Origin of the sequence: Nonomuraea rhodomycinica, from assembly GCF_013363995.1 — a bacterium.
Classification (GTDB): domain Bacteria; phylum Actinomycetota; class Actinomycetes; order Streptosporangiales; family Streptosporangiaceae; genus Nonomuraea; species Nonomuraea rhodomycinica.
The window spans coordinates 283,519-339,724 of sequence record NZ_JABWGO010000011.1 but is presented as its reverse complement, the minus strand read 5'-3'; the positions used below and the strand labels follow the sequence as shown (position 1 = coordinate 339,724).

The 56,206-nt window shown below is 73.1% G+C and carries 55 protein-coding genes and 2 tRNA genes (2 of these 57 running past the window's edge); 18 read left to right on the top strand and 39 right to left on the bottom strand.

Annotation, left to right across the window (positions count from 1 at the left end):
- On the bottom strand, positions 1–58 hold the 5' portion of the coding sequence (locus HT134_RS35355) for a hypothetical protein (protein WP_175604816.1). The gene continues 689 nt to the left of window position 1, outside the view; only the first 58 of its 747 coding nucleotides appear in the window; the start codon lies at positions 56–58; its stop codon lies beyond the left edge, outside the window.
- A 231-nt stretch (positions 59–289) separates the two neighbouring features.
- Here HT134_RS35355 and typA point away from each other — a divergent pair, with 231 nt between their 5' ends.
- Together typA and HT134_RS35345 are read left to right on the top strand one after the other, a co-directional pair.
- Positions 290–2,140, top strand: a complete 1,851-nt coding sequence (gene typA / locus HT134_RS35350) for a translational GTPase TypA (protein WP_175604815.1) — start codon at positions 290–292, stop codon at positions 2,138–2,140.
- A gap of 159 nt (positions 2,141–2,299) precedes the next feature.
- Positions 2,300–4,837, top strand: coding sequence for a hypothetical protein (locus tag HT134_RS35345; RefSeq protein WP_175604814.1), 2,538 nt, complete (start codon positions 2,300–2,302; stop codon positions 4,835–4,837).
- Between the two features lie 83 nt (positions 4,838–4,920).
- Here HT134_RS35345 and HT134_RS35340 read toward each other — a convergent pair whose 3' ends face one another.
- From HT134_RS35340 to HT134_RS35320, 5 genes are all read right to left on the bottom strand, one after another.
- Positions 4,921–6,399, bottom strand: coding sequence for a DUF2079 domain-containing protein (locus HT134_RS35340; RefSeq protein WP_175604813.1), 1,479 nt, complete (start codon positions 6,397–6,399; stop codon positions 4,921–4,923).
- Positions 6,400–6,649: 250 nt separating this feature from the next.
- Complete coding sequence (locus HT134_RS35335; RefSeq protein ID WP_175604812.1) at positions 6,650–7,303, bottom strand: DUF2461 domain-containing protein; 654 nt, start codon at positions 7,301–7,303, stop codon at positions 6,650–6,652.
- A gap of 33 nt (positions 7,304–7,336) precedes the next feature.
- Positions 7,337–8,140: a polysaccharide deacetylase family protein gene (locus tag HT134_RS35330; RefSeq protein WP_175604811.1), complete on the bottom strand. Its 804-nt coding sequence runs from the start codon at positions 8,138–8,140 to the stop codon at positions 7,337–7,339.
- Between the two features lie 40 nt (positions 8,141–8,180).
- Positions 8,181–8,486 carry a hypothetical protein gene (locus tag HT134_RS35325; RefSeq protein ID WP_175604810.1) on the bottom strand — a complete coding sequence of 102 codons (306 nt, stop codon included), beginning with the start codon at positions 8,484–8,486 and terminating at the stop codon, positions 8,181–8,183.
- A gap of 143 nt (positions 8,487–8,629) precedes the next feature.
- Positions 8,630–9,205, bottom strand: coding sequence for a helix-turn-helix domain-containing protein (locus tag HT134_RS35320; protein WP_175604809.1), 576 nt, complete (start codon positions 9,203–9,205; stop codon positions 8,630–8,632).
- 90 nt (positions 9,206–9,295) lie between these two features.
- On the opposite strand from HT134_RS35320, the gene HT134_RS35315 reads away from it, so the two are divergent.
- The 3 genes from HT134_RS35315 (at position 9,296) to HT134_RS47885 (ending at position 11,173) form a co-directional block, all read left to right on the top strand.
- A complete protein-coding gene (locus HT134_RS35315; protein ID WP_175604808.1) occupies positions 9,296–10,144 on the top strand; it encodes an EamA family transporter in 849 nt (282 codons plus the stop codon).
- A gap of 64 nt (positions 10,145–10,208) precedes the next feature.
- The gene (locus HT134_RS35310; protein WP_175604807.1) at positions 10,209–10,568 is read left to right on the top strand and encodes an MEDS domain-containing protein; all 360 of its coding nucleotides are present in this window, start codon (positions 10,209–10,211) and stop codon (positions 10,566–10,568) included.
- Complete coding sequence (locus HT134_RS47885; protein ID WP_175604806.1) at positions 10,547–11,173, top strand: ATP-binding protein; 627 nt, start codon at positions 10,547–10,549, stop codon at positions 11,171–11,173. The genes HT134_RS35310 and HT134_RS47885 overlap by 22 nt, the downstream gene beginning before the upstream one ends.
- Positions 11,174–11,177: 4 nt before the next feature.
- Here the strand turns inward: HT134_RS47885 and HT134_RS35300 are convergent, their stop codons facing one another.
- Positions 11,178–11,765, bottom strand: a complete 588-nt coding sequence (locus HT134_RS35300; RefSeq protein WP_175592315.1) for a sigma-70 family RNA polymerase sigma factor — start codon at positions 11,763–11,765, stop codon at positions 11,178–11,180.
- Between the two features lie 241 nt (positions 11,766–12,006).
- Between HT134_RS35300 and cds1 the strand changes: the two genes are divergently transcribed.
- Positions 12,007–13,080 (top strand): L-cysteine desulfhydrase Cds1, encoded by a 1,074-nt coding sequence (cds1, locus tag HT134_RS35295; RefSeq protein WP_175604805.1) that lies wholly within the window; start codon positions 12,007–12,009, stop codon positions 13,078–13,080.
- An 18-nt stretch (positions 13,081–13,098) separates the two neighbouring features.
- Here the strand turns inward: cds1 and HT134_RS35290 are convergent, their stop codons facing one another.
- Positions 13,099–14,085 carry an ABC transporter substrate-binding protein gene (locus HT134_RS35290; RefSeq protein WP_175604804.1) on the bottom strand — a complete coding sequence of 329 codons (987 nt, stop codon included), beginning with the start codon at positions 14,083–14,085 and terminating at the stop codon, positions 13,099–13,101.
- A 103-nt stretch (positions 14,086–14,188) separates the two neighbouring features.
- Here HT134_RS35290 and HT134_RS35285 point away from each other — a divergent pair, with 103 nt between their 5' ends.
- Genes HT134_RS35285 through HT134_RS35275 form a run of 3 tightly spaced genes read left to right on the top strand, consistent with a single transcriptional unit; the run spans position 14,189 to position 17,078 of the window.
- On the top strand, positions 14,189–15,226 hold the full coding sequence (locus HT134_RS35285) for a FecCD family ABC transporter permease (RefSeq protein ID WP_175604803.1): 1,038 nt from the start codon (positions 14,189–14,191) through the stop codon (positions 15,224–15,226).
- Positions 15,223–16,293: a FecCD family ABC transporter permease gene (locus HT134_RS35280; protein ID WP_312888675.1), complete on the top strand. Its 1,071-nt coding sequence runs from the start codon at positions 15,223–15,225 to the stop codon at positions 16,291–16,293. The genes HT134_RS35285 and HT134_RS35280 overlap by 4 nt, the downstream gene beginning before the upstream one ends.
- Complete coding sequence (locus HT134_RS35275; RefSeq protein ID WP_175604802.1) at positions 16,290–17,078, top strand: ABC transporter ATP-binding protein; 789 nt, start codon at positions 16,290–16,292, stop codon at positions 17,076–17,078. Before HT134_RS35280 ends, HT134_RS35275 begins: the two co-directional genes overlap by 4 nt.
- On the opposite strand, the gene HT134_RS35270 is transcribed toward HT134_RS35275, so the two are convergent.
- From HT134_RS35270 to HT134_RS35240, 7 genes are all read right to left on the bottom strand, one after another.
- Positions 17,014–18,321 (bottom strand): MFS transporter, encoded by a 1,308-nt coding sequence (locus HT134_RS35270; RefSeq protein WP_175604801.1) that lies wholly within the window; start codon positions 18,319–18,321, stop codon positions 17,014–17,016. The genes HT134_RS35275 and HT134_RS35270 overlap by 65 nt on opposite strands.
- 3 nt (positions 18,322–18,324) lie before the next feature.
- Positions 18,325–19,995 carry a tetratricopeptide repeat protein gene (locus tag HT134_RS35265; RefSeq protein WP_175604800.1) on the bottom strand — a complete coding sequence of 557 codons (1,671 nt, stop codon included), beginning with the start codon at positions 19,993–19,995 and terminating at the stop codon, positions 18,325–18,327.
- A gap of 342 nt (positions 19,996–20,337) precedes the next feature.
- On the bottom strand, positions 20,338–21,519 hold the full coding sequence (gene ftsY / locus HT134_RS35260; protein ID WP_175604799.1) for a signal recognition particle-docking protein FtsY: 1,182 nt from the start codon (positions 21,517–21,519) through the stop codon (positions 20,338–20,340).
- Positions 21,520–21,624: 105 nt separating this feature from the next.
- Positions 21,625–25,335 carry a chromosome segregation protein SMC gene (gene smc, locus HT134_RS35255; protein WP_175604798.1) on the bottom strand — a complete coding sequence of 1,237 codons (3,711 nt, stop codon included), beginning with the start codon at positions 25,333–25,335 and terminating at the stop codon, positions 21,625–21,627.
- Between the two features lie 185 nt (positions 25,336–25,520).
- Entirely contained in the window at positions 25,521–25,715 is a 195-nt protein-coding gene (locus tag HT134_RS35250; RefSeq protein WP_055505123.1) for a hypothetical protein, read from the bottom strand.
- 191 nt (positions 25,716–25,906) lie between these two features.
- On the bottom strand, positions 25,907–26,185 hold the full coding sequence (locus tag HT134_RS35245) for an acylphosphatase (protein ID WP_175592323.1): 279 nt from the start codon (positions 26,183–26,185) through the stop codon (positions 25,907–25,909).
- 100 nt (positions 26,186–26,285) lie between these two features.
- Positions 26,286–27,191 carry a LysR family transcriptional regulator gene (locus HT134_RS35240; RefSeq protein ID WP_175604796.1) on the bottom strand — a complete coding sequence of 302 codons (906 nt, stop codon included), beginning with the start codon at positions 27,189–27,191 and terminating at the stop codon, positions 26,286–26,288.
- Positions 27,192–27,270: 79 nt separating this feature from the next.
- Here HT134_RS35240 and HT134_RS35235 point away from each other — a divergent pair, with 79 nt between their 5' ends.
- A complete protein-coding gene (locus HT134_RS35235; protein ID WP_217708729.1) occupies positions 27,271–28,452 on the top strand; it encodes an MFS transporter in 1,182 nt (393 codons plus the stop codon).
- Here the strand turns inward: HT134_RS35235 and mutM are convergent.
- From mutM to HT134_RS35195, 8 genes are all read right to left on the bottom strand, one after another.
- Positions 28,370–29,245, bottom strand: coding sequence for a bifunctional DNA-formamidopyrimidine glycosylase/DNA-(apurinic or apyrimidinic site) lyase (gene mutM, locus HT134_RS35230; RefSeq protein ID WP_175604795.1), 876 nt, complete (start codon positions 29,243–29,245; stop codon positions 28,370–28,372). The two genes, HT134_RS35235 and mutM, sit on opposite strands and share 83 nt — an antisense overlap.
- Before the next feature lies 1 nt (position 29,246).
- A complete protein-coding gene (rnc, locus tag HT134_RS35225; RefSeq protein ID WP_175592588.1) occupies positions 29,247–29,966 on the bottom strand; it encodes a ribonuclease III in 720 nt (239 codons plus the stop codon).
- Between the two features lie 211 nt (positions 29,967–30,177).
- Positions 30,178–30,357 (bottom strand): 50S ribosomal protein L32, encoded by a 180-nt coding sequence (rpmF, locus tag HT134_RS35220; protein WP_033409409.1) that lies wholly within the window; start codon positions 30,355–30,357, stop codon positions 30,178–30,180.
- Between the two features lies 1 nt (position 30,358).
- Positions 30,359–30,910 (bottom strand): YceD family protein, encoded by a 552-nt coding sequence (locus HT134_RS35215; protein WP_175604794.1) that lies wholly within the window; start codon positions 30,908–30,910, stop codon positions 30,359–30,361.
- Between the two features lie 71 nt (positions 30,911–30,981).
- Complete coding sequence (gene coaD, locus HT134_RS35210) at positions 30,982–31,458, bottom strand: pantetheine-phosphate adenylyltransferase (RefSeq protein WP_175604793.1); 477 nt, start codon at positions 31,456–31,458, stop codon at positions 30,982–30,984.
- 26 nt (positions 31,459–31,484) lie between these two features.
- Positions 31,485–32,093, bottom strand: a complete 609-nt coding sequence (gene rsmD / locus HT134_RS35205; protein WP_175604792.1) for a 16S rRNA (guanine(966)-N(2))-methyltransferase RsmD — start codon at positions 32,091–32,093, stop codon at positions 31,485–31,487.
- A gap of 400 nt (positions 32,094–32,493) precedes the next feature.
- Positions 32,494–34,692, bottom strand: a complete 2,199-nt coding sequence (gene recG, locus HT134_RS35200) for an ATP-dependent DNA helicase RecG (protein ID WP_175604791.1) — start codon at positions 34,690–34,692, stop codon at positions 32,494–32,496.
- Positions 34,693–34,757: 65 nt separating this feature from the next.
- Entirely contained in the window at positions 34,758–36,302 is a 1,545-nt protein-coding gene (locus tag HT134_RS35195; protein ID WP_175604790.1) for a fatty acid kinase ATP-binding subunit FakA, read from the bottom strand.
- A 200-nt stretch (positions 36,303–36,502) separates the two neighbouring features.
- Between HT134_RS35195 and rpmB the strand changes: the two genes are divergently transcribed.
- The gene (gene rpmB, locus HT134_RS35190) at positions 36,503–36,688 is read left to right on the top strand and encodes a 50S ribosomal protein L28 (protein WP_175604789.1); all 186 of its coding nucleotides are present in this window, start codon (positions 36,503–36,505) and stop codon (positions 36,686–36,688) included.
- 191 nt (positions 36,689–36,879) lie between these two features.
- On the opposite strand, the gene thiD is transcribed toward rpmB, so the two are convergent.
- The 3 genes from thiD to HT134_RS35175 form a co-directional block, all read right to left on the bottom strand.
- On the bottom strand, positions 36,880–37,674 hold the full coding sequence (gene thiD, locus HT134_RS35185) for a bifunctional hydroxymethylpyrimidine kinase/phosphomethylpyrimidine kinase (protein WP_175604788.1): 795 nt from the start codon (positions 37,672–37,674) through the stop codon (positions 36,880–36,882).
- 59 nt (positions 37,675–37,733) lie between these two features.
- Entirely contained in the window at positions 37,734–39,629 is a 1,896-nt protein-coding gene (locus HT134_RS35180; protein ID WP_175604787.1) for a hypothetical protein, read from the bottom strand.
- Between the two features lie 126 nt (positions 39,630–39,755).
- Positions 39,756–40,709, bottom strand: coding sequence for a thiamine-phosphate kinase (locus HT134_RS35175; RefSeq protein WP_312888676.1), 954 nt, complete (start codon positions 40,707–40,709; stop codon positions 39,756–39,758).
- A gap of 68 nt (positions 40,710–40,777) precedes the next feature.
- Between HT134_RS35175 and HT134_RS35170 the strand changes: the two genes are divergently transcribed.
- Complete coding sequence (locus HT134_RS35170) at positions 40,778–41,011, top strand: Lrp/AsnC family transcriptional regulator (RefSeq protein WP_175592335.1); 234 nt, start codon at positions 40,778–40,780, stop codon at positions 41,009–41,011.
- A 30-nt stretch (positions 41,012–41,041) separates the two neighbouring features.
- On the top strand, positions 41,042–41,467 hold the full coding sequence (locus tag HT134_RS35165; RefSeq protein ID WP_175604785.1) for a DUF3515 domain-containing protein: 426 nt from the start codon (positions 41,042–41,044) through the stop codon (positions 41,465–41,467).
- A 47-nt stretch (positions 41,468–41,514) separates the two neighbouring features.
- Here the strand turns inward: HT134_RS35165 and HT134_RS35160 are convergent, their stop codons facing one another.
- From HT134_RS35160 to HT134_RS35150, 3 genes are all read right to left on the bottom strand, one after another.
- Positions 41,515–42,612 carry a D-alanine--D-alanine ligase family protein gene (locus HT134_RS35160; RefSeq protein WP_175604784.1) on the bottom strand — a complete coding sequence of 366 codons (1,098 nt, stop codon included), beginning with the start codon at positions 42,610–42,612 and terminating at the stop codon, positions 41,515–41,517.
- Positions 42,613–42,678: 66 nt separating this feature from the next.
- A complete protein-coding gene (locus HT134_RS35155) occupies positions 42,679–43,689 on the bottom strand; it encodes an NAD(P)H-dependent glycerol-3-phosphate dehydrogenase (protein WP_217708727.1) in 1,011 nt (336 codons plus the stop codon).
- A gap of 5 nt (positions 43,690–43,694) precedes the next feature.
- On the bottom strand, positions 43,695–44,405 hold the full coding sequence (locus HT134_RS35150; protein WP_175604782.1) for a lysophospholipid acyltransferase family protein: 711 nt from the start codon (positions 44,403–44,405) through the stop codon (positions 43,695–43,697).
- An 82-nt stretch (positions 44,406–44,487) separates the two neighbouring features.
- Here HT134_RS35150 and cofC point away from each other — a divergent pair, with 82 nt between their 5' ends.
- Entirely contained in the window at positions 44,488–45,120 is a 633-nt protein-coding gene (cofC, locus tag HT134_RS35145) for a 2-phospho-L-lactate guanylyltransferase (RefSeq protein ID WP_175604781.1), read from the top strand.
- Here cofC and HT134_RS35140 read toward each other — a convergent pair.
- Positions 45,062–46,321, bottom strand: a complete 1,260-nt coding sequence (locus tag HT134_RS35140) for an MFS transporter (RefSeq protein WP_175604780.1) — start codon at positions 46,319–46,321, stop codon at positions 45,062–45,064. The genes cofC and HT134_RS35140 overlap by 59 nt on opposite strands.
- A 57-nt stretch (positions 46,322–46,378) precedes the next feature.
- Between HT134_RS35140 and HT134_RS35135 the strand changes: the two genes are divergently transcribed.
- On the top strand, positions 46,379–46,582 hold the full coding sequence (locus HT134_RS35135) for a hypothetical protein (RefSeq protein ID WP_175604779.1): 204 nt from the start codon (positions 46,379–46,381) through the stop codon (positions 46,580–46,582).
- A 105-nt stretch (positions 46,583–46,687) separates the two neighbouring features.
- Here HT134_RS35135 and HT134_RS35130 read toward each other — a convergent pair whose 3' ends face one another.
- From HT134_RS35130 to leuC, 4 genes are all read right to left on the bottom strand, one after another.
- Positions 46,688–46,987, bottom strand: a complete 300-nt coding sequence (locus tag HT134_RS35130) for an HU family DNA-binding protein (protein ID WP_175592343.1) — start codon at positions 46,985–46,987, stop codon at positions 46,688–46,690.
- Between the two features lie 100 nt (positions 46,988–47,087).
- Entirely contained in the window at positions 47,088–47,339 is a 252-nt protein-coding gene (locus HT134_RS35125; protein ID WP_175592344.1) for an SCO5555 family protein, read from the bottom strand.
- On the bottom strand, positions 47,318–47,905 hold the full coding sequence (gene leuD / locus HT134_RS35120) for a 3-isopropylmalate dehydratase small subunit (protein ID WP_175604778.1): 588 nt from the start codon (positions 47,903–47,905) through the stop codon (positions 47,318–47,320). Before leuD ends, HT134_RS35125 begins: the two co-directional genes overlap by 22 nt.
- A gap of 67 nt (positions 47,906–47,972) precedes the next feature.
- Positions 47,973–49,358, bottom strand: coding sequence for a 3-isopropylmalate dehydratase large subunit (gene leuC / locus HT134_RS35115; RefSeq protein ID WP_175604851.1), 1,386 nt, complete (start codon positions 49,356–49,358; stop codon positions 47,973–47,975).
- A gap of 113 nt (positions 49,359–49,471) precedes the next feature.
- Between leuC and HT134_RS35110 the strand changes: the two genes are divergently transcribed.
- On the top strand, positions 49,472–50,188 hold the full coding sequence (locus tag HT134_RS35110) for an IclR family transcriptional regulator (protein WP_175604777.1): 717 nt from the start codon (positions 49,472–49,474) through the stop codon (positions 50,186–50,188).
- Between the two features lie 116 nt (positions 50,189–50,304).
- Entirely contained in the window at positions 50,305–52,035 is a 1,731-nt protein-coding gene (locus HT134_RS35105; protein WP_175604776.1) for a hypothetical protein, read from the top strand.
- Between the two features lie 83 nt (positions 52,036–52,118).
- Here the strand turns inward: HT134_RS35105 and HT134_RS35100 are convergent, their stop codons facing one another.
- The 5 genes from HT134_RS35100 to HT134_RS35080 form a co-directional block, all read right to left on the bottom strand.
- Positions 52,119–52,979: a hypothetical protein gene (locus HT134_RS35100; RefSeq protein ID WP_175604775.1), complete on the bottom strand. Its 861-nt coding sequence runs from the start codon at positions 52,977–52,979 to the stop codon at positions 52,119–52,121.
- Positions 52,980–53,096: 117 nt separating this feature from the next.
- Positions 53,097–53,169: transfer RNA gene (locus HT134_RS35095), tRNA-Glu, on the bottom strand.
- Positions 53,170–53,191: 22 nt separating this feature from the next.
- Positions 53,192–53,267, bottom strand: a tRNA-Glu gene (locus tag HT134_RS35090).
- A gap of 149 nt (positions 53,268–53,416) precedes the next feature.
- The gene (locus HT134_RS35085; protein ID WP_175604774.1) at positions 53,417–54,034 is read right to left on the bottom strand and encodes a response regulator; all 618 of its coding nucleotides are present in this window, start codon (positions 54,032–54,034) and stop codon (positions 53,417–53,419) included.
- Positions 54,035–54,053: 19 nt separating this feature from the next.
- Positions 54,054–55,448: a sensor histidine kinase gene (locus tag HT134_RS35080; protein ID WP_175604773.1), complete on the bottom strand. Its 1,395-nt coding sequence runs from the start codon at positions 55,446–55,448 to the stop codon at positions 54,054–54,056.
- A gap of 149 nt (positions 55,449–55,597) precedes the next feature.
- Between HT134_RS35080 and HT134_RS35075 the strand changes: the two genes are divergently transcribed.
- A protein-coding gene (locus tag HT134_RS35075; protein ID WP_175604772.1) for an alpha/beta fold hydrolase crosses the window boundary here: on the top strand, positions 55,598–56,206 show its 5' portion. The gene runs 276 nt beyond the window's last position; 609 of the gene's 885 nt are visible here — the first part of the coding sequence; the start codon lies at positions 55,598–55,600; its stop codon lies beyond the right edge, outside the window.

The window sequence follows — 56,206 nt, the reverse complement described above, 5'->3', positions numbered from 1 at the left end:
TCGTCGGGTCGCCGTCGTGCTCGGCCGCGGCCCCCATAACCAGTTCCGTCCAGGTCATGGCGACAATGTAGGGACCCCAGACGGCTGAGGCATGCGCACAATTGTGCATCCCGCTATGTACCTCTGGCCGACGGCGCCCGTCGCGCGCCAGGCCTGCCCCGGTTGGTCCGGGATAGTGTCGTACGTCTCGGCAGAGCGGTCCGCACGTGCCATGACCAGGGATCAACTAGACTTGACTGAGCCGCGACATCGCGCGGCGGCCCCCACCGACACAGAGCGAGACGTCATCATGCCCTTGAACAGCCGCGACGACCTGCGGAACATCGCGATCATCGCGCACGTCGACCATGGCAAGACCACGCTGGTCGACGCCATGCTCTGGCAGTCCGGGGCCTTCCGCGCCAACCAGGACGTCGACGACCGCGTCATGGACTCCAACGACCTCGAGCGCGAGAAGGGCATCACCATTCTCGCGAAGAACACCGCGGTCCAGCACGGCGGCATGACCATCAACATCATCGACACCCCGGGCCACGCCGACTTCGGCGGCGAGGTCGAGCGCGGCCTGTCGATGGTCGACGGCGTCGTGCTGCTCGTGGACGCCTCGGAGGGCCCGCTGCCGCAGACGCGCTTCGTGCTGCGCAAGGCGCTGTCGGCCAAGATGCCGGTCATCCTGTGCATCAACAAGGTCGACCGGCCCGACGCGCGCATCAAGGAGGTCGTCGACGAGGTCTACGAGCTCTTCATGGACCTCGACGCGACCGAGGAGCAGATCGACTTCCCGATCGTCTACGCCTCCGCCAAGGCCGGCCGGGCCTCGCTCAACCGTCCCGAGGACGGCGGCATGCCCGACTCCGGCGACCTGGAGCCGCTGTTCGACATCATCAAGTCGACGATCCCGGCCCCGACCTACGACCCGAGCGCCCCGCTGCAGGCCCACGTCACCAACCTCGACGCCTCCTCCTACCTCGGCCGGATCGCGCTGTGCCGCATCCACCAGGGCGTCATGCGCAAGGGCCAGCAGGTGGCCTGGTGCCGCACCGACGGCTCCATCCAGCGCGTCAAGATCACTGAGCTGCTGATGACCGAGGCGCTGGAGCGCAAGCCGGCCGAGGAGGCCGGCCCCGGCGACATCATCGCCATCGCGGGCATCCCCGAGATCATGATCGGCGAGACGCTGGCCGACCCCGACGACCCGCGTCCGCTGCCGCTGATCACGGTCGACGAGCCGGCCATCTCGATGACCATCGGCACCAACACCTCGCCGCTGGTCGGCAAGGTCAAGGGCGCCAAGGTCACCGCGCGCATGGTCAAGGACCGCCTGGAGAAGGAGCTCGTCGGCAACGTGTCGCTGCGCGTGCTGCCGACCGACCGCCCCGACGCCTGGGAGGTGCAGGGCCGCGGCGAGCTGGCGCTGGCCATCCTGGTCGAGCAGATGCGCCGCGAGGGCTACGAGCTGACCGTGGGCAAGCCGCAGGTGGTCACCAAGGTCATCGACGGCAAGGTGCACGAGCCGGTCGAGCGGCTGACCGTCGACTGCCCCGAGGAGTACCTCGGCGCGGTCACCCAGCTCCTGGCCGTCCGCAAGGGCCGCATGGAGCACATGACCAACCACGGCACCGGCTGGATCCGCATGGAGTTCGTGGTCCCGGCGCGCGGCCTGATCGGCTTCCGCACCGAGTTCCTCACCGAGACGCGCGGCACCGGCCTGGTCCACCACGTGTTCGACTCCTACGAGCCGTGGTTCGGCGAGCTGCGCACCCGCAACAACGGCTCGCTGGTGGCCGACCGCTCCGGCCCGGTCACCGCGTTCGCCATGCTCAACCTCCAGGAGCGCGGCACGCTGTTCGTCTCGCCCACCACCGAGGTGTACGAGGGCATGATCGTCGGCGAGAACTCCCGCTCCGACGACATGGACGTCAACATCACCAAGGAGAAGAAGCTCACCAACATGCGCTCCTCCACCAGCGAGGAGACCGAGAAGGTGATCCCGCCGCGCGTGCTGTCGCTGGAGCAGGCCCTGGAGTTCATCCGCGAGGACGAGTGCGTGGAGATCACGCCCGACGCGGTGCGCATCCGCAAGGTCGTCCTCGACGCCGCCACCCGCGGCCGCGCCGCCGCCCGCGCCAAGCGCGCCTGACACCCCGCGTGACCTGGCCGGACGTGGACGCGTCCGGCCGGTCGGCGGGGCCCGTACCCGCGTCCTGACAGCCGGGTTCTCCCCCTGTTCGGACAGGTGTGACCACACCGTTACCCCAGTACGCAGAACATCCGGCCCTGCCCGTGGATCATCCAGACTGTGGGGAAGCTCCGGATCGTCGTCGCGTTCGGGCTGGCCATGGTCTCGCTGGCGGCGATCCTCTGGTGCGTCGCGGCGGCCCGGCCGGTCGTCGCGCCCGCGCGTCCGGCGGGCCCCGAGGTCCCCGACACGTGGGAGCTGACGGCCGGGCGCACCGCCGCCGAGTTCGCGACCCAACGTGAGGCCACCACCGAGGTCGTGCTGGGCCGGGCGAGCCGCGCCGACCTGACCGGCGTGCCCGCCGGGCGCATCGACGAGCGGCAGACCCAGGTCAAGGTGACGATCACGCACCGGCTGCGGATGCGCGCCGCCGACGAGCTGGTCGCGACGCTGCGGCAGGGCAGCGAGTTCCCCGGCGGCATTCAGCGCTTCACCGACGACGGGTTCGGCGCGATCAAGGTGCTCGGCGCCGTGCTCGCCCCGACGAAGCGGCTCGCGCCCGTCCTGACCACCTCCGCCGGGCACACCACGGTCGAGTTCCGGGTGACGATGCTGCGCCAGCTCCAGCCCGGCGAGCTGATGGAGCTGGGTTTCCGTACGCCCACCGGCCGGCCGCTGATCGTGCTGCGGCGCGCGGTCACGGTGTTCCCCGGCGAGTGGACGACGCTGCGCGTCCAGGGTGTGCGGCCGTCGCGGGAGGACCCGGAGCGGCTGGAGTTCGCCGTCGGGTACTACCCGGTGAGCGTGACGCTGGCCCAGGACTCCTACGGGTTCCCCGACCGCGAGGAGGAGGACGACTTCTCGTGGGCGACCGCGCTCGGCATCGGCACCGCGGTGGTGCTCGCCTGGTACGTCCTGCGGGCCATGGGCCTGGCCTGGTGGCGGCAGACGGCCAACCGCGAGTTCGCCATCGGCCTGGCGCTGGCCGCGCCGACCCTGCTGATCCCGCTCGTGGTCAAGGAGTTCACGCCGTTCGCGTACGTGATCCTGTTCGGCGCGGTGCCGGCGCTGGCCGTCTGGCACGCCGGGCGGGTGCTGCCGACGAGCCCGCCGTGGACGGTGCGCGAGGTGCTGGGCGTGACGGGCCTCGGCGTGCTGCTGAGCGTGGGCATGCTGTCCTGGTCGTGGCTGCACGAGCAGCTCCCCGGCCGCACGCTGCTGACGGGCGCCGCGATCGCGGCGCTGGCCGCCGCCGGCTCCGCCGTGGGCTTCAGCGCCGACCTGGGCATCCGCATGGTCGCGGTACGGCTGGCCGCGTTCGCCGCCGGGTCGGCGGTCGCGCTGCTGGCGCTCGCGCTGTGGGCCCGGGCGCTGGCCGACGGCGTCTACCCGCCCGACAGCGTGCGGCTCGTGCTGTCCCTGGGCTGGGCGCTCATCCCCATCGCCGCGGTCGCCGTGGCCACGCGGCAGTGGTCGAGACGGGCCGTCGTGGTGGCCGTGGTCGTGAGCTTCCTGGTGCAGGGCTGGCCGACCGAGTGGCTGGACGCCGGGTCGTGGAGCCTGCCCCTCGCCACGCCCGGGGTGGAGCCCAAGCTGGGTGACCTGCCGCTGAGCCCGCTGATGCGGGGCATACTGGGCCTGCTGCTGCTCGGGTTCGGGCTGCTGGTGCTGCGGCTGCGCCGCTTCGGCGGCTCGGTGCGCGCGATCAGCCTGCCGGCGGCCGAGGGCACGATGATCGCGGGGCTGATGGTGCTGTACCTGACGCCGCGCGGCAGCATCACGATCGCCGACAGCGACGTGCCGCTGCCGCTGCTGTCGATCACCTCGATCGTGGCCTGGCTCGCGGCGCGCTGGCTGCTCGTCACCCCGCACCCGTCGGTGGTCGAGCCCACCTCCCCCGACGAGCACCGCGAGCTGATCAGGGCCGCGCTGCACAAGCGGCTGCTGCTGATCTCCGAGCAGGAGCTGTACCGCATCGGCCGGGGCAAGATCGGCGCGGGCGAGATGACGATGGAGGACTTCGACGAGCGGCGGCACGCCCTGGAGGAGGCGCTGCGCCTGCACGGGCGCGACCCGGAGACCGCCTTCGCCACCGCCGCCGGCTGCCCGCCGTGGGTGAACGGCGTGTACGGCTTCGTGGTGAGCCTGCTGCTGAGCCTGCCGTTCGCGTTCCTGTACGGCCGGCCCAACGGGGTGGACCTGAGCAGCTTCGTGTTCGACATGCGCTACCTGCTGGCGCTGCCCGCCTTCGGGTTCCTGTTCGGGTACTTCTACCCCCGCATCCGCGGCACCCAGCCCATGACCAAGGCCCTCTACCTCATGGCCGCCGCCCTGGCCACCGAGCTGTCCGGCTACCTGTCGACGCTGGTCGAGCCGGACATCGGCGGCCTGGACAAGGTGCAGGTGGTGGCGATCGTGGGCGGGGAGGTGGCGCTGGTGTGCATCGGGCTCGGGCTGTACTGGGAGTGGCGGCTCATGCACCTGGCCGGGGAGCCGTGGGCGCGGGTGCGCAACATCCGCAGCGTCCGCAGCCTGGCCACGCCGCTGCTCGCGGTGCTCATCGCGGCGGTCACCACGGCCGCCACCTCGGCGGCCGGGCAGACGGTGGACCGCATCCTCAAGGGCGACGAGCAGGTCACCACCTCGACCTCCAGGTAGGGCTAAGCCGCCTCGACCTCCAGGCAGGGCTGACCCGCCTCGACCTGCAGGGAGGGCTGACCCGCCTCGACCTGCAGGCAGGGCTAGCCCGTCGCCGAGGACAGCACCACGTAGCCGGCCGCGGAGAACCGTACCCGGTAGCCCTGCTCGAGCAGCGTCCGCACGCGGGCCTGCTGCTCCTCCACGTCCGGGAACGGGAACGTGCGGCGGTCCACCACGGCCACCACCCACGGCGCCCGGCGCGGGGTGCGGTCCCACAGCAGCACGGTGGCGCGGCCGGACAGCGCGGGGGCGAGGTTGTTGGCGGCCTCGACCAGCGCGCCGTCCGGCACGGCGGCCACGGCCGCGGCGGCGGCGCTCTCCCGCGCGTCGCGCCGGTAGGAGGCGGGGTCGGCCAGGTCGGCCAGCGCGAAGAACGGCACGGTCGCGACCGCGAACGCCACCACGCCGACCGCCCACGCCCGCGCCAGCCGCGCGCCCCAGGGCGCCCGTCGCGCCTCCAGGCGGTCGCGCAGGCGGCGGATCGCGTCCACGCCCGCCGCGAGGACGACGACCACGACGAACGCGTTGTAGTGGTACTCCGGCACCCACCAGTTGGGGAAGGAGCTGGCCAGCATGCGCTCGGCCAGCAGGGGCGCCGCCACGAGCAGGATCGGCGACCCCGGCGCCGCCAGCAGCGTGACGCCGAGCAGCAGGACCAGCGTGAGCAGTTTCACGGGCGGGCTGCCGAGCTGCGCCACCACCGCCAGCGGGTCGGTCAGCGCGGTGCGGGCGGCGGCCCCGGCGTCCGCACCCAGCGCGCCGTACGCCCAGTAGTAGTCGGCCCGCCCGCCGAACAGCGGGATCAGCACCTGCGAGGCCAGCCACGTGGCCGCGAGCCCGCCGGCCGCCAGGGCCGCGCCCAGCGCCCGCCACCCGCGCCGGCCGAGCAGCACCACGCCGAACCCGGCGACGAGCAGCCCCATGTCCTCCTTGACGCACAGCAGCGCCAGGGCGGCGAGCACGACATGGGCGCGCCGCCCCGCCTGCCACCGTTCGAGCAGCAGGCCGGTGAGCAGGGGCGCGAACGCGGCCTCGTGGAAGTCGAACGCCGCCGTCTCCACGACCGGCCACGACAGCGCGTACGCGACGGCCACGAGGTGCGCGGCGCGCACGCCCAGGGCGCGCCGGGTGAACACCCACAGCGGCACGGCCGCCGCCGCCAGCAGCACGGCCTGCGCGAGGAGCAGCGTGGCGGGGCCGTCGTGGATCCAGTAGAGGGGCGCGAGCACGGCCAGGACGGGCGACCAGTGGTCGCCGAGCACGGTGAAGCCGGGCCCGAAGTCGTTGTGGACACCCTTGATCACGGCCACCGGCAGGCCGAGCCGCGAGTAGGACCGGACCGCCTGATCGAAGATCACCAGGTCGTACGCCCCGGCCCGGAAGCCCGCGAACCGCACGAACGAGACCGCGCCGTACAGCAGGGCCGCCACCACCGTGATCGCCGCCAGGACCCACCGATCCCGCCGCTCCGGCCGCTCCGGCCGCTCCGCCGCGCGGACGCCGTCATCGGTCGCCGTCACGCCGTCCCGCTCCCGCGTCCATGCCGCCGGACGCCGCCACTCGTCGCCGTCACGCCGTGCCGCCCGCGTCGCGGGACGTCGCCGTTCGTCGTCCTCACGCTGTCCCGCTTCTCCCTGCCGTCACCGCCCCGGCACGCCTCGGCGCGGCCCGTCGCGCGGGCACGGCGTGCTCCCCCGCCACCTCTCCGACAAGCCGTGACGGATCCTGACATCCCCCATCATCCCGCCCCAGCGGCGGTGGCGGGTCCGGTCAGCGGCGGCGGGGCAGCTCGCTCCCCCGTACGTGCGTGGCCAGCCAGTCGACCAGCGGCGCGTACGCCCGCCAGCTCTCGCGCACCCGCTCCACGACCTCCTTCGTGTGGATCCACGGCTCCGGCGGGAAGCGGCGGCCGGCGTGCAGCGAGCGATGGCGGAGCAGGTCGATGCGCGGATGGTCGGGCGGGTAGTCGCGGGGCCGGGTCTTCAGCCGGTCGCCGCCCTGCTCGTAACCGGCCGCCAGCAGCTCGGCGACCACGGCCTCCAGCGGCTCGCCCGACAGGTCCTCGGCGACGGCCGCGCGGTAGCGGGCGATCTGGTCGGGCGCCTGGGTGTAGCAGCCGCCCGCAGTGAAGAGCCCGTCGGCGCCGATCTGGACGTACAGCCCGATGCCCGGCATGCGGTCGACGAAGGCGCCCTGGTGGGTCTTGTACGGCGACTTGTCCTTGGCGAAGCGGACGTCGCGGTGCGGCCGGAACAGGTGGGCCTGCCCGAACTCGGCGGCCAGCTCCTCGGTCAGCGCGAGCATGGGCGCCCGCACCGCGTCCTCGTAGAGGTGGCGGTGCCGGGTGAAGTACGTCTTCGTGTTGTCCGCCTCAAGGCCCTCGTAGAAGACGAACGCCTCGTCGGGGAAGCCGGTGAAACCCATGGGGCCAGCCTGCCACGTCCCACCGACAACCCCTCACCGCTCCTTCGGGTTCTCCACGCCGGTGTACGTCCGGCCCGGCAGCGGCGCCCTGCCGTACAGCTCCGACACCGTGACGAAGCGGTAGCCCTTGCTCGCCAGCGTGTCCAGCACCCGGGGCACCGCCGCGACGCTGGTCGGGTGGATGTCGTGCATGAGCACGATGGAGCCGGGGGGCGCGGCGCCGGCGCGGCGGGCCACGATCCCGGGGTCGCGGTCGCGCCAGTCGAGGGTGTCGACGCTCCACAGGATCTGCGCCAGCCCCTCCAGGCGGGCCTGCTCGGCGACGCGGGCGTCCGTCGCCCCGTACGGCGGCCGCATGAGCCGCATGCGCACCCCGGTGGTCCGTTGCACGACGGCCTCGGTGTCGGCCAGCTCGCTCCTGAGCCGTTCGTCGGACATGGCGGTCAGCGGCGGGTGGCTCCAGGTGTGGTTGCCCAGCTCGTGCCCGTCCTCCACCATGCGGCGGAGGAACCCGGCGTGGTCGGCGGCCACCATCTCGCCGAGCACGAAGAACGTGGCCCGCACGTGCCGGTCGCGCAGCAGGTCGAGCAGCTTGCCGGTGTACGGGCCGGGCCCGTCGTCGAAGGTGAGCGCGACGCACTTGCGCCGCCGGCAGTCGACCACGCGGCGGGCGGGCCAGTCGGGCTGGACGGCGGCCAGGCGGCGGGCGAGCACACCGGGGTCGGCGACGACGGGCGGGCGCGGGGCGGCGACGGGGGGCGTGGACCTGGTGCCGCAGCCCGCCCCCAGCGTCAGCGCCGCCATGGTGAGCGCCGCCACCGCCGTCCGCGCCGCCATCGCTCTCAGCGTCGTGCACGGGGCCGCGGCGGCGCCCCGGTCACGGGTAGTCCTGCGCCAGGTTCCCACGCGACTCTTTGGCCAGGTCATCCCACCACAGTGGGACATCGGCCTGAAGTTCTGTGAAGCGACGCGCCACCCTTATGGCACATCCGACCGCATCCGTACCCAAATGCCGACGTTTGACCGGTCCTTCCTGCCATCGGTAAAACCCGTCCCGATAGCGGACGACCAGGCCGATCCAGACGGGCAGCGTGACGTCGTCGCCCATCTCGTACGCGGTCGTGACGCCGAGCACGCGCAGCTCGGCCCGGAGCCGCTCCGTCGCCGCGCGGGCCTCGGTCACGCGTCACCCCCTGCCGGCGATCGGACGCACACACAGGGATGTACCCACCCACGGCTCACAGCCGACAATGACATGTCGTCATCATGCAGCTCCGCAGGGTGACGGGGAGGCCGTTCGGCGTCATCGGGACGGCCGGGTGCCGATCAGTGGTCGGGAGCCTCCCGCGGCTCGGCCACCACCATGATCAGACGGAGCTCCTCGTGGCCCAGGTTGGCGTACCGGTGCGGGCGGTCCGCCGTGAACAGGACGGCCGCGCCGGCCCGGACGAGGTGGCTGCGGCCGTACACGGTGAGGGTCATCTCGCCCTCCAGCACGGTGACCATCTCGCGGGTGCCGGGCGGGTGGGCGTCGCCGTCGTGGTGGCGGCCGGGGGCCAGCCGCCAGTCCCACAGCTCCAGGATCATCGGCTCGTCCGCGCCGACGAGCAGCCGGGCCCGCACGTCGCCCTGGTCGAACGTCACCACGTCGGCCTCCTCGACGATGCGCACCGTCGGCACGTCGGAGACCTCGACGAGCCGCGCCACGGTGACGCCGAGGGCGGAGGCGATCCGGGTGAGCGTCGAGACGCTGGGGTTGGTCCGTCCCTGCTCGACCTGCACGAGCATGCCCCTGCTGACGCCGGAACGGGCGGCCAGCGCGTCGAGGGTCAGGCCGCGGTGCGAGCGCTGGGCGCGCACGTTGTTGGCGATGGCCTGCGTGATCGTCTCCGGGTCTTCCATGGGTGCAGTGTAGTGATATCGATTTGCAGTCTGGTGCACCTTATGTGTTGTACTAAGAGTGCACTCCAATGGACTGGACGGTGAGAGCACATGACTGCGGTGATCCTGGCGACCGCGTGCGCCGTGGTGTACGGCACGGCCGACTTCTTCGGCGGGCTGGCCACCCGGAGATCGCCGGTGCTGGCCGTCGTGGTGCTCTCGCAGCTCGCCGGCCTGGCGCTGATCGCCGGGCTGCTCCCGCTGCTGCCCGGCCTGGCGAGCGGCCCGGCGCTGCTGTGGGGCCTCGCGGCGGGGCTGGCGGGCGCGGGCGGGCTCGTGCTGTTCTACCGGGCGCTGGCCACGGGCGTGATGTCGGTGGTCGCGCCGGTGGCCGCGGTCACCTCGGCGGCGCTGCCGGTGCTGTGGGGGCTGGCCAAGGGCGAGCGTCCGCAGGCCGTGGCCATGGCCGGGGTCGTGCTGGCGCTCGGCTCGGTCCTGCTCGTCAGCCAGGACCGCTCGCCGGCGCGGCGGGGCGGCTCCCGCGGCTCGGTGCTGATGGCGCTGGCCGCCGGCACGGGGTTCGGCGGGTTCTTCGTGCTGCTCGACCTGGCGCCGGACGACTCCGGGCTGTGGCCGCTCGTGGGCGCCCGCCTGTCGTCGGTGACGGCCGTGGCGCTGGTCGCCCTGGCCACGCGGAGGGCGCTGCGGCCGGGAAGCGGCGCGTGGCGGGTGATCGCCGCCGCCGGCGTGCTCGACATGCTGGCCAACGTGCTCTACCTGCTCGCCCAGCGGCAGGGGCTGGTCAGCCTGGTGGCGGTGCTGGTCGCGCTCTACCCCGCCAGCACGCTGCTGCTGGCCCGGCAGGTGCTCGGCGAGCGGCTGCGCCCCCTCCAGGTGACCGGCGTGACCTGCGCGCTGGCGGCGGTCTCCCTCATCGCCTTCGCCTCGTCGGGGGCGTGACGCCCGCGGCCCCCATGCGGCCCGGGCCGTTGCATGGGAGACAAGCGCTTGCTACGTTTCGGCCGTGCGCCCTGACCGGGCACGACCCGACGGTGAGTCGCTCAGGCATGTCGCGGTGCCGTACGACTCGGACGAGGACTTCCTGCGGCTGCTCCTGCCGCGCGTGCGCGGCGCGCTGCGTGCGGGCAGGCGGGTGCTGGCGGTGGTCACCCCCGCCCGGCTGGAGCTGTTACGGGACGCGCTCGGCGCCGACGCGCCCCGCCTCGACAGCCGCGCCCGCGCCTCCTGGTACGCCCACCCGCACCGCGCGCTCGCGGCCCAGCACGAGTACACCCTGGGCCGGCGCACCCTGGTGATCGGCGAGCCGCCCTGGACCGGGCGCACCGACCGCGAGGTGCGCGAGTGGATCCGCTACGAGTCGTGATCAACGCGGCGCTCGGCGGCGCGGCGGCCGAGCTGCTCTGCCTGTACGGCGCGAACGGCGTGCCGGAGGAGGCCCGGGCGCACGTCCCGCTCACCCACCCGTACCTGCTCGGCCCGCACGGCGAGACGCCCAGCCCCGGCTTCGTCGAGCCGCACGAGCTGGTGCTGACCGGCGACGACCGGCCCCTGCCGGGGCCGAGCGGGCAGGTGGAGTCGGTGCGGTTCACCGCGCCGGAGCTGCGGCGGCTGCGGCACACGGTCGGCGACTACGCGCGGGCGGCCGGCATGGACCGCGACCGGGCCGCGTCACTGGTGCTGAGCGTGTCGGAGATCGCGGCCAACAGCGTCGAGCACGGCGCCGGGCACGGGACGATCACGATGTGGGTGAACGGGCGGGAGCTGATCTGCGAGCTCGCCGACCCGGGCGGGGCGCTGGAGGACCCGCTTCCGGGCTACATACCACCGGAGCCCGAATCCTCGCGAGGATACGGGCTCTGGATCAGCCGTCAGCTCTGCGACCTGGTGGAGCTGCGCACGGAGGACGGGACGCTGCGCGTGCGGCTCCACATGCGCCTGGGCGGGCGGCGGGGGACGGGGACGGTGTGAGAGGTCAGGCGGCCGTGCGCTGGGCCGGAGGACGGAAGGCGCCCTCTTCCACGGCGTACGGCTCCAGCATGGTCCGCAGCTGGCGGCGGCCCCGGTGGAGGCGGGACATCACGGTGCCGATGGGGGTGCCCATCCGCTCGGCGATCTCCTTGTACGCGAACCCCTCGACGTCGGCCAGGTACACGGCCACGCGGAAGTCCTCGGGCAGGGAGCGCAGCGCGTTCATCACCACGTTGTCGGGCAGCCGCTCCAGCGCCTCGGTCTCGGCCGACTTCAGCCCGGTCGAGGAGTGCGACTCGGCGGCGTGCAGCTGCCAGTCCTCGATCTCCTCGGCGGCCGACAGCTTGGGCGAGCGCTGCCGCTTGCGATAGTCGTTGATGAAGTTGTTGGTGAGGATGCGGTGCAGCCACGCCTTGAGGTTGGTGCCCTCGCGGAACTGGTGGTAGGACGTGTACGCCTTGGCCACCGTCTCCTGCACGAGGTCCTCGGCGTCGGCGGTGTTGCGGGTCAGGCGCATGGCGGAGGCGAACAGCTGCGACGTCACGGGCACGACATCGCGCTCGAACCAGTCCTGACGCTGCTCTTCGGTCATAGTGATCAAGTTTCCCCCTAGCGCTATCCCATCTCGGCACAGGTCGGCCCGCAGCAAATCCATGGTGTCAACACCCACGTAAGGGCCGCGTTAACGGTTACGCCTGGTCAGAGAGGTGAGAAGTCCATCTGCTCGCGGCGTGCGTTATCACGTCCACGGCTGGACTTGTCTCAGTACCATAACACTATCCACCCAATTCTGCGGAAAAAGTGGCCGGAGTCACATGAGATAGCGTATGCACATGGATTTTGTGGATCGTCACGACACGAGGACGCGCCACTGGGTGGCCGAGGCCATCCGCACAGTGGAAGCCGACGCCAACCGGAGTTGTGACACGCACCTTCATGTCTTTCCGCTGCCCCCGCAGTGGGGGGTAAACCTCTACTTGAAAGACGAGTCGGTGCACCCCACCGGTTCACTCAAGCACCGTCTGGCCCGCTCCCTCTTCCTCTACGGCCTGGCCAACGGCTGGATCGGCCCCGACACGACGATCGTCGAGGCGTCCAGCGGCTCGACGGCGGTGAGCGAGGCGTACTTCGCCCGGCTGCTCGGCCTGCCGTTCATCGCGGTGATGCCGGCCTCGACCTCGCCGGAGAAGTGCCACCTCATCGAGTTCCACGGCGGCAAGTGCCACCTCGTCGACGACCCCACCACGATCTACGACGAGTCGCGCCGCCTGGCCGCCGAGACCGGCGGCCACTTCATGGACCAGTTCACCTACGCCGAGCGGGCCACGGACTGGCGCGGCAACAACAACATCGCCGAGTCCATCTTCGCCCAGATGGCGATGGAGCCGCACCCGGTGCCCGCCTGGGTCGTCGTCGGCGCCGGCACCGGCGGCACGTCGTCCACGATCGGCCGCTACATCCGCTACCGGCGCCACTCCACCCGCCTGGCCGTGGCCGACCCCGAGGGGTCGGCCTTCTACCCGTCGTGGGTGTCGGGCGACGTCACGGTCACCGCGCGCGGCTCGCGGATCGAGGGCATCGGCCGGCCGCGGGTGGAGCCGTCGTTCCAGCCGTCGGTGATCGACCGCATGCTGGCCGTGCCGGACGCCCGGTCGATCGCGGCCATGCACTGGGTGCGCGAGGTGACCGGCCGCGACGTCGGCGGCTCGACCGGCACCAACGTGGCCGCCTGCGTCGAGCTGATCCGGGAGATGCGCGCCGCCGGCGAGCGGGGCAGCATCGTGACCCTCATCTGCGACGGCGGCGAGCGCTACCGGGGCACGTACTGCGAGCCGGCCTGGCTGGCCGCCCAGGGGCTGGACATCCACCCGCACCTGGACGACCTGCGCCGCTTCCTGGCGAGCTGAACCCGGGGGCCGCGGCCCTCAGGCGGCCCTGGCCGGGTCGACGGAGAAGAACCCGGCCAGGTCGTCCAGCATGGCGTGGGCGCCCTGGATGCCGACCGCGGTCATCCACGTCTGGTCGCTGACCTCGTGCTTCGTCCCCTTGAGCTTGCCCCACAGCGGGTTGGCGACGAACTTGTCCTTGTACTTGGCCGCCTCGGGGTCGCCGTAGGTGGCCACGAAGATGTGCTCGGCGTCGAGGTCGGTGATGCGCTCCTGGCTGACGTCGACCACGATCGAGTCGGTGGCCGTGGGCTGGCCCTGCGGGCGCGGGAAGCCGACGTCCTTCAGCACGATGCCGGAGTAGGACTTCTCGACGTAGAGCCGGGCCGTCGGCTCGCCGGCGAAGCGGACGATCGAGATGGTGGGCAGCTTCCCGCCCTCCTTGGCCTTGATCTCCTCGCCGATCTTCGCGGCGCGGGCCTCGTACTCCTTGATCCTGGTCTCGGCGAGCTGCTCCTTGCCGAGCGCCTGGCCCATGAGCCGGACGTTGTCCTTCCAGATGGCCCCGGTGCTCTCGCTGAAGACAGTGGGCGCGATCTTGGAGAGCTTGTCGTACAGGGCCTCGTGACGCACCTTGGCCGAGACGATCAGGTCGGGCTTGAGCGCCATGATCTTCTCCAGGCTGGGCTGCTCCAGCGTGCCGACCGCGACGGCCTCCTTGCCGTACTGGCCGGCGACCGTGCCGAGGTAGTCGGGCAGCTTGGCCTCGATGGAGCGGTAGGTGGTGTAGCCGACCACCGGGGTCTCCAGCGTCAGGACCGCGTCGACGAAGCTCTGGTCGAGGGCCACGACCCGCTTGGGCTGCGCCGGGATCGCCGTCTCGCCCATCGCGTGCTTGACGGTGCGGAACGGCTTGCCGGCCTGGCTCGTCGCCGAGGCGGTCGTGGACCCCGTGCCGCCCGAACCACAGGCGGCGGCGAGCCCCGCCACCAGCATCGCGGCCACCACAGCGCGCAACCGTCTCATCGAAACCCCTTCCCGGGCAAAAACTTAGGCAACCCTTATTTAGGTTAGCCCTGCCTAAGCTGGCATACTTCAGCGGGACGGGCAACTGCCGGAAGGGGACCACGTGAGCGCAACCGCCGTCGCGCCGCGCCTTCACGGCATCCGCCGGCGCCGCGGCCTCGTGCTCGCCGCCCTGCTCGCGGCCGTGTGCGTCGCGGTGGTGCTGAGCGTCACGATCGGCTCCAAGGCCGTGCCCCTCGCCGACGCGTGGCGGGCCCTCACCGAGCCGACCGGCACCGAGAACGACATCGTCATCCGCTCGCTGCGCGTGCCCAGGACCGCCCTCGGCGTGCTGGCCGGGCTCGCGCTCGGCGTGGCCGGGGCGCTCATGCAGGGCCACACCCGCAACCCGCTGGCCGACCCCGGCCTGCTCGGCGTCACCCAGGGCGCCGCGTTCGCGATGGTCGCCTCCATCATCCTGCTCGGCGCCCAGAGCCTGCTCGCCTACATCTGGTTCGGGCTGGCGGGCGCGCTGGTCGCCAGCGTGTGCGTGTTCGCGCTCGGCATGGTCGGCGGGCGAGGCGGCCCCACGCCGGTCACGCTCGCGCTGGCCGGCACCGCCGTCAGCGCCTTCCTGTACGCCCTGACCTCGGCGATCGTGCTGCTGGACGAGCAGGCCATGGACGTCTTCCGGTTCTGGCAGGCCGGCTCCGTCGCCGGCCGCGGCCCGGACGTGGTCTGGCAGGTGCTGCCGTTCATCCTGGTGGGGCTGGTGCTGGCGCTGGTCAACGCGCCCGGCCTGAACGCGCTGTCCCTCGGCGAGGACGTGGCCCGCAGCCTCGGCCAGAACATCGCCCTCACCCGGAGCGTCGGCGTCACCGCCGTCACGCTGCTCACGGGGGCGGCGGTGGCCTCCTGCGGGTCGCTCGCGTTCGTCGGGCTCGTGGTGCCGCACCTGGCCCGCCCGCTGTCCGGCACCGACCACCGCTGGCTGCTGCCGTACTCCGGACTGATCGGCGCGGCGCTGCTGCTGGTCTCCGACGTGATCGGCCGGGTCGTCGCCCCCTCCCCCGGCGAGCTGGAGGTCGGCGTGGTGCTGGCGCTGATCGGCGCCCCGTTCTTCGTGGCGCTCGTCCGCCGCCGGAAGCCGGTGCGGCTGTGACGACGACGACCCGGACGAGGGCCGGGGCCTCGCTCCCGCTGCGCGTGGCGGGCCTGTCCTGGCGGGTGCGCCCGCGCGGCGTCGCCGTCACCGTGGGCGGCCTGCTGGCGCTGGCCCTGCTCATGGCCCTGAACATGCGCCTCGGCGACCTGCCCCTCGGCCTGGGGGACGTCGTGCGCGCCACGTTCGACCCGTCCGTGCCCGAGCACTTCGTGGTGATGGAGCTGCGGCTGCCGCGCGCGCTGACCGGCGCGCTCGTCGGCGCCGCCCTCGCCCTGTCGGGCGCGATCATCCAGTCCATCGCCCGCAACCCGCTGGCCAGCCCCGAGATCCTCGGCGTCACCACCGGCGCCTCGGTGACCGTGGTGGCCGGCGTCGTCATGAGCGGCAGCGTGTACGGCGGGGTCAGCGGCCTGTTCTCCGCCCTCGGCATCCCGGCGCTCGCGCTGCTCGGCGGCCTGGCCGGGGCCGCGATCGTGTACGCGCTGGCCTGGCGGCGCGGCCTCGACGGCTACCGGCTGGTGCTCGTGGGCATCGGCGTGGCGGCCGTGTTCACCAACGTGAAGTTCTGGCTGCTGACCGTCGGCGACGTCAACGACACCGGCCGCGCCATGGTGTGGATCAGCGGCTCGCTCAACGGCCGCGGCTGGGAGCACGTCGTACCGGTCGGGCTGGCCCTGGCCGTGCTGGTCCCGCTGACCCTGCTCGGCACCCGCTCGCTCGACGCGCTGCGCTACGGCGACGACACCGTCACCGCGCTCGGCGTGCGGGTCAACCTGTCGCGCGCGCTCATGCTGCTGGCCGCCGTGCTGCTGGCGGCCGTGGCGACGGCCTCGGCCGGGCCGATCGCGTTCGTGGCCCTCGCCTCGCCGCAGATCGCGCTGCGCGTGGTGCGGTGCGCCCAGCCGCCGCTGCTGTCGTCGGCCGTCACCGGCGCCGTCCTCGCGACCGGGGCCGACCTGATCGCGCGCACCGCCTTCTCCCCGATCGAGCTGCCCGTGGGCGTCGTCACCGCGGTCCTCGGCGCGCCGTACCTGATCCACCTCATCTGGAGGGCACGCACATGAGGCTCCAGGCCGCCGGTGTCACGCTGGGCTACGGCGACCGGGTCGTGGTCGACGGGCTCGACCTCGGCATCGAGGCGGGCACGGTCACCACGATCATCGGGCCCAACGGCTGCGGCAAGTCCACGCTGCTGCGCGCCCTCGGCCGGCTGCTCAAGCCGCGCGGCGGCGAGGTGCTGCTCGACGGCAAGCGCATCGACGCCATGCCGACGCGGGAGGTGGCCAAGGTGCTCGGCGTGCTGCCGCAGGCGCCCACCGCGCCCGAAGGGCTGACCGTGGCCGACCTGGTCGCGCGGGGCAGGCACCCGCACCAGACGTGGTACCGGCAGTGGTCCTCCGACGACGAGGGCGCGGTGGCCCTCGCCCTGGAGCTGACGGGCCTGGCCGACCTGGCCGAGCGCCCCCTGGACGAGCTGTCCGGCGGCCAGCGGCAGCGGGCCTGGATCTCGATGGCGCTCGCCCAGGGCACCGACCTGCTGCTGCTCGACGAGCCCACCACGTTCCTCGACCTGGCCCACCAGGTGGAGGTGCTGGAGCTCGTACGGAACCTGCACCAGGAGGCGGGACGGACCATCGTCATGGTCCTGCACGACCTCAACCTCGCGGCCCGGTACGCCGACCGGCTGGTGGCCATGCGCGGCGGCCGGGTGGTGGCCGCGGGCGCCCCGCACGAGGTGCTGACCGAGGAGCTGATGCGCGAGGTGTTCGAGCTGGACGCCAAGGTCATCCCCGATCCGGTGGCGGGGACTCCGATGGTGGTGCCGATCCGGCCGCTGTCCCGGCCCTGACGTCCCCGACGGTCAGCCGCCGCAGGGGCGAGCGGGCCACCGCGAGGGCGATGGCCGCCCAGCTCAGGCCCGCGAACACCATGATCGCGTACGCGTCGCGCGCCGCCGCCTCGAACAGCCCCGCCGCCAGCGCCGCCAGCGGGATCGACGCGAAGGCGATCATCCGGGCCGTGCCCAGGACCCGTCCGAGCAGGTGGTCGGGGATGAGGCGCTGCCGTACGGTCGCGGTGGCCACGATCATCGCCCCCGCCGCCGAGAACTGCCCCGTCCACGCCAGCCCGATCGGGACCGGGCCCCGGGCGACGGTCATGAGCAGCATCGACGCTCCTCCGGCCAGCAGCGACCAGGTCATGATCCGTCCCGGCGGCCACACCCGGACCAGCCGGCCGCCCAGCAGCGCCCCCGCCACCGCGCCGGCCCCCTGGAAGGCGTAGACGACGCCGATCTCGCCCGGCGTGAACCCGTGGTAGGAGCTGAGGTAGTAGACGAGGTCCGCCAGCAGCAGCCACACGCCGAAGTTGCAGGCGGATGACATGATCGCGGTCGTGAGCACCGCCCGGTCGCCGCGCACGAGGAACCGCAGGCCCTCCCGCAGGTCGGCCCCCATCGACCAGCGCTTCCGCCCCTCCCCCGCGCCTCCCTCAGCCGCCCCGGGCCGCCCCCGCGCGCGTCCGGCCGTGGCGGTGAAGCGCCCGCCGATGAGCGCGATCAGCAGCGCCGACAGCAGGAACGACCCGGCGTCCACGTACACCGCGACCTGGTAGCCGAAGGCCACCACCAGCGCCCCGCCCGCCATCGGCCCCGCCATGCCCACCGCGTGCTCGCCGATGTGGACGCGCGCGTTGGCCTGCGGCAGCCGCTCCGCCGGCACCAGGGACGGCACCAGCGCCCGGAACGCCGGCTGGTAGAGCGGATCGACCGACGCCAGCAGCAGCGCCACCAGGTAGATCGGCCACAGCCGCCCCACGCCCAGGGCCACCATCGCGGCGAGCACCAGCGTGACGGCCGCGGAGGCCGTGTCGCCCAGCACCAGCAGCCGCCGCCGGTCGTAGCGGTCCGCGAGCACCCCGCCGACCATCCCCAGCAGCAGGTACGGCACGTACTCCATGACGTAGACCAGGCCGGTCCCGAGCGGCGACCCCGTGAGGTCGTAGACCAGGAGCGGCAGCGCCAGGCGGTAGATCCACGTGCCGAGCGACGAGGCCAGGAACCCGGTCAGCAGGAGCCAGTAGGACCGGCCCACGCTTCACGCCTCCGCGAGCGCCCGCCGGATGTCGGGGTCCCCCGGAGCCAGCCGCGCGGCCCGCAGGAGGTCCTGGCGCGCCTCGTCCGGCCGTCCCGCCGCGCTCAGCACCAGATGCCGGTTGAACAGCAGCTCGGCCGTCTCCTCCAGCTTCAGCGCCCGCGTGAGATCGGACAGGGCGGCGGCGTGGTCGCCCTCGTCGTAGGCGACGGCGGCCCGCCCCGCCCAGGCCGCCACCAGGTCCGGGTCGAGTTCCAGGGCGGCGCCGAACGCGGCCACGGCCTCCGCCCGCCGGCCCTCGGCCGCCTCGACCTGGCCGAGCACGCACCTGAGGTGCGGGCTGCGCGGGTCGAGGGCCAGCCCGCGCTCGGCGTCGCGCCGGGCCGCGGCGTGCTCGCCCGCCGCGGCCAGCAGCCCGGACCGGTTCACGTACGCCGGGGCGAAGCCCGGGTCGAGGTCGAGCGTGTGGTCGAGGTCGGCGAGCGCGCCGTCGAGGTCGCCGGTCGCGTACCGGACCTCCGCCCGGTTGTAGTACGCCTCGGGGAACGGGGGGCTGAGCCGGATCGCGGCCTCGAAGTCGGCCCGCGCGTCCTCGTGGCGGCCCAGCTTGTGCAGCAGGGCGCCGCGGTCGAGGTAGTAGTCGGGGTAGCCCGGGTCGGCTCCGATGGCGATCGCGTAGTCGGCCAGCGCCTCCTGGGTGCGGCCGGTGGCGCCCAGGAGCTGGGCGCGGTTGGCGTACAGCACGAGCCGGTGGATCGGGTGCGTGTCGGCCAGGTGCTCCTCGGCCAGGTCGATGGCCTCGCGCACGAGGTCGAGGGCGGTGTCCAGGTTGCCCCTGCGCACCTCGACCAGGGCCTTGCCGTTGAGGTCGAAGCCCAGGTGGAAGGCGCGCTCGCGGGCGTCGGGCAGCAGCGAGGTGATCGTGACGGCCTCGTTGGCCCAGGACAGGGCCTCCTCCGGGTCGCGCCGGGCGAGGTCGTGGTGGCGCACCAGCAGCATGGCCGTGGCGTACGCGATCGTGGCGCGGTGCTTGGGGTCGACGGTCAGGCGGCGGGCCCGGTCGTACAGGGCACGGGCCTCATCCTCGCGCTCGACGGCCTCCAGCGAGCCGCCCACGCGCTGCACCAGGGTCCGCCAGCGGTCGGGGTCGTCCTCGTACGTCATGCCGCGCAGCGCCTCCAGGCCGGCCTCGGCCATGGCGTGATGGAAGCCCTCGTCGCGGAAGCGGTCGAAGTCGGCGTTGACCGGGCCGCCCGACGGCGCGGACCGGCCGGGGACGATCCGCAGCAGGCCGGGGTCCACCCGCCTGCGCAGCACCTCGATCAGCTCGGCGTCGGTGGGATCGGCCTCGCCGAGGTTGTCCACGGTGACGGTCAGGGGCCGGGTGCGGGTGAGGTGGTCGCGGACGAACTCGGCCAGCCCGTTCGCGATCCGCAGGGTGCGGCGGGCGCCGGGGATGAGGATGCGCTGGGCCCTCGGCAGGGTCTCGGCCAGGGAGCGCCTGCGCCGGGGAACGGCCAGCAGCGGCGCCGCGACGCCGATCTCGATGTCGTACGCGGCGACGAGGTCGGGCCCGCGGCCCAGCGCCTCAGGGACGAGGCGGTCCAGCAGTGCCGCCGCGAACGTGTAGGGGCCGTGGAGCCTGCGGTCGGCGTCCAGGACGATGGATTCCACCCGAACCTTCTTCCGTGATCCGTCTCCGGTCGCGCCCCGGCCGGCGTCCCTTCACGGGGACGCCGGCCGGGCGGGAATCAGTGACCGTGCCGCGGAGCGGCCGCACCGGAGGGCTTCACGGTTCCGGGCTTGTGGACGACGACCTTCTTCATCGGGGTGCCTCTCGTGTTCCAGCATGACGAGACCGGCGCGAAGCGTCGCGGGGCGATCTCTCGGATGACCGGTTCATGTGAACACACGCCGCCGACGGCGATCAAGGCTTTTCCGGGTAAGTAAAATTTCCTGTCCAATTTTCGGAAATAGCCATAACAGCAATGGCCATATCCGAAAATAATGCGCCCGTTATTCGCCGATAATCGCGTCCACGAAGACCTCGGGGTCGAAGGGCGCCAGGTCGTCGGCCCCCTCGCCGAGACCGACCAGCTTGACCGGAACCCCCAGCTCCCGCTGGACCGAGATGACGATGCCGCCCTTAGCCGTGCCGTCGAGCTTGGTCAGCGCGATGCCGGTGATGTTGACCACCTCGCCGAACACCTGGGCCTGGCGCATGCCGTTCTGGCCCGTGGTCGCGTCGAGGACGAGCAGCACCTCGTCGACGGTGGCCTTCTTCTCGATGACCCGCTTGACCTTGCCCAGCTCGTCCATCAGGCCCGTCTTGGTGTGCAGCCGGCCCGCCGTGTCGACGATGACCACGTCGGCCTTCTCCTCGATGCCCTTGGCGACGGCGTCGAAGGCCACCGAGGCCGGGTCGCCGCCCTCCGGGCCGCGCACGGTGTCGGCGCCGACCCGCTCGCCCCAGGTCTGGAGCTGGTCGGCCGCCGCCGCGCGGAACGTGTCGGCCGCGCCGAGCACGACCTTCTTGCCGTCGCCCACGAGGACGCGGGCGAGCTTGCCGGTGGTGGTGGTCTTGCCGGTGCCGTTGACGCCGACGACCAGCACCACCGCGGCCCGCTCGCCGTGCGGCTTGACGTGCAGGGTGCGGTCGAGGTCGGGGTTGACCTGGATGAGGAGCTGCTCGCGCAGCAGCGCGCGCACCTCTTCGGGAGTGCGGCTGCCGAGCACCTTGACCTTGGTGCGCAGCTCCTCGACGATCGCCTGGGTGGGCGCCACGCCGACGTCGGCCTTGATCAGCAGCTCCTCGACCTCGTCCCACACGTCGTCGTCGAGGCGGTCGCGGGAGAGCAGGTCGAGCAGGCCGCGGCCGAGCGCGCTCTGCGAGCGGGCCAGCCGGGACCGCAGCCGCACCATCCGGCCCGCGGACGGCGGCGGGACCTCCACCTCGGGCGCGACGACCATCGGCTCGGCCGGCTTGACCGGCGGGGGGAGCGTGGTAGTCGCTCCTCCTTCACCCTCCTCGGTGCCCGTCTTCGGGCGCTCCTTCTCCTCCTCGGGGAGGGGCGCCGTCTCGGGCGGCGCGACCGGCGGCGCGGACTTGCCGCCCGGCCTGAAGAGCAGGAAGAGGCCGCCGGCCGCCAGCAGGGCGACGACGACCACGATGACTATGACGCCGAGGTAACCATCCACAAGATGTCAGTTTTCCAGATCGACTGTCATGCTCATGCCCAGGGCGGCGCCGCGGGCGCGTCAGGCGGGCTCATGCCCGGGCGGGCGGCGCGCCGGCCCCCCGTCTCAGGCGGGTTCGCGCTCGCGCAGGCGCTGGCTGACCACCTGGGTCACGCCGTCGCCGCGCATCGACACGCCGTACAGGGCGTCGGCGATCTCCATCGTGCGCTTGTTGTGGGTGATGACGATGAGCTGGGAGCTCTGCCGCAGCTCCTCGAACAGCGTGAGCAGCCGCTGCGTGTTGGTGTCGTCGAGCGCCGCCTCGACCTCGTCCATGACGTAGAACGGCGACGGCCGCGCCTTGAAGATCGACACCAGGAACGCCACCGCGGTCAGCGACCGCTCACCGCCCGACAGCAGCGACAGCCGCTTGACCTTCTTGCCCGGCGGCCTGGCCTCCACCTCGATGCCGGTGGTCAGCATGTCCTCGGGGTCGGTGAGCACCAGCCGGCCCTCACCGCCCGGGAAGACCCGGCCGAAGACCTGGTCGAACTCCCGCGCCACGTCCTCGTAGGCGGAGGCGAACATCTGCTGCACCCGGTCGTCGACCTCCTTGACGACGGTCAGCAGGTCGCGCCGCGTCTTCTTGAGGTCTTCGAGCTGGGAGTTGAGGAACGCGTGCCGCTCCTCCAGCGCCGCGAACTCCTCCAGCGCCAGCGGGTTGACCTTGCCGAGCTGCTGCATCTGCCGCTCGGCGACGCGGGCCCGCTTCTCCTGCTCCTCGCGCACGTACGGCACGGGCGGCTCGCCGGGCACCGGCGCCTCGGGCCCGTACTCGGCGATCAGCGCCTCGGTCTCGACGCCGAACTCGTCCATGGCCCGCTGCTCCATCTGCTCCAGGCGCAGCCGCTGCTCGGTGCGGGCCACCTCGCTGCCGTGGACGCGGTTGACCAGCTTGTCCAGCTCCTGCGTGAGCTCGCGCACCCTCAGACGCACCTGCTTGAGCTCGGCGTCGATGGCGACGCGAGCGAAGTCGGCGTCGTCGCGCTCGCGCGCGGCCAGCTCGACGGACGCGTTCAGGGCGGCCAGCACCTGCTTCGCGCCCCGGGTGACGGCCTCGGCCACGGCCGCCTGACGGCGCCGCCGGGCGCGCTGGGCGGCCGCCTGGGCGCGTTCCTGGCGCTCCCGCTGCGCGGCCCTCAGCAGGCCGTCGGCGCGGCCCTCGATGCCCTTGACGCGCTCCTCCGCGGTGCGGACCTGCAGGCCCGCCTCCATCTCCCGCTGGCGGGCCGCCTGGCAGGCCGCGGCCAGCTCGTCACGGGCGTCGGTGGTGGGCTCGGTCTCCAGCTCCTGGGCGTACTCGGCCTCGGCGAGCCGCATCTCCAGCTCGGCCAGCTCCTCCAGGCCCTCGGCGCGGGCCTCCTCGGCGGCCGTGACGCTGCGCGCCAGCCGCTCGGCCTCGTCGTGGGCGGCCTTGGCGGCGGCCTCGAGCTGCGCGAGGCGGCGGGCGGCGTCGGCGCTGCGCCGGTCGGCCTCCCGCTGGCGGGCCCTGACCTGGTCGAGCGTGCCCTGGGCGGCGCTCACGGCGGACTGGGCGGTGTCGGCGGCGCTCTGGGCCTCGGTGACGGCCGCCTGGGCCGCCTCCACGGCGGCCTGCGCCGCCTGCTCGGCGGCCAGTGCCTCGTCCAGGCCGACGGCCGTCAGCCCGGCGCGCGCCTCGGCCTCCTCCAGGTCGGCGCGGGCGTCGTCGAGCGCGGCCCGCACCTGCAGGACGGACGTGCCGCCCTCGGAGCCGCCGCTGGCCAGGTGCGCGGCGACCAGATCGCCTCCCCTGGTGACGGCGCGCAGGTCGGGGCGCGCCTCGGCGAGGCGGCGCGCGGCGGCCAGGTCACCGACGACGACGACGCCGTCGAGCACCCGCGCGACGGCCGCGCTCAGCGGCGCGGGCACGCCGACCAGGTCGGCCGCCCACTCGCCCCCCTCGGGCGCCGCCCCGCGCTCGGCACCGCCCGCCATGCCGTGGGGCGATCCCGGCGCGCCGTTCGCGGAGCCGGTCACGAGGAGGGTGGCCTGGCCGGCCTCCTTGAGGCGGAGCAGTTCGAGCGCCTCCACGGCCGTGCCCACGGACTCGACCGCGACGGCCTCGGCCACCGGTCCGAGCACGGCGGCGACGGCCGCCTCGGCGCCCGGCGCGACCTGGAGCGAGGCCGCCAGCGGCCCCAGCACCCCGGACAGGCCCGTCTCCATCAGCGCCGCGCCGCCGTCGGCGCCCCGGGACAGCCCCAGCTCCAGCGCCTCGGCCCGGGCGCGCAGCGCGGCCACGGCCCGCTGGGCCTCCTGGTCGGCGGCACGAGCCGTGCCGACCCGCGCCTTCGCGGCCTGGAGCGTCTCACGCGGAGCCCCGAGCGCGGCCCGCGCCTGCTCGACGCCCGCCCTGGCCTCCTCGGCCGCGGCCCGCGCCTCCTCGACCACCGCCTGCGCGGTGGCCAGCTCCTCGGCCAGCGCCGGGTCGGCGGCGGGCTCCTCGCCGCGCCGCTCCTCCAGGTCGTCGAGGGCCCGGCGCTCGCGCTCGGCCGCGTCGGCGACCGCCTTGGTCAGGCGGCCGATCTCGTCCTCGGCCGCGCGCGACCTGCTGCGTACGGAGTCGACCTGGCCGCGCAGCCGGGCCAGGCCCTCGCGGCGGTCGGCGGCGGCGCGGGCGGCCATCGCGAGCCGCCGCTCCTCCGCGGCCAGCTCGGACTCGGCCTCGGCGCGCCGCTCGGCGGCGCCGTCGAGGAGCTCCTGCGCGGCCTCCAGCTCGGCGCGCAGCACCAGCTCGCGCTCGCGTACCTCGCCGGCCTCGCGCTCGAGGTCCTCGGGGTCGCGGCCGCGGCGCTCGATGGAGGCGGCGTCGACGGCGTGCCGGTGACGCTCGGCGGCGAGCTGTTCCAGGCCGGTCAGGCGTTCGCGCAGCGACGACAGCCGGAACCAGGTCTGCTGCGCGGCGCTCAGCCGCGGCTGCGCCTCGGCCTCGGCGCTCTCCAGGGCCGCCTCGCGCTGCTGCCCCTCGGCCAGCTCGGCCTCGACCTGGGCGCGCCGGGCCAGGACGGCGGCCTCGTCGGCCGCCTCGCGCTCCAGCGTGGCGCGCAGGATGCACACGTCGTCGGCCAGCAGCCGCAGCCGCGCGTCGCGCAGGTCGGCCTGGATCACCGCGGCCTTGCGGGCGATCTCGGCCTGCCGACCCAGCGGCTTGAGCTGGCGGCGCAGCTCGGTGGCGAGGTCCTGGACGCGGGTCAGGTTGGCCTGCATCGCGTCGAGCTTGCGCAGCGCCTTCTCCTTGCGCTTGCGGTGCTTCAGGACGCCCGCGGCCTCCTCGATGAACGCCCTGCGGTCCTCGGGGCCCGCGTGCAGCACGGCGTCGAGCTGCCCCTGGCCGACGATGACGTGCATCTCGCGGCCGATGCCCGAGTCGGACAGCAGCTCCTGGATGTCGAGGAGCCGGCAGGTGTCGCCGTTGATGGCGTACTCGCTCTGCCCGGACCGGAACATCAGCCGGCTGATCGTCACCTCGGTGTAGTCGATGGGCAGCGCGCCGTCGGTGTTGTCGATGGTGAGCGTGACCTCGGCGCGGCCCAGCGGGGGCCGGGACGAGGTGCCGGCGAAGATGACGTCCTCCATCTTGCCGCCGCGCAGCGACTTGGCGCTGTGCTCGCCCATGACCCAGGCCAGGGCGTCGACGACGTTGGACTTGCCCGAGCCGTTGGGACCGACCACGCAGGTGATGCCTGGCTCGAAGCGCAGGACGGTGGCCGAGGCGAAGGACTTGAAGCCGCGCAGGGTGAGGGTCTTCAAGTGCAAGAGCCGGCCCCCCTTCTCCCTGAACGGACTTCGGGAAAGCCTACTGGTCCGCGCGCCTCGTCGCTGGCCACCACGGTGAGGTCGCGGCCCGGAGGCGGAAAGGGGGCGTCAAGACATTCCGAACGAGGGCAAATAACAAGGGACGCCTCTCCGAGACGTCCCTCAATCTTGCGTTCCGATCACTCTCAGGTGAGTGCCGGCTCGCGCTCCTGCATGCGGCTGAGCGCCTCGTCGCGGGTTTGCGCCGCAAGAGCGTCATTCTGGGCCTGAAGCCGGATGAGTTCTGCCTCCAGGTCACGGATCCGCTGCTGCAGACGCCGCATCTCCGAGACCATTCGAGGGTCAGGACCACCGACGTGGCCGAGTAGAGCCTTCGCCATGGTAAAGGGTCCTCCACGCTGAGTGACCAGACTGGTTCGCGCACTTCATATTCCGCGGGAGGGGTGCGCGTGGTACTTAACAAGAGTCGCACCGGCAGTGTGGGCGGTCAAGTCGATCGGACCGTCACGCCCCTCGCGGGGCACTCCCGTGCATATAACTATACCCCATTTGGGCGGTTTAGCGAAAGCGACTACCGCTCCCGGAAACCCCCCAAACCACCTCGGACTTCACTCCACCTCTCCACTACTCCATCGACTCTTCCCGGCGTGTCGCAACCCCTCAGCAACTCCAGCAGCTTGACGCACGCCTCGCGCGGCCCCTCGGCGACCACCTCGACGCGGCCGTCGTCGGTGTTGCGCGCCCAGCCCGCCAGGCCGAGCTCCAGCGCCCGCGCCCGGGTCCACCAGCGAAAGCCCACGCCCTGCACGCGTCCCCTGACCCAGGCGGTCAGCCGTACGCTCTCCTCCACGCTCCGCCCCTTCCCGCGCGCCTCGTTCGCTTCTCGCACGCCTCGTCCGCTTCCCGCGCAGCTCGTCCGCTTCCCGCGCATCTCGCCCGCGCGGCCCGCGTCACGCCACCCGGCGGCACGCCTCCGGGCCCGCCACGCCCGCGGCGGCCTCGGCGAAGGCGCGCACCGCGGCCGTCGCCCCGGCCCGCGGCCACGCCAGCCCGAGCACCGACGCCGGCAGGCCCGTCACCGGCACGAACACCACGTCTCGGCGCTCGTGGTAGGCCGCCGTCGGCGTGCAGAACAGCATGCCGCCGCGGCCGAGCGCGACCAGCGTGATGCCCTCCTGGCTGGTGGTGACCGTACCCCCTCGCGGGATGGGCCGACCGGCCGGGGTGCGCTCGGGCGCGACCAGCTCGCGCCACGCCCGCGGGGCCGGGCCGCCCGGCTCGATCAGCGGCAGGCCGGCCAGCTCCTCCGCGTCCACGGCGGGCCGCTCCGCGAGCGGGTGGCCGGCGGGCAGGCCCAGGCTGACCGGCACCCGGTTCAGGCCGGCCCCCGTCTCCAGGTCGGGCTCGTCCACCGGCAGCAGCGTGAACGCCACGTCCACCAGGCCCGCGCGCAGCCGCCCGAACGGGTCGGACAGCGGCACCTCCACCAGCGTCACCTCGCACGACGGGTACAGCGCCTCGAAGGCCCGCACGGACGCGGTGACGAGGTCGGTGGGCGTGCCGAGGAAGCCGACGCGCAGCGTCCCCGTCACCTCGCGGGCCGCCGCCCTGGCCCGGTCCACCGCGTCGCGCAGCCCCTCGTACGCCGGTCGCAAATCCGCCAGGAAACGCTCGCCGAGCGGCGTGAGCCGCACCCGCCTGCTCGTCCGGTCGAACAGCCGGGCGCCGATCCGCGTCTCCAGCGCCCGTACGAGCTGGCTGACCCGGCCCGGCGACAGGTACAGCCGGTCGGCGGCCCGCGCGAAGTGGAGCTCCTCGCTGAGCACCACGAAGCACTCCAGTTCCCTGAACTCCATCCTCACCCCTTAGTCCAGCTAAACCTTGCCTGAGCGTCCCGTCATTGTTCCCCCGGCGCCACAGCCGAAGGCTGGGGTCATGACCCCTACCGTCTCCGATGCCGCGCCCGTGACGACGGCGCGCCCCCTCGCCGTGGCCGCCGTCGCGGCGGGCACCTTCACCATTGTCACCAGCGAGATGCTGCCCGTCGGCCTGCTGACCCCGATCGGCGCCGACCTGGGCGTCTCCGACGGCACGGCCGGCCTGATGATGACCGCCCCCGGCCTCGTCGCCGCCGTCTCCGCGCCGCTGATCACGCTGGCCGCGCGGCGCCTGGACCGCCGGGTGGTGCTGTGCGGGCTGATGGCGCTGCTCGCCGTCGCCAACCTGCTGGCCGCCCTGGCGCCGGTCTACCCGGTGATGCTGGCGGCGCGGGTGCTGACGGGGGTCAGCATCGGCGGGTTCTGGGCGTTCGCGGTGGGCCTGGCGCCGCGGCTGGCGCCGGAGCCGCTGGTCGGCCGGGCCGCGGCGACGATCGCGTCGGGCATCGCGGTGGCGTCCGTGCTGGGCGTGCCGGCCGGGACGTTCGTCGCCTCGGTCGCGGGCTGGCGTGCTGCGTTCGCGGCCGTCGCGCTGCTCTCCGTCGCGCTGTGCGTCGCGCTGGCCCGGCTGCTGCCGGCTCTGCCCGCCGAGCGGGCCGCGCGCCTGTCGGACCTGTGGCGGGTGTGGCGCGCGGGCCCGCTCAGGGTGGTGCTCGTCGTGACCGCCCTCGTGGTGACCGGCCACTTCGCGGCCTACACCTACGTCCGGCCGTTCCTGGAGCAGGCGGCGGGCGCCGGCGCCGCGGCCGTGAGCGCCGTCCTGCTCGGGTACGGCGTGGCCGGTGTGGCGGGCAACTTCGCGGCCGGGGCGCGGGCGGCCCGGCGTCCCAGGGGCGTCCTCGTGACGCTGGCCCTGCTCATCGGGGTCGCGACCGCGCTCCTCGCCGCCACGCCGGGCTCGATCGGCCCGGCGACGGCTCTGCTGGTGCTCTGGGGCGTGGCCTACGGGGGCGTGTCGGTGACCCTGCAGATGTGGGTCGTCCGGGCCGGCGGCGGGGAGGCGGGCATGGCCATGCTGACCGCGGTGTTCAACGCGGCCATCTCGCTCGGCGCGTTCGCCGGCGGGCGGGTGGTGGACGGGGCGTCGGTCCCGGCCGTCATGTGGCTCGGCGCGGGGCTGTCGCTGGCCGCCGCGGCCGTCGCTGGCATCTCGGGCAGGAGAACGACGAACGGTTCATGAACGCGTCGCGGACGATGGCGCTGCCGCAGCGCGAGCAGGGCAGGTCGCGGCGGCCGTACGCCTCCAGGGAGCGCTCGAAGTAGCCGCTCTCGCCGTTGACGTTGACGTACAGGCTGTCGAACGACGTGCCCCCCTGGCGCAGGGCGGCCGCCATGACCTCGCGCACCCCGGCGAGCAGCTCGGCGATCTTCGGCCGGGTGAGCGACTGCGTGGGGTGCGCCCAGTGCAGCCGGGCCAGCCACAGCGCCTCGTCGGCGTAGATGTTGCCGACGCCGCTGATCAGGGTCTGGTCGAGCAGGGCCCGCTTGACCTCGGTGCGCCTGCGGCGCAGGGCGGCGGCGAACCGGTCGTCGTCGAACGCCTCCTCGAACGGGTCGGGGGCGATGTGCGAGATCGGCGCGGGCACGCCGCCCTCCATCGGCGTCAGCATGACGTGGCCGAAGGTGCGCTGGTCGACGAAGCGCAGCTCGGGACCGCCGTCGGCGAAGGCGAACCGTACTCGCAGGTGCTTCTCCAGCGGGGAGTCCGGATCCACGACGAGGAGCTGCCCGCTCATGCCCAGATGGGCCATGAGCGCCTCCTCGGCCCCCGACAGCGGCAGCCACAGGTACTTGCCGCGCCGCTCGGCGGACAGCAGCACGCGGCCCTTCAGCCGCCCGGCGAACTCCTCCGCGCCCGGCACGTGCCGGCGCACCGCTCGGGGGTGCAGCACCTCGACCGCGGCGATCTCCCGCCCGGCCACCCACTGCGCGAGGCCGCGCCGGACGACCTCGACCTCCGGCAGCTCAGGCACCCTAGCCCGCCGGCTGGCTCTCGCGCTGCTCGCGGCGGGCCCGGATGCGGGTCCAGGCCGCCTCGGCCGCCTGCTGCTCGGCCTCCTTCTTGCTGCGCCCGTTGCCCGAGCCGTAGGACTCGCCGCCCACGCGCACCTCGGCGGTGAACGACTTGGCGTGGTCGGGCCCGCTCTCCTCGACGTGGTACTCGGGCACGCCGAGCGCCTCGGAGGCGGTGAGCTCCTGCAGGGAGGTCTTCCAGTCCAGCCCGGCGCCGAGCGAGGCCGAGCGCACGATCAGCGGGTCGAAGAGCAGGTGGACCACGCGGAACGCCTCGTCCAGGCCCTTGTCGACGTAGACGGCGCCGATCAGCGCCTCCAGGGTGTCGGCCAGGATCGACGACTTGTCACGCCCGCCGGTGCCCTCCTCGCCCCTGCCGAGCCGCAGGAACCGGCCGAGGCCGAGCCCGCGCGCCACGTCGGCCAGGGCGCGCATGTTGACCACCGCGGCCCGCAGCTTGGCGAGCTGACCCTCGGGCAGGTCGGGGTGGTTGCGGTAGAGCGTGTCGGTGACCACCAGGCCCAGCACCGAGTCGCCGAGGAACTCCAGGCGCTCGTTGGTGGGCAGGCCGCCGTTCTCGTACGCGTAGGAGCGGTGCGTCAGCGCCCGCTCGAGAATGTCGGGATCGAGGCTGATCGACAGCACTCGCTCCAGCTCTGCTCTGGCGACCTCCACGGCCACCGGCTTGGGACCTGCGCCCACGGGTTTCCTCCTCGGACACCTTCACCTGGCGCGACGGCTGCGGAGGATGCCCGAAAACGTGGTGGGCGTCGGGGGGTACAGAGCCCCGGCGTCCACCACGACCGCGGGCGAGCCGCCGCCGCACGCGACTGAGACGTTCACGCCGACCGGGGCACAATGGCACCCGGTCGGCATCACGTCAACTGCGAGATCAGGCGGACGGCTCGATGACCTGACGACGGTTGTAGGTGCCGCAGGTGGGGCACGCGATGTGCGGCTGCTTGGGCGAACGGCACTGCGGGCAGCTCACCAGGGCGACAGCAGTCGTCTTCCACTGGGAGCGACGGGCGCGGGTGTTGCTCCGCGACATCTTTCGCTTCGGGACGGCCACGTCACTTCTCCTGATCGTTATCGTTCTCGGAAACCAGACCTTGCAACGACGCCCAGCGAGCGTCGATCTTCTCGTGCCGGTGATCGGCGCCGGCCTCGGCCAGCTTGATCCCGCACTCCGTGCAGAGCCCCGGGCAGTCGTCACGGCAGACCGGGCTCAACGGCAGTGCGAGCACCACCGCGTCGCGGAACGTCGGCTCGAGATCGAGCAGCTCCCCGTCGAGCAGCGAGTCGTCCTCGGAGGCGTCCTCGTCGGAGTAGAAGAACAGCTCCTGCAGATCGACCTCGATGTCCGAGGACAGCGGGTCGAGGCACCGCGCGCACTCCCCGGTCAGCGGGGCCTGCGCCGTGCCCGACACGAGCACGCCTTCCATCACTGCTTCGAGCCGGAGGTCCAGCTCGACCTCGGCGTCCTTGGGGACACCGATCATGTCGACGCCGAGATCCGCCGAAGCCGGGAGAGTGAGGCTCATCTGCCGCATCGTTCCCGGCCGCTTTCCCAGGTCGTGGGTCGAGATCACCCAAGGCGAGCGGGGGTCGAGGTGCTGAGTCATCCTGCTCTCGCTAGGCATGGCGGAACTGTCGCCGTCGTACAAGGCCGAAATGAAAGGATACCAGGTGGCGGTCAGCCCCTGAGCCGCTCGACGAGCAGCTTGTGGACCAGGTCGGGGACCAGCCCGGACACGTCCCCACCGTACCGCGCGATCTCCTTGACCCGGCTCGACGACAGGAACGAGTACTCGGGATTGGTCGGCATGAACAGCGTCTCGACGCCGGACAGCCGGTAGTTGAGCTGGGCCATCTGCAGCTCGTAGTCGAAGTCGCTGACCACGCGGATGCCCTTGACGATGGCGGGGATGTCGTTCTGCTTGCAGAAGTCGACGAGCAGGCCGTGGAACTTCCGCACCTTGACGTTCGGGAAGTCCTTGGTCACGGCCTGCAGGATCTCGATCCGCTCGTCGACCGTGAAGAGACTGCTCTTCTCCAGGTTGATGAGCACGGCCACGGTCACCTCGTCGTACAGCCGGGCGGACCGGGCGATGATGTCGAGGTGGCCGTTGGTGATGGGGTCGAAGGACCCCGGGCAGACAACGCGGCGCAAGACGCCTCCCTGGTCATGGGGCAGGTCTACGGATTACCGGCGGCGCGACCGTACCAAACGGACGCTTCGCCATAACGGCGAACCCTCTCCTCAACGTAACCATCCGGCCATACCACCGCTTTTCCCCGGGTCTCCCTCTCGAACGCCACCAGCGCGCCCTCGGCCAGCCATCCCTGATCGCGCAGCAGCTCCAGGACCCGCGCGACCTCCTCGTCGGGCACCGCGTACGGCGGGTCGGCGAACACGATGTCGTACGGCTCGGGCCCCCCGGTGTGAGGTTGGCCACCCTTGCCCCCGGTGTCCTCGGCCGGCCGGCTCAGGAACCGCTCGACCTTGTCCGCCACGACGTGCGCGCCGGCGAGGCCCAGCTCCCGCACGTTCGTCCTGATCACCCGGACGGCCTTGGGGTCGGACTCGACGAGCACCGCGCGCTCGGCTCCCCGCGACAGCGCCTCCAGCCCGACGGCCCCCGACCCGGCGTACAGGTCCAGCACCCGGGAGCCCCGCACGCCGTGCAGGGAGTCGAGCGTCAAGAGGATGCCTTCGCGAGCTCTGTCGCTGGTCGGTCTCGTGCCGCGCCCCGGCGGGACCGCCAGCCGTCGCCCGCCCGCGCTCCCCGCGATGATCCGAGTCATGTGAGCCATTCTCGCGCACGTCGGCGCAGGTCAAGAGTGGACAAGTGTCGGCCTCGAGAACGCAAGGGTGATTCACATGCCCCTACCGGCCACGCATGATGGGTGCTGCGGCCTTCGAGGTGACCCAGTAGAAGGCCGACCGGCGTGGTCGTGAGCCCTTCCGCACGCCGGTTCCCTCGGCACCTGACCCGAGGGGTGGGCCCAGCCGGGGACGGCATTCGGGGGGAGGCCGTCCCCGTAGCTGGGCCCAACACCTCTTCCCGGCCGCTCACGGCCACCGGCCGTCGGCGGCCCCCGGCCGTTCACGGCCCCGGCCGTTGGCGGCCTCACTCGCCTCCGCATCCGCGAGCCACGCGCCGCGCCGAGCGCGCAGGCGGCCGCCCCGGGGACGTCCGGTCGTCTACGTCTTCTCCAGGTACTCCGCGCGTTCGTCGGCCAGCAGCCGGTCGATCTCCGCGCGCAGGGCCTCGTGCCCGGCCAGCTCCGGGTCGTCGGCCAGCAGCCGCGCCGCCTCCTCGCGGGCGGCCTCGATCACGTCCTCGTCGCGCAGGAGCTGGAGCAGCTTGAGCGACGAGCGCCGCCCCGACTGCGCGGCGCCGAGCACGTCGCCCTCCCGCCGCTGCTCCAGGTCGACCCGCGACAGCTCGAACCCGTCGAGGGTGGCGGCCACCGCGTCGAGCCGCGCCCGCGCGGGCGTGCCCTCCGGGAACTCGGACACCAGCAGGCACAGCCCCGGCAGCCCGCCCCGGCCGACCCGGCCGCGGAGCTGGTGGAGCTGCGAGACCCCGAACCGGTCGGCGTCCATGATGATCATGACGGAGGAGTTGGGCACGTCGACGCCGACCTCGATCACCGTCGTCGCCACCAGCACGTCCAGCTCTCCCCGGCTGAACGCCCGCATGACCGCGTCCTTCTCCTCCGGCGGCAGCTTGCCGTGCAGGATCCCCAGCCGCAGGTCGTGGAACGGCCCCTCGGACAGGAGCTGCGCGACGTCGAGGACGGCCAGCGGCGGCCGCCGCTCCTCCCCCGACGCCCCCTCGCCGGGCCGGTCGGCCCCGGCCTCCAGGTCGCCCTCGTCGCCCTCCAGATCGCCGATGCGCGGGCACACGATGTACGCCTGCCGGCCCAGGGCGACCTCCTCGCGTACCCGCTCCCACGTGCGTTCCAGGTAGTGGGGCTTCTCGGCGGCGGGCACCACGTGGGTGGTGATGGGGGCGCGCCCGGACGGCAGCTGCGACAGCGTGGAGACCTCCAGGTCGCCGAAGACCGTCATGGCGACCGTGCGCGGGATCGGGGTGGCGGTCATGACCAGCACGTGCGGCCGCCCGCCGCCCGCCTTCTCGCGCAGCGCGTCGCGCTGCTCGACGCCGAAGCGGTGCTGCTCGTCGACCACCACCAGCCCGAGGTCGGCGAACTGGACGTGCTCCTGGAGCAGGGCGTGGGTGCCCACGACGACGCCGGCCGTGCCCGAGGCCGCGTCGAGCAGCGCCGCGCGGCGGGCGGCGGCCCCCATGGAGCCGGTGAGCAGCGTGACCGTCGTGCCGCCGAACATGCCGCCCTGAGCGAGGTCGCCCAGCATCGCGGTGATCGAGCGGTGGTGCTGCTGGGCGAGCACCTCGGTGGGCGCGAGCAGGACGGCCTGGCCGCCCGCGTCGACCACCTGGAGCATGGCGCGCAGGGCGACCACGGTCTTGCCCGCGCCGACCTCGCCCTGCAGCAGCCGGTGCATGGGGTGCTCGCGGGCCAGGTCGGCGGCGATCTCCTCGCCGACCGCGGCCTGCCCCTCGGTGAGCGCGAACGGCAGCCGCGCGTCGAAGTCGCGCAGGAGGCCGTCGTCGCGGCGCGGGCGCGCCTTGGCGGGCCAGGCGGTCGCCGCCTGCCTGCGCTGGAGCAGCACGGCCTGGAGCACGAACGCCTCGTCGAACTTGAGCCGGTCGCGGGCCCGCTGCACGTCGCCGAAGTCCTTCGGCCGGTGGATGGCCTCCAGCGCCTCGTCCAGGTCGCGCAGGCCGTGGCGGGCGCGCAGGCCGGCGGGCAGCGGGTCGGCCAGCGGCCCCAGCGTGTCGAGCACGACGCCGATCGCTCGCCTGATCACCCACGGGGTCAGGTCCTTGCCCGCGGGATAGATCGGCACCGGCGCGGCGGAGAACTCCTCGGCGCCGGCCTCGTTCTCCTCGAACAGCTCGAACTCGGGGTGCGTGAGCTGCCAGCGCGGATGCGTCCGCGAGCCGAACAGGCCGACCTTGCCGGCGAACATGCCCCGCCTGCCCGGCTTGAGCCGGGACTCGGCGACGTGGGAGCCCTTGCCGAAGAACGACAGGTAGATCTTGTTGCGGTCGGCGTCGACGACCTCGACCTCCAGCCAGGTGCCGCCGCGGTTGCGCATGGGCTTGCGCATGAGCCGGCTCACCTCGCCGACCACGGTGACGTGCTCGTCGACCTCCAGCGCGTCGAGCGCGGTCAGCTCGCCGCGCTCGGCGTAGCGGCGAGGGTAATGGCGCAGCAGGTCGCCGACCGTCTCCAGGCCGAGCACGGTGTGCAGCAGCTTGGCGGTCTTCGGGTCGAGCGCCTTGGTCAGGGGCTCGTCGAATCGGCTCACGGCACTATGTTCTACCGCCTGAGACCGACAGGAACGCACGCCACGGCCCTGGAGTCGCCGCCGGGTCACTCCACGCCGATGAGGAGCGGGTAGCCGCCCTGCTCCCCGGCGTACACGACCAGGTCCACGTCCGGCCGGGTGGCGCGCAGGTGCCCGCCCACCTCCTCCGCCAACCCTCCGGGCGCGTCCGCGCCCGTCACGAGCGTGACCATCTCGCCGCCGCCCGCCACCATCCGGTCCACGACCGCGACGGCCACCTCCCCCAGCTCGCGGCCGATCACCGCCACGTCGCCGTCGATCAGCCCCAGCACGTCGCCCGGCCGGCACACGCCCACGCTCGTGACGCCCTCCCTGCGGGCGACCACCAGGTGGCCGTGGCGGGTGTGCCCGGCCGCCCCGGTCATGGCCACGACGTCGTCGTCGAAGCGGCGCAGCGGGTCGTGGACGGCCAGCGCCGCCAGCCCCTGCACGGTCGCCCGGGTCGGCAGCACGCTGACCACGACGCCGTCCTCCCTGGCGATCTCCGCGGCGGCGGTGGCGACCGCCTCGGCGCCCTCGTCGTTCGGCAGCACGGCGACCTCGCCGCCCGCCTGCCTGATCGCGGCCAGCATGGCCGGCAGCGACGGGCGCGTGCCCGGCTCCCGCCGTACCACCACCGCGCCGCACTCCTCGAACAGCGCCGCGATGCCGTCGCCCGCGGCGACGGCCACCACGCCCCGGCCCGCGTCGCCGCGGTGGGTCCGCCCGGCGAGATAGGTGATCTTGATCCGGTACGGCCGCCCGACCCGCAGCGCCGCCTCCACCGCCGGGCCCGCCTCGTCCACGTGGACGTGGACGTTCCACAGGCCGTCGCCACCGACGACCACGAGCGAGTCGCCCATGGCGTCGAGCTCCTCGCGCAGCTTGGCCACGGCGGCGTCGTCGGCGTCCAGCAGGTACATCACCTCGTACCCCGCGCCCACCTCGGTCATCGGCGAGACGCGCGACGTCGGCGCGGGGACCTCGTAACGCTCGCCGGAGTCGCCGGTCACCGCGGTCGCCAGCGACTCCAGGATGATCACCAGTCCGGCGCCGCCCGCGTCCACGACGCCGCTGCGGGCCAGCACGTCGAGCTGCTCGGGGGTGCGGCGGAGCGCGGCGCGGGCCTCGCGGGCCGCCCGCCGCGCGATGTCGGCCAGGTCTCCGTCCGCCTCCCGCACGGCCCCCGCCGCGGCGGCGAGCACGCTCAGCACCGTGCCCTCCACGGGCCGCGCGACCGCGTCCCGGGCCAGCGAGGCGGCCCTGGCCAGGCCGGCGCGCAGGTCGGAGCCGTCCTTCAGCACCTCGGCCAGGCCGCGCAGGGCCTGGCTGACGATGACGCCGGAGTTGCCGCGCGCGCCGACGAGCGCCCCGTACGAGAGCGTCTGCCAGACGACCGCTCGGTCCACGTCGTCGGGGAGCGCCTCGACGGCCTCGGCGGCGGCCAGCATGGTGAGGTGGAGGTTCGTGCCGGTGTCGCCGTCGGCGACGGGGAAGACGTTGAGCGCGTCGATCTCCGCCCGCGACCTGCCCAGCGCGTCCGCGGCCAGACGGGCCCAGCGGCGTACTCGGGGCGGGTCGAGAACCTCCATACGCGACGCTCCGCCCTCTCGAGTGCGCTACGGTTAAAGAAGGAGGATATCGCCGCATCCGTCCTCGTCCAGTGGCGCGAGTTCGCACCTGGTGGTGCGGATCGGATATCCTCGTCTGGCTGGCCGGTTGTCCCGGCATGCCCTCCGCCCGACAAGCATCAGCGGACAGGGCTACATCGACTGTTTTAAGGAGCGATACCGTGGCTTCCGTCTGCGATGTCTGCCGCAAGGGCCCGATCTTCGGCAACAACGTGTCCCACTCGCACCGCCGCACCCGTCGTCGTTGGAACCCCAACATCCAGACGGTTCGCGCGGTCGTCGGCGGCACGCCGAAGAAGCTGAACGTGTGCACCTCGTGCATCAAGGCGGGCAAGGTCTCCCGCTAGCTTCGAGTCTCGCGACAAGCCCGCCGCTCCCGGCCGAGCGGCGGGCTTTCGTCATGCCCGGCCCCGCGCCCGGGCCTCGCGCGTCCTACCCCGCCTCCGCCCGGGCCTCGCGCGTCAATACCAGGCCCCGCCTCTCGCCCGGGCCTCGCGCGTCATGCCCGGGCAGGCGTCGTATCGCGTGCTGAGGCCGGTCAGCGCCACTGCCAGGCGTGGTCCACGGGGCCGATGCCCGCGCCCAGGGGGAAGCCGCGCCGGATCGCGCCCGTGACGTACTCCTTGGCCTTGCCCACCGCGCCCGGCACGTCCTCGCCCATCGCCAGGTGGGAGGCGATCGCCGAGGCGAGCGTGCAGCCGGTGCCGTGGGTGTGGCGGTTGTCGAGCCGCTCGGCGGTGAAGCGGTACTCACGCGTGCCGTCGGTCAGCAGGTCCACCGGCTCGCCCGGCAGGTGGCCGCCCTTGACCAGTACCCAGGCGGGCCCCAGCTCCAGGATCGCGTCGGCGGCCCGCCGCAGGTCGTCCTCGTCCTCGACCTTGACCGAGGTGAGCTGCTCGACCTCCCACAGGTTGGGGGTGACGACGGTGGCGACGGGCAGCAGCCGGGTGCGCATCGTGTCCACGGCCTCGGGCGCGAGCAGGGAATCGCCGTGCTTGGAGACGCCCACGGGATCGACCACGACCGGCGCCTCGTACGCGCCGAGCCTCGCGGCCACGGTCTCGACCAGCTCGGGCGAGGCGAGCATGCCCGTCTTGACCGCCTGCGCGCCGATGTCGCCGAGCACGGAGTCGAGCTGGGCGCGCACGGCCTCGGCGGGCAGCTCCCAGTAACCCTGGACGCCGAGGGAGTTCTGCGCCGTCACGGCGGCGATCACACTCATGCCGTGGACGCCCAGGGCCAGCATGGTCTTCAGGTCGGCCTGGATGCCCGCCCCGCCGCCGGAGTCGGATCCGGCGACGGTCAGCACGCGCGGAGGGGTCGTAGCGGTCATGCCCCCATCCAACCATCGCGCGCGGGCGGGCGCCGTGGCGGGCGCCCGCCCGGGAGGCGCTAGCTGACGGCGCAGTCGCCGCCCACGAGACCGCAGTTCTCCGGCTCGGCGGCGCGGCCGGTCGCGGTGAAGGTGATCGCGGTCGAGCCGCCCTCCGCCAGCGTGTCCGGCAGGTCGATGATCAGCAGATCGCCGTCCTGCGTGTACTCGGCGCCCGTCAGGTTCAGCACCCGGCCCTTCACCGGCACCGACACGGTGAGCGACTTGAGCGCCTGCGGCGAGGAGTTGACCACGTCCAGGTGGGCGGTGTAGCCGGTGAGCCGCTGGCGGACCACGTCGAAGCCGACGCTCACCGAGCCGCCGCTGGGCCCCGCCGTCTCGGTGGCGGTGGGGACGGGGTTGCCCGTCGCGTTGTCGGCGGGGTCGGTGACCGTGATCGTGCTGGGCTCCTCGGACGGGGTCTCCAGCGCGGTCTCCTCGGTGGGAGTCGGCAGCGGCTCCTGCGTGGGCTTGACCGCCTTCTTGGTCCTGGTCGGCTTCGCCTCGGGCGTGGCGGACCGGCGCGGCGTGCGGACGCTCGTCGTGGTCTGCGGGCCCGGCGTGCCGGCGGGCTGCGTCTTGTCGGCCGTGGGCTCGTCCGTCGGCGACGGCTCCTCGGTCTCGTCCTCCGCCGGCTCCTCGCTCTCCTCCTCGGCGGGCTGCGAGCCCTGCGGGCCCGGCTGGTTCGTCGCCTGTACGGCGGCGCAGCCGTCGGCGGGGCAGCCGGACGGCTGCGACGATCCGCTCATCAGCTTCACGCCCGCCACGGTGCCGCCGAGCACGACGGCGACGGCGGCCACCGAGAGCAGCGCGAGACGGCCCCGGTTCCTGGCCGGCGGTTCGGCGTACGGGTCGGCGTCGTCGGAGGAGGACTTGCGGCGCCCGCGGCGGCGCGGCTCCGGGTCGCCGTCACGCCCGCCGTCCCGGTCGCCGCCGGGCTCGTCGCCCGACCAGCCGGAGCCCAGGAAGCCGTTGTCGGCGCCCTCCGACCACGCCGGAGCCTGGGCGTCGACCATGGTCGGGCTGCCGAACACCTTGATGTCGCCCGGCTCGGGCGGCCCGGCCGGCGGGGACTGGGCGCGGGTCTGCTCGGAGAGCGGGTCCTGGCCGAACATCTGCGTGGCGTCGGCGCCGCGCCCCTGCGGCCCGTCGCCGAAGGCCTGGCTCTCAGCCGGTCCGGACGCCTGCGGCCGCTCGCCGAACACGTGGGTCTCGGCCGAGCCGAAGGCGTGGGGTCCCGAGGGCCCGTCGTCGCCGAAGCCCCGCGGGCCGGACGACCGGTCGCCGCCGAACGGGTCGTCGCCCACGAAGCCGGGGGTCGAGGAGGGCCTGCCGTCCTCGAACGCGCGTCGGATGGGCGCGCTCCTGCCGCTGAAGACGCGCGTGCCGGACGGCCCGTCGCCGCCCGACGTCCGCGGCCCCGAGGGACCGTCGCCGCCGAAGTCCCCCGGCATGCCGAAGGTCTGGGTGCTGTCGCCGACCTCGCCGCCCTGCCCGGGCTCGTCCCAGTGGGCGGGGCGCGCGAAGGCGCCGGTCGTCTCGAACGGCTGGTCGGCGGCCGGCCCGGAGCCGGCGCGGGACCGTGAGGGCGGCGGCTGGAAGGCGCCGGTGGTCTCGAACGGGTCCTTCTCCGGCGGACGGACGGCGGCGCCGGGGTCCCGCTGGGGCATCGGCGCCCACTGGCCCGTCACTCCGGCCTGGTCCGGCAGCTCCGGCCAGCCGGGCGGCTCGGCCCGCTCGGCCCGCTCGGCCGGCTCGTCATCGGTGTCCCAGAAGGAGCTCTTGGTGGTCGGATCCGGCGCGGCGGCCCACTGCGCGGCGCGGTCGGCGAGCCCGAAGTCCTCGTCGTGAGAGTCGTCGGACGTGCCGTTCCCCCGTTCGCTCGCGTCGTCGGCTCCACCTGTGTGGCGGCCCATGGCAGCCCTTTCTTGCCGGTTACGATGGCCGCCAATCTTCATAACACCTTCGCTACGACTTTGTCCCAGCATTCCCGTGAGTCACATCTCATAGTGGGAAATTTTCCTGCAAATCGGGACATCTCGTTACTGAAAGTGATCCCAGCCGCCGCGCCCCACGTCACGGCCCCGTACGGCGACGCCCTCACCCTCCACGACGGCCCCCACGACCTGCCACGCGTCCCCCAGCGCCACCCCGGCGGGGAACACGGCCGCGAGCGCGTGGTCCTCACCGCCCGTGAGCACCCAGTCGACGGGATCGGCCCCGAGCTCCTTGGCGGCGGCGGCCACCGGCTCCCCCACCGTGAAGGCGTCCGGGTCCAGCTCCACCCGCACCCCGCCGGCCCGCGCGAGATGCCCCAGGTCCTGCAGGAGCCCGTCGCTGACGTCGAGCATCGCGGTGGCGCCCAGCCGCGCCGCCTCCGGCCCGCACGCGTACGGCGGGCACGGCCGCCGGTGCGCCTCCACCGCCTCGAACAGCGCCCCCGCGTCACGCGGGACCTCCCGGCCGGCCTCCAGCAGGGCCAGGCCCGCCGCGGCGTGCCCCAGCCGCCCCGCCACGGCCACCACCTGGCCGGGACGCGCCCCCGACCGGGTCACGGGAGGCCGTCCGCCCAGGTCGCCCAGCGCCGTCACGCCGAGCACGACCAGGTCGCTGCGCGCGATGTCGCCCCCGACCACGCTCGCCCCCACGACCGCGCACTCGTCGCGGAACCCGTCGGTCAGCGCGTCGAGCCAGTCGACCGGCAGATCCGCCGGGATGCCCAGCCCGACCACCAGAGAGGTCGGAACGGCGCCCATGGCGGCGATGTCGGCGAGGTTCTGCGCCGCGGCCTTGCGGCCGACGTCGTAGCCGCTGGACCAATCGCGGCGAAAGTGCCTACCCTCAAGCAAGAGGTCCGTTGACACCACGACGCGCCCGTCCGGCGCACTCACCATGGCGGCATCGTCGCCCGGTCCGAGCAGAACACTGGCTCCTTGCGGCAGACGTCCGGAAATACGACTTACCGCTCCGAATTCGCCGAGATCTCCGACTCTGATGACACACCTCCTGACCCACACAGGGTACGGTGGCCCTTCGGCGTGATCCAATCGCCCGGGAGGACGTAATGGTGCAGGCCTACATCCTTATTCAGACCGAAGTCGGCAAGGCGGCGAGCGTGGCCGCGGAGATCTCCGGCATCCCCGGAGTCACGCAGGCCGAGGACGTGACGGGACCGTACGATGTGATCGTGCGGGCCGAGGCACGGAACGTCGACGAACTGGGCAAACTCGTCGTGGCCCAGATCCAGGGCGTCGAGGGGATCACTCGGACCCTGACATGCCCGATCGTGCACATCTGAGGTAGATCTTTCCGGGAGAACTCGCCGTCCATGCGTGCCGCCGCCCTCTCGATGCTGCTGTTGCTCGCGCTCGCCGCGTGCGGCGCCGTCCAGGTCGAGCCGCCCACCCCGCGGGGCGAGGCGGCCACGGCCTGTCAGCGGCTGTCCGGGCTGCTGCCCCGCACGCTGGACGGCGCCGGACGCGGCACGTCCGTGCCCGAGTCGCCCTACGTGGCCGTCTGGGGCGACGGGGAGATCGCGCTGCGGTGCGGCGTGCCGCGGCCGGCCCGGATGGCGCCGACCGACCAGCTCCAGGAGATCGACGGGGTCGGCTGGTTCGCCGACCCCGACAAGCCCACGCTCTACACCGCCGTCGCGGCCCCGCTGTACGTGGAGGCGACGATCGCCGGGACGCACGTGGCGCCCCAGGTGCTCGCCGACCTCTCGGGCCCGATCAGCCAGGTCACGCCCAAGTAGTACCGTGCGGGCCCGATCAGTCAGGTCGCGTCCGAGCAGTCCCCCGGTCAGCGCAGCCCGGCCGGCCGGTCCAGGGCGAGCTGCACCAGATGGTCCACCAGCTCCGGGTAGCTCATCCCCGACGCGGCCCACAGCTGCGGCGCCACCGACAGCGACGTGAACCCGGGCATCGTGTTGATCTCGTTGAAGACGATGCGCCCGTCGGGCGTGTAGAAGAAGTCGACCCGCGCGAGCCCTTCGCACTCCAGCGCCTCGAACGCCCGCACGGCCATCGCCCGCAGTTCCTCCGCCACCTCGCCCGGCAGGTCGGCGGGCACGGTCAGCGACATCTGGTCGGGGTAGTACTTGGCCTCGAAGTCGAAGAACTCCTGGCCGCCCTCGACCTTCACCTCGCCGGGCCGCGACGCCCGCGGCGGCTCGTCGCCGAGCGACTCGAGCACCGCGCACTCGACCTCGCGCCCGGTCACCGCCGCCTCGACCAGCACCTTGGGGTCGTGCCGCCGGGCCTCCTCGACCGCCTCGGCGAGCGTCGCCCGGTCGTGGGCCTTGGAGATGCCCTGGGAGGAGCCGGCCCGGGCCGGCTTGACGAACACGGGCCAGCCGAGCTGCTCCTCGGCCTCCTTCAGCACCCGCTCCCGGTCGAGCCGCCAGTCGCGGTCGCGCACCACCAGGTAACGCTCGATCGGCAGCCCGGCCGCCGCCATGACGGTCTTCATGTACGCCTTGTCCATGCCGACGGCGCTGGCCAGCACCCCGGAGCCGACGTAGCGCACGCCGGCCATCTCCAGCAGCCCCTGGATGGTGCCGTCCTCGGCGAACGGCCCGTGCATCACCGGGAACACCACGTCCACCGTGCCCAGCTCGACCGGGATGCTGCCCGGGTCGTAGGCGACGATCGAGCCCTGGCCGGGCGGCAGCGCCAGCGCGGCGCCGGAGGTGTCGACGCTGGGCAGCTCACCCTCCTCGATGGCGAACCGCTGGCCGGCCGCGGCGAGCACCCACCTGCCGTCCTGGGCGATCCCGATGGGGATCACCTCGTACTTGTCCTTGTCGATCGCCTCCAGCACGCTGCCCGCCCCCATCAGGGAGACGGCGTGCTCGGAATTGCGACCCCCGAAAACGACGGCGACGCGTGGCTTGCTCATGACGTCCGAATCTACCGGCGTGTCCCCACTACAGCGAGCCAAGCACGCCGGTGATGTCCGCAATGGTCAGACACCGTACCGCTCGGGCTTGGGTGAGCGGGACATCAGCAGCATGCCCGCCTCGCTGGGCGACATGCCGTCGTGGACGACGCCCACGACGACCTCGGTGATCGGCATCTCGACGTCGTGCTTCCTGGCCAGCTCCAGCACCGACTCGCACGACTTGACGCCCTCGGCGGTCTGCCGGGTGGCCGCGACGACCTCCTCCAGCGTCATGCCGCGGCCCAGGCGCTCGCCGAAGGTGCGGTTGCGCGACAGCGGCGAGGTGCAGGTCGCCACGAGGTCGCCCATGCCGGCCAGCCCGGCGAACGTGTGCGGGTCGGCCCCGAGCGCCGCCCCCAGGCGGGAGATCTCGGCCAGGCCCCTGGTCATGAGCATGGCGCCCACGTTGTCGCCCATGCCCATGCCCGCGGCGACGCCGACGGCCAGGGCGATGACGTTCTTGACCGCGCCGCCCAGCTCCACGCCCACCACGTCGTGGTTGGTGTACGGGCGGAACCACGGCGGCAGGTGGCAGGCCTTCTGCAGCCGCGCGGCCACGGCCTCGTCGGCGCAGGCCACGACGGTCGCCGCGGGCTGGCGCTGGGCGATCTCCTTGGCCAGGTTGGGGCCGGAGACGACCGCGACGCGGTCCTCGGCCGCGCCCGCGACCTCGCGGATGACCTCGCTCATCCGCTTGGTGGTGCCGAGCTCGATGCCCTTCATCAGGCTGACCAGGATCGCGTCCGGCGGGATGTGCTCGCGCCAGACCGCCAGGTTGGCCCGCAGCGACTGCGACGGCACGGCCAGCACCACGAAGTCGGCGCCGTCCAGCGCCTCGGCCGGGTCGGTCGTCGCCCGCAGCGAGGTGGGCAGCGCCACGCCGGGCAGGTAGTCGAGGTTGGTGTGGGTGCTGTCGATCGCCGCGACCAGCTCCGGCCGGCGCCCCCACAGCGTGGTCTCGTTGCCGGCCTCGGCCAGGATCATCGCGAACGTGGTGCCCCACGAACCGGTGCCGAACACCGCCGCCTTCGTCATCGTCGTCACCGCCCGGCCGGGTCGTAGGGAGTCTCGGGTGCCTTCTCGCCGCGCAGCTCGGCGAGCTGCGCGGTGATCGCCGCCATGATGTCGGCCGTCGCCTGGCGCAGCACCTGCCCCTGCGGCGGCTGACCGGCGTACCTGGACAGGTCCACCGGCGGCCCCACCGACACCCGGAAGGTCTTGCGCGGGAAGAGCCTGGGCTTCTTCTCCCCGTACGGCAGCAGCTCATGCGCGCCCCAGTGGGCGACCGGGATCACGGGGGCGCCGCTCTCCAGGGCCAGCCGGGCGGCGCCGGTCTTGCCGACCATCGGCCACAGGTCGGGGTCACGCGTGCAGGTGCCCTCGGGGTAGAACAGGATCGCCCCGCCGTCGCGCAGCCGCTGCGCCGACACGCTCAGCGAACGGGCGGCCTCGCTGCTGGCCCGCTCGACGGGGATCGCGCACAGCGAGCGCACGGCGTGGCCGAGCAGCGGCACCCGGAACAGGGCCGCCTTGGCCAGGATGACCGGCCAGCGCCCCTGGTCGTACAGGAAGTGCGACAGCAGCACGGGGTCGGTCCACGACAGGTGGTTGGCGGCGATGATCACCCCGCCCTCGCGGGGGATCCGCTCCCCGTGGCGCCAGTCACGGCTGACCAGGAGCCGCGACAGTGGCTTCACGATCACCACGGCCAGGGACTCCCAGAAACGCGATGGCCGCGTGAGGCGCCTCATGCTCTCCTCCAACCCGAACGTGGTGTGCGCCCCAAGTCTCCCGGTTGGCCGCGCGGGATGTCGAGGCGCGATGCTTAACCCTATGAGCAACCGCTGGTCACTGGTCATCCCGGTGAAGACACTGGTCGCCGCGAAGACCCGGATGGCCGCCGCGGCCGGCCCGCACCGCACGCGGCTGGCCGTCGCCGTGGCCTGCGACACGGTGTCGGCGGCGCTGGAGTGCCCGGCCGTGGCGCGGGTGGTCGTCGTGACCGCCGACCCCTGCGCCGCCGTGCCGCTCGCCGCGCTGGGAGCGGACGTGGTGCACGACCCCGACCGCGGGCTCAACACCGCGCTGCGCACGGGCGCGGCCCACGCCGTACGGCTGGCTCCCGGCGACCCCGTGGGGGCCCTGCAGGCCGACCTGCCCGCGCTGCGGCCCGCCGAGCTGGCCGTGGCGCTGGCCGCGGCGGCGGAGTTCGACCAGGCGTTCGTGCCCGACGCGCTCGACGTGGGCACCACGTTCTACGGGGTACGGCCGGGGATGCCGTTCACCCCCCGCTTCGGCGGAGAGTCGCGCGCCAAGCACCTGGCGGTCGGGGCCAAGGAGCTGTGCCTGGACGGCATCGACTCGGTCCGTCGCGACGTCGACACCCCCGACGACCTGCGCGCCGCCGTCAGGCTGGGTCTCGGTCGGCATACCGCTGCGGTGGTGGCGGAGCTGTGGCCGTCCTGATGCGGGGCGCGGTGACGACCGCCAGGTGGGCGAGCCCGAGCGCGGCGACGCCCACGGCGAAGACCGCGTAGCCGCCCGTCCGCTCCCCGAGCGCGCCGCCGAGCAACCCGCCCAGGGGGAAGGCGCCCCACATGAGGAAGCGCATGGCGGCGTTGACGCGGCCCAGGAGGTGCGCGGGGGTGACGCGCTGGCGGTGGCTGAGCTGGGCGACGCCGAACACCGAGCTGGCCGCGCCGAACAGCGCCCCGGCCGCGGGCAGGAACGCCAGGCGCCAGCCGGGGCCGGTGGCCAGCGCGGGCAGGTAGAGCACCGAGGCCAGCGCCGCCGAACCGTACAGGGTGGCGCCCGTGCCGAAGCGGGCGGTCAGCCGGGGCACGAGCGTCGCGCCGGCCAGCGCGCCGCAGGCGGCGCCCGACAGCAGCAGGCCGTACGCGCCGGGGCCGACGCCCAGCTCCTTGACCAGGTAGAGCGGGAAGCCGACCGCGCAGACGCTGTTGGCCGCCATGGCCAGCGCCCCGACGACGGCGACGCGGCGCAGCACCGGCTCCCTGACGACGAAGGCCAGGCCCTCGGCCATCTCCCGCCGCAGCCGCCGCTCGCGCCGTGACGGCCGCTGCACGGCCTCCGTGGGGCGTTCCTCGGCCCGTACGCGGGACAGCAGCAGCGCGGAGGCGAGGTAGCTGACGGAGTCGGCGAGCAGGGCGACGGGCGCGGTGAGCAGGTTGACCAGCCAGCCGCCCAGGCCGGGCCCGGCGAGCAGGGAGACGTTGCGGGTGACCTCCAGGGCGCTGTTGCCGCGTTCGAGCCGGTCCGCGGGCACGACGGCGGGCAGCACGCTCATGTGGGCCACGTCGAAGAACACGGTGCCGAACCCCAGGATCAGCGCCACGGCGTAGAGGTGCGGCACGGTCAGCACGCCCGCCCACGCCGCGAGCGGCACCGTGACGAGCGCCAGCCCTCGTACCAGGTCGGACCAGACGAGGACGGGCAGCCGGCGGACCCGGTCCACCCAGACGCCCGCGGGGAGCCCCACGAGCAGGAAGGCGAGCATCTGGGCGGCGGAGAGCAGGCCGAGCTGCAGCGCTCCCGCGTCCAGCGCGAGGACGGCGGCCAGGGGCAGCGCGACGGTGGTGACCTGCGTGCCCATCTGGGTCACGCCGTTCGCCCAGACGAAACGCCAGAAGTCGGGGTTCGAGCGCATAAGTAGCGATACTCGGGTGTTCCGCTCCCCGATGGCAAACGGATTAGGCTGGTGCGCGTGCAGGCCACGGTGCGCACCTTCGACGAGGTCACCCGCTCCGGCACGGTCTTCCTCGACGACGGGACCGTGCTGCCCTTCGGCGCCCACGCCTTCGACGCGGGCCCGCTGCTGCTGCTGCGCTCGGGGCAGCGGGTGCGGCTGGTGATGACGGACGGGGAGATCAGCTACGTGACGCTGTCCACGTTCCCCGTGCCGGAGTGATCCGCCGCCGAGCCCCCGGGAAGCGGCGACATCCCCCGGACGCGGGGTCCCCGGAAACGCGAAGCGCCCGGCCCCCAGGACGGGGACCGGGCGGGTGCGACGTCGTTACTTCTTCTTCGCGGCCTTCTTGCCGCCGGCGTTCACCAGCTCCTTGAAGTCCGACCCTGGCCGGAACTTCGGCCCCCAGCTCTCCGCGACCTTGATCTCCGCGCCGGTCGACGGGTTCCTGGCCGAGCGGGCCGGCTTGTGGACCATCTCGAACGCACCGAAACCGGTGATCGAGACCTTGTCGCCACCGGCCACGGCCTTCTGGACGACATCGATGATCGCGTTGACCGCTTCGGTCGCCGTCTTCCGGTCGCCGACGCGCTCTACGATGGCGTCGACGAGCTCTCGCTTGTTCATGTAAGTTGTGCTCCCCCCGTTACGGCTCGGGGTTCCAGCTAACGAAGTTCGACGTAGAAACCCCTTACTCTCCCGAAACTAGGCCGGATTGCGGGCGAACTCAATCACCCGGCGTGCTTTCGGGTGCGCGTGGCGTGTCGAGATCGCCGTCCAGAGAGGCCAGGAGAAGATCCAGACGGGCCGCAGCCCGTGCCGGATCGCGCTTGGCGAGGTCGCAGATCGTCAGATATCGCCGAGCCAGCCGCTCTTTCTCGTCGGCGGGAAGCCCGGTGAGCACGGCGCTGACGCGGCGGTGCGCCTCGCGCAGCCGCCGCGCCAGCTCGTCGTCGTCTAGACGGTCGTCGGCAGCCATGGCTGCCGCTCATTCTCGTACGCCGCGACGTCGTCGGCGTGCCGCAAAGTCAGGCCGATGTCGTCGAGGCCCTCCATGAGCCGCCAGCGGGTGTAGTCGTCGATCTCGAAGCCGACGGCCTCGTCCGCCCACCGGACCTCGCGGCCCTCCAGGTCGACCGTCACCGGCAGCGACGGGTCGGCCTCGACGGCGGCCTGCAGCGCCTCGACCTTCTCGCCCGGCAGGACGACCGGCAGCAGGCCCATCTTGGTGGAGTTGTTGCGGAAGATGTCGCCGAACCGGGCGGCGATCACCACGCGGAAGCCGTACTGCTGCAGCGCCCAGACGGCGTGCTCGCGCGAGGAGCCGGTGCCGAAGTCGGGTCCGGAGACGAGGATCGAGGCGCCCTGGTAGGCCGGGTCGTTGAGGACGAAGCCGGGGTCCTCGCGCCAGGCGGAGAACAGGCCTTTCTCGAAGCCGGTGCGGCTGACCTGCTTGAGCCAGACGGCCGGGATGATCTGGTCGGTGTCGACGTTGCTGCGGCGCAGCGGCACCGCCGTACCGGTGTGGGTGATGAAGGCATCCATGTCGGGATCTCCTAGAAGTCGGGAAGCACGTCGGGTGGGGCGGCCCGGCCGCCTCACCGGGAGCGCGCTAGAGGTCGGCGGGGGCCGTGAGGCGGCCGGTGACGGCGGTCGCGGCGGCGACCTGCGGCGAGACCAGGTGGGTGCGGCCACCCTTGCCCTGGCGGCCCTCGAAGTTGCGGTTGGAGGTGGAGGCGCTGCGCTCGCCCGGCTGGAGCGTGTCGGGGTTCATGCCGAGGCACATGGAGCAGCCGGCCTCGCGCCACTCGGCGCCGGCGGCCTTGAACACCTCGTGCAGCCCCTCCTGCTCGGCCTGCAGCTTGACCAGCATCGAGCCGGGCACGATGAGCGTGCGGGTCTTCACCTGCCGGCCGCGCAGGATCTCGGCGGCCGAGCGGAGGTCCTCGATGCGGCCGTTGGTGCAGGAGCCGACGAAGACGGTGTCGACCTCGACGTCGCGCAGCGGGGTGCCGGCGCTCAGGCCCATGTACTCCAGGGCGCGCTCGGCGGCGGAGCGCTCGATCGGGTCGGCGAAGCTCGCCGGGTCGGGCACCGACGCGCCCAGCGGCAGGCCCTGGCCAGGGTTGGTGCCCCAGGTGACGTACGGGGTGAGCGTGGAGGCGTCGATCTCGACGACCTTGTCGAAGACGGCGTCGTCGTCGGTGCGCAGCGACTTCCAGTACTCGACCGCCTGGTCCCACAGCTCGCCCGACGGCGCGTGCGGGCGGCCCTTGAGGTAGGCGAACGTGGTCTCGTCCGGGGCGATCAGGCCGGCCCGGGCGCCGGCCTCGATCGACATGTTGCACACCGTCATCCGGCCCTCCATGGAGAGCTTGCGGACGGCCTCGCCGCGGTACTCGACGATGTAGCCCTGGCCGCCGCCGGTGCCGATCTTGGCGATGATGGCCAGGATCAGGTCCTTGGCGGTGACGCCCACGGGCAGCTCGCCCGAGACCTCGATGGCCATGGTCTTCGGCCGGTAGGCGGGCAGGGTCTGCGTGGCCAGCACGTGCTCGACCTCGGAGGTGCCGATGCCGAAGGCGATGCCGCCGAACGCGCCGTGCGTGGAGGTGTGGGAGTCGCCGCAGACGATGGTCATGCCCGGCTGGGTCAGGCCGAACTGCGGGCCGATGATGTGCACCACGCCCTGGCCGGCGTCGCCCATCGGGTGCAGCCGGATGCCGAACTCCGCGGCGTTCTTGCGCAGCGTCTCGACCTGGGTCTTGGAGACCGGGTCGGCGATGGGGCCGAGCACGGTCGGGACGTTGTGGTCCTCGGTCGCGATGGTGAGGTCGGGCCTGCGCACCTTGCGGCCGGCGAGCCGGAGCCCGTCGAACGCCTGCGGACTGGTCACCTCGTGGATGAGGTGCAGGTCGATGTAGAGCAGGTCGGGCTCACCGTCGACGCGGCGCACGACGTGCTGCTCCCAGACCTTCTCCGCCAGTGTGCGGCCCATGATCTCCTCCTGCTCGTTCCGCGACTGCTCCATCGCAGTGGTCCGGCCGGACCTTCGCGTGTGGCTTTGCCTCCGACTTGCTTTCTCATATGTCGAGACGGCAGTATCGGCCTATGGACAACTCTAGCGGAGTCGGAGTACTCGACAAGGCCGTTCTGGTGCTCAACGCCCTCGAAGCCGGCCCGGCCTCGCTGGCCCAGCTCGTTCAGGCCACCGGATTGGCCCGCCCCACCGCGCATCGGCTCGCGGTCGCCCTCGAACACCACCGCATTGTGAGCCGTGACACACAAGGCAGGTTCGTCCTGGGTCCGCGGCTCTCGGAGTTGTCCACGGCCGCCGGCGAGGACCGGCTGCTCGCGGTGGCCGCGCCGGTGCTGATGCAGTTGCGCGACCTGACGGGCGAGAGCGCGCAGCTCTACCGCCGCCAGGGTGACGAGCGCGTGTGCGTGGCCGCGGCCGAACGCGCCAGCGGCCTGCGCGACACCGTACCGGTGGGATCGGCGCTGCCCATGACGGCGGGCTCGGCGGCGCAGATCCTGCTGGCCTGGGAGGAGCCCGACCGGCTGCACCGCGGGTTGCGCGGCGCCAAGTTCACCGCCGCGACCCTCGCGTCGGTGCGCCGCCGCGGCTGGGCCCACAGCGTGGGCGAGCGGGAGCAGGGCGTGGCGAGCGTGTCGGCGCCCATCCGGGGCAGCGGCGGCAAGGTCATCGCCGCGGTGTCGGTGTCGGGCCCCATCGAGCGGCTCACGCGGGCGCCCGGACGCCTGCACGCCGTACCGGTGATGGCCGCCGCCGAGCGGATCACCGAATCGATGCGCCGCACGTCATGATCGGGATGCGCGCCACGGCCCGGCCGATGTCATGATCATGAGGGACCGCACGTCATGATCGGCAAAAGCGCGGATTTGGGGGGCCGAGTGCACCGTCGGCGCACTAGCCTGAGTGGGTGACAGATCGCATCGAGGTAGCCGCCACTGAGCTGCGACCCCTGCTCGAAGAGTTCATCATGTGGGCGCGGGTCAACGCGCCCGACAGCGACCCCGAGCTCGTCGGGCCCGCCGCCCTGTGGCACCGTCTCGCCTTCTCCAGCGACCTCGGCACGTGGAAGCGCGCCGACCTGCGCAACCTGCTCCTGGACCGCATGCCGAAGGTCGTGGAGGACCCCGACTCCGCCGCCGACGGCATGCTGCCGGCCGTGGACGCGTACCTCACGTTCCTCTCCCAGACCGGGAGGCTGACCGAGGACTCCGACTCCCTGGAGGGCCTGCGGGAGGAGCTCGACGACGTCGAGGACGAGTTCGTCGAGCTGATGGAGGAGCTCCTCGAGGACGCCGAGGGTGAGGACGAGGACGAGGAGGAGACCGGCGATCTGGGCGACTTCGAGCCGTTCGCGGACGAGCTCGCCGACCTGCCCACGATCCGGCTGCGGCCGGACGCCGAGCTGGCCGCCGCCGCCCGCGAGGTGCCGCTGATCGCCAAGGCCCGCGACCTGGCCGTGTGGGTCGGCTCCGGCCGCCGCGTCGGCGAGGACACCCTGCTGTCCGACGCCGAGGTCGAGGAGGCGCTGGCCGCCGTCGGCCTGCCGAGGCCGGAGACCGAGGGCTCCCTCGCCGAGGCCGTGCCCCAGCTCTGGAACGTCTGGAACCTCGCCGTCGACCTGGAGTTCCTGGAGCCGGGCGAGGGCAACACGGTGGCCGTGCAGGACGACACATCCGAGTGGCCGTTCGACGACGACGAGGACGTGCTCGACGCCTGGATGCTCGGCCTCCACTCGATCGACTACGGCGACCCCGAGCTGCCCGACGACGATCTGACCATGGCGCTCGCGGGGCTCACCCGTGGCGTGCTGGTGCGGCTGCTGCTGGCCGGCGGCTCGCGTGAGCTCGACGGCCTGCGCCAGGAGCTGGCCGAGGCCGCCGCCGAGCTCGACGAGCTCGGCTCCGACGCGTGGGAGGCCGCCGGCGACCCGCTGGCCCCGGCCGTCGAGTGGCTCACCGGCTACGGCATGGTCGCCCTGGACGAGTCGCGGGGGGCCGGCGGGACGCTCAGCCTGACGGCGCTCGGCACCGAGGGCGTCATCCACCTCGTGGACGACGCCGACATCGAGATCGACGCGCGGCCCGCCATCGAGTCGATGAGCGCCCACGAACTGCTCGCGCTCAGCGCCGAGCTGCCCGAGGAGGAGGCCGACGCCGAGTTCGCCGCCTGGATGCGGCTGCGCGAGCCGGGCCGGGCGGCCGAGGAACTGCTGGAGGCGGCGGCCGAGGACGAGAGCGACGCGCTCATCCGCGTCCAGGCCGCCAGCGTGGTGGGCACGCTCGGCGAGGATGCCGTACCGGCCTGGCAGGCGGCGCTGAAGCAGCCGTCGCTGCGCCCGTACGCGGCCACGCACCTGAGCCAGCTCGGGGTCGAGGGGGCGCCCGAGCCGACCCAGGACGACACCCACTGGCTGATCCTGGACATGTGGACGATCTCCGCCGGGCTGGGCCGCTCGGAGTTCGTCAGCAGCCTGCGTGACATCGGCCCGGACCTGCTCAACAACCTCCTGGAGGTGATCTGGAAGATCCCGCACGCTCACGTGGAGGAGCTGCTGGACCTGATCTCCCAGGTGCACCCGGACAAGCAGGTCGCCAAGGCGGCCCGCCGGGCGCTGTTCAAGGCCCGCTCGCACCAGTAGCCGCCGGCTGGAGCCGTCGTGCCCCGGGACCGCCTTCCGCGGCCTGGGGCACAGTGGTTTCGTCTGTCAGGTGAGGACGCCGGTCAGGCGAGGACGTCGTCGAGGGAGTCGGCGGTGACGGCCCGGCGGATCCACTCCTGGACCTGCGTCGGGTCGGTGCAGGCGTCGATGCGCACTCTGGCCTGGTCGGTCACGGTGAGACCGCGCGCCTCCAGAACGGTGATCAGTGCCTCGATCTCCCCTTCGACCTTGCCTTCGGCCTTGCCCCTGCCGAAGTGCTCGCGGGCGAACGGGCTGTAGACCGGCCACGCCGTTGACGACATGATCTCCTCCAGGTTCTGCTTCACGCCCTCTGAGCCGAGGTCATAAGCGTATTCATAGTACTGCGGAGCGTGTTGGCTGCCGAGCTTTGCCAACGCGGCGACGAACGCCTCCACGACGGGACGGCTCTGGCCGTGGATCATCACGGAGACCGTGGCCAGTTCCATGCATGCCACGGCTTCGACGGGGTCGGTGATGGCCGGCACCTGGTCCGGCCCCATGACGAGGGGCGTCAACGAGTATTCAGGGAGGTCGGTGACGATCGGCGCGGCAGCCCAGGCCGCAACCTTGTCCGTCGCGCACACGACGAGCACGACGACCGGACAGTCGAGCCGCAGCCACAGGGCGGCCGCGTACCGGGCCCAGGCGAGACGTTTCTCCTCGGTGACGTTGAGCTGGACCTCGACGACGATCCCCAGCTCCGGACTCTTCGGCGGCCCCAAGGTGATCACCGTGTCGGCGTAGAAGTCACGTGAGTGTCGGTCGTTGAACTCTCCGGAGGTGACCTCGACGTAGGTGTCCGTCGAGAGATCGGGGTCGTAGATCCGCTGGAGGATCTCCACAGCGAACGCCGGACGGCTCCTGAAGAGCGCGTTCAGCGTGTCATGGATGATGGATGACACATCGCGGTACGTTATCAGTCGAGTACTGACTGTGACGGGAATTCGTAAAGCCGTTTCGAACGGGAACGCGAAAAACGCCCCGGCGCGGAGGCGCGCGGGGCGTCATGAGAGAGAACGTAGTCCCGACCGGATTCGAACCGGCGCTACCGCCTTGAGAGGGCGGCGTCCTGGGCCACTAGACGACGGGACCTTCATGTGTACTTGTGTGACTGTGGTAGTCCCGACCGGATTCGAACCGGCGCTACCGCCTTGAGAGGGCGGCGTCCTGGGCCACTAGACGACGGGACCGCGTCCCACAAGCAATCCGCCGGGCTTCCCCGGCGACGGACGTAACTCTACCGCACCTCGGAGACCACAACCAAACCGCGATCAGGCGCGTGGAGCGACGGGGTAGATCGCGGCGCGGCCCCTGACGCCGGTCGAGGAGGCCGGCGGGGCTAGTCGGTCAGCAGGCCGCGGCGGTAGGCCTCCGCCACGGCGGCCGCGCGGTCGTGGACGTCCAGCTTGGCGTAGACGTGCACGAGGTGAGTCTTGACGCTGGCCTGGCTGATGAACAGCCGCGCGGCGGCCTGCTGGTTGGTCGCCCCGCCCGCCACCAGCCGCAGCACCTCCAGCTCACGCGGGCTCAGCGCCCCCCGCGCGGGCTTGCGCACCTGCTCGGCCAGGCGGCCGACGAGGGCGGGCGCGAGGACCGTCTCGCCGCGGACGGCGGCGCGGACCGCGCGCACCAGTTCGCGCGCCGGGGCGTCCTTCAGCAGGTAACCCGCCGCGCCCGCCTCCAGCGCGGCCAGCACGTCCGTGTCGAACGTGGTCAGCACCAGCACCCGCGGCGCCGCCGGGCCGAGCGCCCGTAGCTCGCGGATGGCGGTGACGCCGTCCATGCCGGGCATGCGCAGGTCCAGCAGGACGAGGTCCGGGGCCAACTCGGCCGCCAGCCTGACGGCCTCGGCGCCGTCGGACGCCTCCGCCACCACCTCCAGGTCCGGCTCCGCGTCCAGCGCCGCGCGCAGGCCGTCGCGCACGATCGGGTGGTCGTCCACCAGGAGCAGCCTCATGCCTCCACCGCGAGCAGTCTCATGCCTCGCTCCACGCCTCCCCTCCCGCTCTCTCTCCCTCTCCAGCCTTGTCTCCCGCGCCGCCTCCCGTCTCGTCTCCCGTGCGCATCGCGTGGCCGGTCGTCGCGGGCAGGGCCGGGACGGTCACCGCGACGGCCGTGCCCGCCCCCGGCTCCGACTCGACCTCCAGGGTGCCGCCGACGCCCCGCACCCGCCTCCGCATTCCGTCCAGCCCGAAGCCGTCAGTGGCCGTCTGCGGGTCGAAGCCGGCCCCGTCGTCGCGGACGTCCAGCAGGACCGTGTCGTCCGCGTACGAGAGCGTCAGGACCGCTCTGGTGGCCTCGGCGTGCCTGGCGACGTTGGCCAGGGACTCCTGGGCCACGCGCAGGAGCGTGTCCTCCACGCCCGGGGCCAGCGCCACCGGCGTGCCGGTCAGCTCGAACGTCAGCTCGGCGCGCGCGGCGCGGTTCCAGTCGTCCGCCAGGCAGCCGATCGCGTCGGGCAGCCGGGAGTCCTCCAGCGGCCCGGGGCGCAGCGCGCTCACCGCCCGGCGCGTCTCGCTCAGCCCCCGCCGGGCCAGCTCGGACGCGCGGGCGAGGCGGCGCCTGCGGTCGGTGTCATGACCGGCCAGGTCGGCGCGGTCGGCGGCGTCGAGCTGACCGATCAGCGCGACGAGGTCCTGGGCGACCGTGTCGTGGATCTCGCCCGCGACCCGTTGCCGCTCGTCGAGCACGCCCGCGTGCCGGGCCTGGCCGAGGAGCCGGGCGTGCAGGTCGGCGTTCTCGGCCAGGGCGGCGCGCAACTCGCCGATGAGGCGGCGGCGCCGGTCGCTCTCCGCGCTGACGTACCAGCCGGCGGCCACCAGCGGGACGGCGATGCCGGCGATCACGGTGAGCAGCCCGGCGGGGTCGCGCGCCCCGGCCTGGGCGGCGACGATGACGGCGGCCGTGAACGTCATCCCGGCGATGACCAGCCGGGTCGGCAGCAGGGCGACGGCCAGGGGATAGCCGGCCGAGGCGAGCAGGGTGAAGGCCGGATGGCGCGCGGCCAGGACCCCGGCGAGGGCGAGGAACCCGGCGTAGTGCGCGGCGGCGAGCGCGGGGCGGTCGTGGCGGCGCGCGTGCGACCACGGGAGCGGCGCCAGCCAGAGGGCCGTCAGCCCCGCCGCGACCGGCCAGGGCACCGAGGCGAGCCACGGCGCCACCGCGATCACGACGTTGTCCGCGCCTCCGGAGCTGATCGCGCCGTGTCCCATGGTCTGCGCGCCCTCCGAGCCACCGGCGAGCGCGGCATCTCCGGTGGGCGCGGCGCCCCCGGTGAGCGCGGCGGCCACCGTGGAGACGACGAGCAGGCCGTACGCGAGCGCCACGTGCACGAGTCGCGCGCGCCCCTCGGGCCCCTTTCTCGCGGACACGGTCGAAACGGCGACTCTCACGAGCATGGCCGCCCTCACGACCCCGGCCCGCCCTCGCGGGTCAACCGATCGGTGGATGCCCGGCCTCCACCGGACGACGAGCCGCCCGGGCGATGCGCGCCCCCTCCGTCCCGCAGGAGCATCGTCACATGAGCGAACACACCGAGACCGCCCGGCCGCGCCGCGTCACCACGTTCGTCTTCGTGACCGGCGCCAACGGCACCGCCTCGCAGGACCCCGAGCTCACCCTGCGCGGCCACCGGACGGTCGGCGTAGACCTTCCCGGGCACGGCGCCGCCGAGCAGTTCCACCGCGCCTACCAGGCGCCCCAGGACCTGGCGGCGCTGGCCGCCCTCCCCTCCCCCGTGTCGGGCGTGACGCTGGACGACCACGTCCGGGCGACCGTGGACGTCGTGCGCCGCGTCGCGGAGCACGGTCCGGTGATCCTGGTGGGCGGGAGCCTGGGCGGCGCGGCCGTCACCAGGGCCGCCGACGAGGTGCCCCACCTGATCGACCGGCTGGTGTACGACGCCGCTTTCTGCTGCACCGCGCTGCGCTCGCCGGCGGAGTACCTGGCAACCCCGGAGGCGGAGGGCAGCCTGGCCGCCGGCGTGCTGGGCGGGCTCGTCGGTGATCCGCGGGAGATCGGGGCGATCCGGGTCAACTGGCGCTCGGCCGACCCGGCGTTCCTGGACGCGGTCAAGGAGGCGTACATGGCCGACGCGAGCGACGGGGAGTTCCTGGCGATGGTGAACGGG

Bases quoted from the DNA above. Each gene is read 5' to 3' on its own strand.
- typA (WP_175604815.1), top strand. From the start codon at position 290: ATGCCCTTGAACAGCCGCGACGACCTGCGGAACATCGCGATCATCGCG.
- HT134_RS35335 (WP_175604812.1), bottom strand. From the start codon at position 7,303: ATGGGTTTCACCGGCTTCCCCGACGAGGCGTTCGTCTTCTACGAGGGC.
- HT134_RS35330 (WP_175604811.1), bottom strand. From the start codon at position 8,140: ATGGCGGCGCGGACGGCGGTGGCGGCGCTCACCATGGCGGCGCTGACG.
- HT134_RS35320 (WP_175604809.1), bottom strand. From the start codon at position 9,205: ATGGAAGACCCGGAGACGATCACGCAGGCCATCGCCAACAACGTGCGC.
- HT134_RS35315 (WP_175604808.1), top strand. From the start codon at position 9,296: ATGACTGCGGTGATCCTGGCGACCGCGTGCGCCGTGGTGTACGGCACG.
- HT134_RS35300 (WP_175592315.1), bottom strand. From the start codon at position 11,765: ATGACCGAAGAGCAGCGTCAGGACTGGTTCGAGCGCGATGTCGTGCCC.
- cds1 (WP_175604805.1), top strand. From the start codon at position 12,007: ATGGATTTTGTGGATCGTCACGACACGAGGACGCGCCACTGGGTGGCC.
- HT134_RS35290 (WP_175604804.1), bottom strand. From the start codon at position 14,085: ATGAGACGGTTGCGCGCTGTGGTGGCCGCGATGCTGGTGGCGGGGCTC.
- HT134_RS35275 (WP_175604802.1), top strand. From the start codon at position 16,290: ATGAGGCTCCAGGCCGCCGGTGTCACGCTGGGCTACGGCGACCGGGTC.
- HT134_RS35250 (WP_055505123.1), bottom strand. From the start codon at position 25,715: ATGGCGAAGGCTCTACTCGGCCACGTCGGTGGTCCTGACCCTCGAATG.
- HT134_RS35240 (WP_175604796.1), bottom strand. From the start codon at position 27,191: ATGGAGTTCAGGGAACTGGAGTGCTTCGTGGTGCTCAGCGAGGAGCTC.
- HT134_RS35235 (WP_217708729.1), top strand. From the start codon at position 27,271: ATGACCCCTACCGTCTCCGATGCCGCGCCCGTGACGACGGCGCGCCCC.
- HT134_RS35215 (WP_175604794.1), bottom strand. From the start codon at position 30,910: ATGACTCAGCACCTCGACCCCCGCTCGCCTTGGGTGATCTCGACCCAC.
- rsmD (WP_175604792.1), bottom strand. From the start codon at position 32,093: ATGACTCGGATCATCGCGGGGAGCGCGGGCGGGCGACGGCTGGCGGTC.
- HT134_RS35195 (WP_175604790.1), bottom strand. From the start codon at position 36,302: ATGGAGGTTCTCGACCCGCCCCGAGTACGCCGCTGGGCCCGTCTGGCC.
- thiD (WP_175604788.1), bottom strand. From the start codon at position 37,674: ATGACCGCTACGACCCCTCCGCGCGTGCTGACCGTCGCCGGATCCGAC.
- HT134_RS35180 (WP_175604787.1), bottom strand. From the start codon at position 39,629: ATGGGCCGCCACACAGGTGGAGCCGACGACGCGAGCGAACGGGGGAAC.
- HT134_RS35170 (WP_175592335.1), top strand. From the start codon at position 40,778: ATGGTGCAGGCCTACATCCTTATTCAGACCGAAGTCGGCAAGGCGGCG.
- HT134_RS35165 (WP_175604785.1), top strand. From the start codon at position 41,042: ATGCGTGCCGCCGCCCTCTCGATGCTGCTGTTGCTCGCGCTCGCCGCG.
- HT134_RS35160 (WP_175604784.1), bottom strand. From the start codon at position 42,612: ATGAGCAAGCCACGCGTCGCCGTCGTTTTCGGGGGTCGCAATTCCGAG.
- HT134_RS35155 (WP_217708727.1), bottom strand. From the start codon at position 43,689: ATGACGAAGGCGGCGGTGTTCGGCACCGGTTCGTGGGGCACCACGTTC.
- HT134_RS35150 (WP_175604782.1), bottom strand. From the start codon at position 44,405: ATGAGGCGCCTCACGCGGCCATCGCGTTTCTGGGAGTCCCTGGCCGTG.
- cofC (WP_175604781.1), top strand. From the start codon at position 44,488: ATGAGCAACCGCTGGTCACTGGTCATCCCGGTGAAGACACTGGTCGCC.
- HT134_RS35140 (WP_175604780.1), bottom strand. From the start codon at position 46,321: ATGCGCTCGAACCCCGACTTCTGGCGTTTCGTCTGGGCGAACGGCGTG.
- HT134_RS35130 (WP_175592343.1), bottom strand. From the start codon at position 46,987: ATGAACAAGCGAGAGCTCGTCGACGCCATCGTAGAGCGCGTCGGCGAC.
- HT134_RS35125 (WP_175592344.1), bottom strand. From the start codon at position 47,339: ATGGCTGCCGACGACCGTCTAGACGACGACGAGCTGGCGCGGCGGCTG.
- leuD (WP_175604778.1), bottom strand. From the start codon at position 47,905: ATGGATGCCTTCATCACCCACACCGGTACGGCGGTGCCGCTGCGCCGC.
- leuC (WP_175604851.1), bottom strand. From the start codon at position 49,358: ATGGGCCGCACACTGGCGGAGAAGGTCTGGGAGCAGCACGTCGTGCGC.
- HT134_RS35110 (WP_175604777.1), top strand. From the start codon at position 49,472: ATGGACAACTCTAGCGGAGTCGGAGTACTCGACAAGGCCGTTCTGGTG.
- HT134_RS35085 (WP_175604774.1), bottom strand. From the start codon at position 54,034: ATGAGGCTGCTCCTGGTGGACGACCACCCGATCGTGCGCGACGGCCTG.